Below are 57671 nucleotides of genomic sequence, written 5' to 3'. Positions count from 1 at the left end.
AGGGAGAGGCTGCGCAGCAGCTGCAGCGTACCCTGTGCACAGTCTTCGCTTCCGGCATATTGCGGGACTGAAGCCCATAGTGCGGAAGTCTCAAAGCCTTGTTCGCTTGCGAGAATGTCGAGTACCGTCGTGATGCCTGCCGGCCCGTCGTAGGCGCTTTCTGCATCTGCCGTACCTGTTGATGGCGTAGTGCTTCCGGGCATGCGTCCGTTGAGATCAATGTGAATCTCTTCAATGGGCAGGGGACGGGTGTGCGGGCATTCCGCATACATGGATCCCAACACTACAATGCGAGTTACGCCTAGCTCTTCGGCTATGCTCAGGCTCTCCTGACAGTATTCCATCCAGCGGTAGTTGGGTTCGGGGGCAATCTGTGTATAGATGCGGCGCCCGGAGGGAACCGGTATGTCGTAGAAGGTGGTTTGGGGCCATACAATGCGCGGTTTGCGCGATATATGACAAACCATGGGGCGGGATACCTGATAGTCGTAATAGTCATCATTACGAATGTGGCGCACTTCATGCGCGTCATAAGTGGATACCAGATGACGAACCACGTTGGTCGCCGTCTGGCAGGCATCGTTCCATCCTTCGAACGCGCAAATAAGCGTGGCTCCGCTGGAATCCGCTGTAGAACTCATAACGCACCATCATAGTCTTGTGCAATGAGGTGCGGTGAATGCTTATGCCATTGGTGAAGGAATTGTGAAAACGGCAGAAATCCGCCAACGACACGCAGGATTTGGCACTTTCGAGGCAAGCGTATATAGTTATCTCTCGTGCTCCGGTGCAAGCCGGTCAACACATGCGGACATAGCTTAGTTGGTAAAGCGCGACCTTGCCAAGGTCGAGACCGCGGGTCCGAGTCCCGTTGTCCGCTCTAGGTCCGAGAAAGTTGCACGAACCTTACGGTGGGTTAGCCAAGCGGTTAGGCAGCGGCCTGCAAAGCCGTATAGACGAGTTCGACTCTCGTACCCACCTCGAAGAGCCTGAGAGATTGGGCTGTTCAAAGACCCGGGCGGTTGGCGCAGAGGTAGCGCACTTCCCTGACACGGAAGGGGTCACAAGTTCGAATCTTGTATCGCCCACTCAGCTGGTTACAGCTAATAACAGAATATGGGTGATTGGCGCAGCGGTTAGCGCACTTCCTTCACACGGAAGGGGTCACTGGTTCGATTCCAGTATCACCCACACATACTTTTTTCCTTCATCATCTCAAACCCCTGAAACGTCGCGATTTCGCCGATATTACCGCGTGTCGCGGCATTCCCGTTTTGTCTCCAAGGTTAGCACATTCGTGCAAAAAATGGGGGGTTAAGGTACCAACTAAGGTACCATCATTTTTCGCCCATTCTTCAAAAAGCTTCAAAACCAGCAAAATCCGGCTTTCAAATGTGAAGATTTTGTGGAGATTTGCCGATTTGACGGAATCCTCGTCCATCTCGTCCCAAAAACCCTTATTTTCGAGGAGTGTCGCAAACGGTGCTTTTCGCTCGTCCATGGAGACGGTCGCATGACTAAGGGTATGAGAACAAGAAACGAATTCGGCAGTGTCATCCGACGCGGAGCTGCATGGAGAGCAAAATATGCATCGTCCAGGAGTGACGGCAAGGTCGTGACCCGTGATTTCCGGCCGCGGATGGAGTATTGACCTCCATACGGTGAGACTATATATGTTCCAAGTACCGCGAACCTCATTCTCGACATTCAGCGATAGCCACAACAAGCCTCCGTGCTCAGCTCGAACACATGGAGTATGGCGTTCGACAGGACAGAGGAAAACAACAACATCGCAAACTTACCGATGATGTGAATGACAAACTCATGCCCGTCAACTTCAAATGCGTCTGGGGAAGGCACATCGTCGCTGAACAGGAAGGACTCAGAGTGATGTTGAAAGACAGGAGATTTTATTAATCAGCATCCTTACGAAAGAGAAGCTTGCAATCGCTATCAGTGTATCCTGGACAATTTGCACACTACCTGATGTGTTGGCTGCAACATAGTTCAGTCTTTCGTGACAGTGAGTCATACCTGGGCTTACACATGACTGGCACGTTGTCGAACGCCTTGGAAGTATCGAAAAGACTTTGATGCTCTAGGGATTGGTATCTGTTTGCGCTGTAGGCGTGCCGCACAATACTGGTGAGTGCCTTAGAATAGGTATACGAAGAAAAGAGGTGGGACATGGATTTACTGGTCAAGGACAAAGCACGTGAGGATGCTGAGCGCATACTTGCTCAACATTGGAATGAGAAATACCCTGTCAATGTGTATCGCATTGCTGAGAGTATGGGTATCAACGTGTATACTGCTCGGTTCACCGATCCCAGGCAGTCCGGTGCCATCATTCATAAGGATGCCGGTACGTCTGCGTATTTGTCGACGGAAGATGGGGTGAAACGTCGATTGTTTACCCTGGCTCATGAGATAGGACATTACTGTGAAAGGATGCAGGCTAACCCTGTAGATAGGGAATACACGTTTACCGAAGGTCAAGGTTCTTGGTCGGATGGGAGGAGCGGCAGTCAAGGGTATGATCTTCATGAGTTCTATGCCGACGAGTTCGCAGGTAATCTTCTCATGCCGCAGGATAAGTTCGTCAACCTTTTCAAACAAGGATGGGATATTGATCAGCTTGCTGATTACTTTTATGTGAGTGTTAGCGCGGTGAAGCAGCGTATCCGCAGATTGAAGAAGGATGGCATCATTGTCTGACTTCGATAAGTATGAAGATAAAAAGTTTCGCGAGCTGCAGGCAATTGACCAGCCTACGATGAATCTTGGCTTAGATCCGAATGCTAAACGGTCTAGTGAAGACGCCGCGGAGGATGCTCAAGTTGTAGACGATGCCGCACAACGTGACACTTTTGGGCCAGAGAATCCTCCCGCCGGTACTGCTCCTGAGTCAAAGATGTTGATGATGGCTGCGGGCTGGCATCCATTCCTGCACTTGTTTGTGCGAATTGCGAATGTTCTGTATGGTGATGTCGATGAAGGGTATCGTGTCCGTCTAGCTAGGACCCGGCTGCCTAGGGTGTGGAAGTGCTTGTTGGCCTCTGATTTGCTTCTGCAAGGTATCACAGTGGTATTGGTGCTTGTGTTTATTGTTATTGCGGCGAGTAAGACTATGGGGATTGACCTGTTCGGGATTTTGCGTAGCAAAAACTGCTGATAAAGAGAATCGGTGAGAAAACGGGTATGTGGCAGTGCAATCCTTAAACGTCAAGACAATGGTAAATACGTTACATCTGTTATGCAACACAATATGGATTGTTGTTTTTGCGGTGCTGGCTATTAATTATTAATTGTGGTCAGAGTGTAATCATGTCTCTCAATGCCGTCTAGATTCGACAATTCTTCTCATCAGCCAAAGCAAAACTTCCGTCGTCCATATGTCATAGGTAAAGTATGTGCGTACCGCAATTCGCAAGGGAATGAGCGGTACAGACGAAGATGCCAACCATCAATCGTACAACGGCAACGGATAGCCGAAACCATGCCCGGCGCACTTGAGAATGGGAGAGATTCTCGCATGTATGTTGACCCGACACGAAACCAGAATGCAGGCAACCTGAAATGGGTATGGGCTTACTGCCGTGACGATTTGCCGCGTATTCTCGGCTCCATAGTGCTATTCGTCATCAACGATGTGATGGCGATGATCATGCCGTTGCTCTCCGGAATGCTGGTGGATCAGGTCATCACACAGCATCACGTGGATAGGCTCACCAGGCTGTGCGTGATGATGATTGTGGTCACTGTAGTGCGCGTTGCCACGCGGTATGGCTACCAGATGTGGATGGAACGGTTCGGGCAGAACACTGTTTTCCGTCTTGCCAGCGACGAATATGAAAAACTCCACGAACTTGACTTTACCTATTTCAACCACACGCGCAACGGCGACATTATGAGTCGCATGACCTCAGATACCGATGCAGTCCGCCATTTTGTCAGCTGGGTTACCTACCAGATGCTCGACGCTATCGTCATGTTCCTGGCATCGCTTTCCATCATGTTCTCGATTGAGTGGCGGCTTGCGCTAGTTCTGGCTTGTACGACGCCCTTCCTGTTTATTCTGGTACGGCAACTCGCCAAGCACGCCAACCCCATTTTCTATTCCATCCGGAACTCTCTGGCCGATCTCAACTCCATGGTCGAGGAGAATATCGAAGGTAACCGAGTGGTCAAGGCGTTTGTGCGCGAGGATTACGAAACGCACAAGTTCGACGAGCGCAACGACGATTACATGTCCAAGAACATGGACTCGGCACGCAATTCTCGCCGGTACATGCCGTGGCTTGATGGTCTCGGATTCTCGCTGCAACTCATTACTTTGGCAGTGGGCGGTTTGCTGGTTATCAAAGGCCACATGACGCTTGGCAATCTGGTCAGTTTCAACAGTTATCTATGGATGATTGACGGACCGGTGCGGCAGGCAGGATGGCTGATTAACGACTGGGAGCATTTCAACGCCAGCTGTGTCAAAATCCGCAGACTGCTCACGGCGACTTCAAAAATATCCGAAAAACCAGATGCACGTACAGCGGTCAAACAGGCAGCCTCAATTCGCTCTCAAGTAGGAGGGCAAGAAACCAGTGCGGACCGCATTAGCGGAGAAATCAGATTCGACCACGTCAGTTTCGCCTTCCCGGACGACCCCGACACGCCAATTCTCAAGGATTTGGATTTCTTTGTGCCGGCAGGTACCAAACTCGGCATTCTCGGTGAAACCGGTTCAGGCAAGTCCACACTTGTTAATCTCATAGCGCGTTTCTATGATCCCACAGTCGGACATGTGTCAATCGACGGCATCGATGCCAAAGATTGGCCACTTGCCACGCTCCGCAGCCAAGTCAACATTGTGGCGCAAGATACTTTCCTGTTCTCCGATACCATAGGTGACAATATTGGTTTCGGCGTCAATGCAGGCGTTCCGACCTCTTCCGAAGAACGCAGTATGGAAACCGGAAGCCGGACCGACGATTACATCCGCCAGATGGCAGGCATCGCCGGAGCCGACGATTTCATACGTTCCATGCCGGAAGGATATGACACGGTTGTGGGCGAACGGGGTGTCGGACTGTCCGGAGGGCAGAAGCAGCGCTTGAGCTTGGCTCGCGCTCTGGCTGACGATCCTGCGATCCTCATCATGGACGACACCACATCCGCGGTCGATATGGAAACGGAAGCGGAAATCCAGGATCATCTCAAGAACCTGGATGGAGGCAAAACCATCGTCACCATTGCCCATCGCATCTCTTCGATCAAAGATGCAGACCTTATTCTCGTACTTGAGCAGGGGAGAATCGTCGAGCGAGGCGACCATGAGAGCCTCGTGGCGGCACACGGGAGATACTGGGAAATCTATCGCAAACAACTCGGCTTGCAATCAGGCCAGTCACAGGGCTTTGAAAACTGAGGGGAGCGGAAAGAGATGGCTCAGCGCAACACGTACCGAGAAGACGAAGAACTCGACGAAAAAATCAACTTCCATGACATCATCCGAGTGGCGGCTTACCTGAAGCCGTACGCTGGACGTGTGGCTCGAATCCTGGCTGTAGTGATAGCCATGAGTTGTGTCAACGTGACGGTTCCTTATCTCACCAAGATCATGATTGACAGTTCAATTCCAGACAAGGATCTCGGCCAACTGGGGATGCTGTCCCTGACATTGGCAGTGCTTATCGTGCTTTTCGAATGTGGCCTGAGATACCGCACCATGGAGATTACTCGCGTCGGCCAACTCATGCTCAAAGACATGAGGCGTGACATTTTCACTCATATCCAGTCACTGCCGTTCAGCTATTTCGATTCCAGGCCACACGGCAAGATACTGACACGAGTGGTCAACTATGTGAACACTCTTTCGGACACCCTGTCCTCGGGGCTTATCAGTGTGATTGCCGACGTGTTCACGTTCATCATCACCCTGTTTGTCATGTTCTTCATCGACTGGAGGCTCACGTTATGGAGCCTGGTGCTCTTCCCGCTGCTCATCATCTGGGTGCGTGTGCTTCAGGTGTTGCAGCGGCGCGCCTACCAGAAGCTGTCCAACAAGCAGAGCAACCTCAACGCGTACATCCACGAGTCGATCGCCGGTGTAAAGACCACACAGACTTTTGCCCAGGAGAACAAGCAGTATGACACGTTCCAAGAGCAGCAGGATGCGGTGCGTTCCTCGTGGATGAGTGCTGTGCACGTGCAAAGCCTCATGTGGCCTGGTGTGCAGACCATATCCGCCACCACCATCGCCTTCATCTATTACGTGGGTGTGATGAGCTTTGGTGGCGTGAACGTGACCACAGGCGTGCTCATTGCTTTTGTGGGATACGCCAACAACTTCTGGAACCCGGTCATCAACATCGGCAATTTCTACAACCAGCTCATCACCTGCTCGGCCTATCTTGAGCGCATCTTCGAAACGCTCGACATCAAGCCGGAAATCACTGATAAGGATGGCGCCATCGATCTGCCTCAAATTCGTGGCGCGGTCGATTTCAACGATGTGGTGTTCCGATATGAGCAAGGCGGCCGCAACATTCTGAACCTCGTCGATTTCCATATCGAACCAGGCAAGACGATTGCGTTGGTAGGGCCTACCGGTGCCGGCAAAACAACCATCATCAATCTGTTGTCTCGTTTCTATGATGTCTCCGAAGGTTCGGTGACCATAGACGGGTACGATGTGCGTGATGTCACGCTGAACTCGCTGCGCCGCCAGATGGGCGTCATGTTGCAGGACACGTTCATTTTCTCGGGCGATGTCAAGGAGAACATACGCTACGGCCGTTTGAATGCCACAGATGATGAAATCCGTGATGCGGCCAAGGCAGTGCATGCCGACGAGTTCATCATGGAGATGCCCGAAGGGTACGACACGAAGGTGGAGGAGCGCGGTTCCACGCTTTCTGCCGGACAGCGTCAACTGATCTCGTTTGCCCGTGTGCTGCTTGCCGACCCGCGCATTCTGATTCTCGACGAGGCCACCAGCAGCATCGACACCAGAACAGAAGAAGCGCTACAGGCCGGGTTGAACCGCCTGCTTGAAGGCCGGACCAGCTTCATCATCGCGCATCGACTGTCGACCATTGAAAACTCTGATGAGATTTTCTACATAGATCACGGTCAGATCGTCGAGCATGGTTCGCACGAGGAGCTTCTGGCGCTCAAAGGAGCATACTACCGGCTCTACGAATCGCAATACGCCATGGTGCGCGTGCACGACAGCGAAACGAATCCGTCCCAGAGCACTGCCGAGTAGATGTGCTACCGCGATAGCACAGCCTCTCCTGAGAGCAGAGGCGCTCCCGTGCCTTTATGGCGCAATGGTTGACTTGAGTTGTAGACTGGAATCTCTGGTTTTCCGTGCAATAAGGAGCGTATGAGTAAATATGGCAAGTCAATCGGTTAAGGCTGCCTTGTTGGCAAATGTTGGTGTGGCGGTAGCCAAAGGTGCTGCAGCGGTATTTACCGGCTCGTCTGCCATGATTTCGGAATTTGTGCACTCGGTGGCGGACTGCGCCAACGAACTGGTGCTCATGGTGGGGGATAGGGCGGCGGCAAAGTCCGACAAACAACGTCCCTTCGGTCTGTATCGAGCCAAATATCTTGCGTCGTTCCTTGTGGCCACACTCCTGTTCTTCGTCGGAGGCCTCTTCTCTCTTGAACAAAGTTTCAGCAAATTGGTCGGGCTGCTTGGCGGCAATCTCCCTCACAATGTGGAACCTTTGGAATTGATGGCGTCTCTGGCAGTGGTGTTGGTTTCGGCGTGTCTCGAAGGCTATGGGCTACACACCTCGATTCATGAGGCACGAGAACGCATCGAGCGCATCGGCGCAGAGCAGCATGGTCTGTTCCATTTCTGGCGCCATACCAAAAGCGCAGAACTTGCGGCGGTCATGATGGAAGACACACTGGCGTTGATAGGCTTGGTGTTTGCCGGTTTAGGCATTGGCATGGCTCTGGTCACTCGTGATGAAACATGGGATGCCTTGGGTGGTTTCATGGTTGGCTTGGTGCTTATCGTGGGAGCGGTGGCTTTGGCGCTTAAATCCGGATCACTGCTGATCGGTGAGGGAGTGGACGCCTCGACGACGCTTCGTATCAAACGTGCCGTTGAGCACACTGAAGGTGTGGAACGCCTTATCAACATGCAAGCCATGCATATGGCCGAAGACGATATCCTGTTGTGCCTGAAAGTGCAGACCTCAAAGCTCGACCGTGATTACGATGTGGAAACGGTGAACAAAATTGAGGCCTCGGTGCGCGCGGAATTGCCGTTCTATCGCTTTGAAATCTACGTTGAACCGGATATCTACCGCAAGAAGGCAAACGCGGAAACTCTGCCGGAAGAAGCGTTGGGATGAGAGCAAGTCGCATTGCTTTGCAAACGGCACAGCGGGGTATGCACGCGGTGTGACCGCTAGTGTGTTGGTACACGCGCCACGCTGTAGGTTGCGTATGTACCAACACTGCAATATACTGGCCTCTGTTGCTTTTGCGGACATAGCTTAGTTGGTAAAGCGCGACCTTGCCAAGGTCGAGAGCGCGGGTTCGAGTCCCGTTGTCCGCTCCATCTTTTTGAATCTTGCTTCTCTCATTTTCTCAAGCTCATGACACGCTGTTGTCGTTGTAACCCCATATCGTGGAAAGCTGTATTACCGTCCAGGCCTGCCCCAGTAACGTGGGCCCTGAAAGCAAAGGACAACTATGGCTGAACAGACCATCTCCATCACAGTGAACGGCGAGAGCAGGGAGGTGCCAGCCACGCAGACCGGCACCGAATTGTTCGCAGAGAACAAGGACATCATCGCCGTACGTATCAACGGCAAGAACCGTGACCTGTACACACCGTTGAGCAGCGGTGACAGCGTGGAGTCGATCGCACTCGACAGCGATGATGGTCTGGCCATCATGCGTCACTCAGCCACACATGTCATGGCGCAGGCTGTGCAGGAGATTCGTCCGGACGCCAAGCTCGGCATCGGCCCGGTCATCAACAACGGGTTCTACTATGACTTCGACGTTGAGCAGCCCTTCACCCCGGACGATCTCAAAGAGATCGAAAAGCATATGAAGAGGATTATCAAGTCCTCCCAGTCCTTCCGTCGTCGCGCCATCAGCAAGGAAGAAGCGCAACAAGAGGAAGCCCAGCAGCCGTACAAGCTTGAGCTCATCGATAAGAAAGAATCTGAGATTGACGAGACGGTAGGCACCGAGGTTCCGAACTTCGGTGAACTGACGATGTACGACAACGTGGATCGCGACGGCAAGACCGTGTGGACCGATTTGTGCCAAGGCCCGCACCTGCCCAACACTCGCTTCATCAAAGCGTTCAAGCTTGAGCGCGCAGCGGCGGCATACTGGCTCGGGGACGAACACAATCCGTCCATGCAGCGCATCTACGGCACAGCGTGGGCCAGCAAGGATGACCTGAAGGCCTACCAGACCCGCATGGAGGAGGCCGCCAAGCGCGACCACCGTAAGCTCGGCCAGGAGATGGATCTCTTCTCCTTCCCTGAGGACATCGGCCCCGGCCTGGCGGTCTTCCACCCCAAGGGCGCGGCGATCATCAACGCGATGGAGGACTACTCTCGCGAGCAGCACCGCAAGCATCACTATAGTTTCGTACAGACTCCGCATATCACCAAAGGCGGCCTGTACGAGACCAGCGGCCATCTGCAGTGGTACAAGGACGGCATGTACCCGCCCATGCACTTGGATGAGGAGAAAGACGAGGCCGGCAACGTCACCAAGCAAGGTTCGGACTACTACCTGAAGCCCATGAACTGCCCGATGCACAACCTCATCTTCCGTTCGCGTCAGCGCTCCTACAAGGAGTTGCCGCTGCGACTCTTTGAGTTCGGTACCGTATACCGTTACGAGAAAAGCGGTGAGGTCCACGGCCTGACCCGTGTGCGTGGTCTTACTCAAGACGATTCGCACATCTATTGCACACGCGAGCAGATGAAGGACGAGCTTAAGTCCATCCTCAACTTCGTGCTGGGGCTCTTGAAGGACTTCGGCCTCAACGACTTCTACCTGGAGCTCTCCACCAAGGATGAGAAGAAGTTCGTTGGTTCTGATGAAATCTGGGAGGAAGCGACTTCCACGCTGGCTGAAGTGGCCAAGGACTCCGGTCTGGAACTCGTGGACGATCCCGCAGGAGCGGCATTCTATGGGCCGAAAATCTCCGTGCAGGCACGAGATGCCATTGGCCGTACATGGCAGGTGTCCACGATTCAGCTCGACTTCAATCTGCCGGAGCGTTTCGATTTGGAGTACGTGGCAAGCGATGGCACTCACCAGCGCCCTGTCATGATTCACCGTGCGCTCTTCGGCTCCATCGAACGCTTCTTCGCGATTCTTCTTGAGCACTATGCAGGCGCGTTCCCGGCATGGCTGGCACCTGTGCAGGTCATGGGCATCCCGGTGACCGATGATTCGGTTGACTATCTCAAGGGCTTCATCGAGTCCCTGGAGGAAGAGACCGTTCGCTGTGAGATGGACTTGTCTGATGACCGGTTTGGCAAGAAGATTCGCAACGCTTCCAAATCGAAGACACCATTCACACTGATTGTCGGCGATGAGGACCGCGGCCAGAATACGGTGAGCTTCCGCTTCCGCGATGGCAGCCAACTCAATGGTGTGCCGCTTGACGAGGCCAAGGCTCGCATCCTGCAAGTCATCAAGGATCGTATCCAGGTCAATTCTGCGGACGATTTCGCACAGGCTCAGACCGCGCCGATCGCGCAATAGACGAAAGCGTACGGACTGCTTCATGCTCGAACAACTCCGCCCATGGTTTAAACGCTGCATAGCGCCCGTCGCCAAAGGACTCGTGTCCATCGGTGTCACCGCCGACATGGTCACGATCTTTGGCGCGCTCGGCACCATCGTGGTCTCATTGGCCACTGGTATCACCGGATGGCTGGTTCCCGGATCCATCCTGCTGGCTGTGTTCGTCGTACTCGATTCGCTCGATGGCTCAGTGGCCGCGTTGACTACCGGTGGAACGAAATTCGGTGCGTTTCTGGACTCGACACTCGACCGCATCGCCGACTGGGCGGTGCTTATCGCTGTGGTGCTGTACTTCCTTCTGCACGGCGGCATGTCGCTGGAATCAAGTCAGCTCACAAATGCCGACATCATCGGATGGATCGGTATCGGCGCCACGCTGTATGCCATCATGACATCGTTCGTGACCTCCTACGCTCGCGCCCGCGCCGAATCGGTAGGATACGAGGCAAAAAATGGTGTTGCAACCCGCAGCGACCGCTTGGTCATCATCCTTGTCGGCATGCTGCTGTCTGGTGTGTTCTCCAGCCCGGTGTGGCTTATGGCTTTCCAAGTTGTTTTGGCCTTGTTGGGAACGGTAACGGTCTTCCAACGTATTTTTGAGGTACGTCGGCAGATGAACGCCGACAGCGCAGCCGCCGTGGGGCCAGATCAACCGAGCGACCGGCACTGAGACGCTGTGCCATTGAGGCGACTGTATGTTTAATCGTATCCTCGTTTATCTTGCGAACCATCCTCGGTTCATTCCCGAACCGTTGCTGCGTGCACTGTTTGGACTAGCTGCAGATGTGGTCTGGTTGTTGAGTGCCGGTGGCGTTGCTCAGCTGGAGCGCAATCTGCACCGCATCATGACGTTCAGTGAAGGTTCTGAGCCATCCCGGAAGCGTCTTCGTACGGCGTCACGCCAAGGCATGCGTTCTTATTTTGCGTATTTCGCTGAGGCGATGACGGTCGGAGGTCACAGTCTTGAACGGCTGCTGGCCCGAACTAGGCCGACTGGACCGGGGTATGAAACAGCGCGTAAGCTCGTATATGATCAAGGGATGTCTATTCCCATCGCCATCGGGCATCAGGGAAATTGGGACTACGAAGGCCTGCTTGCAGGCGATCGACTTGCTCCGGTCACTACGGTGGCGGAACGACTGGGGGATGATGAGCTGCTCAACGCATTCATCGCCATCCGTAAACGACTCGGCATCACAGTGTTGCTTACCGGGCAGCATGGCCTTACCGAACAGCTTGAGGATATTCTGACTACCTCGCATGTCACTGTGCCGCTGCTGGCCGACCGCGACCTTGGCCCCAACGGTGAATTCGTACAGGCCTTTGGATCCACCATTCGTGTGGCGCGAGGACCTGCCGCATTGGCGCTTGATACCGGGCTACCGCTGTTCGTCGTCACCATGTATCGGGAAAAACTTACCGGTGAGGCGCGCCGTCGTGCAGGAACCAGCCACGGCTATGCCGTCTACATTGATGAGCCGTTGGACATCGATCGTTTTCGCGCACTGCCACGCGAGGATGCCATCACCGCCATTACTCAAGCCTGGGTCGATGTCTGGTCACAACGCATAGCTCAGCATCCGCAGGACTGGCACATGCTTCAGCCGATTTTCTTGGCTGATCTGGATTTCAGCAGACTGAAAAACGTGCCGCAGCACATCGTCGATCAGTTGGACGAACGGCAACTGCAGGAACTGCATAGCGGACAGCAACGCAGCAAAGGCGCGCCTACCGTGCAGCCCGATTCCGGTGTCGCGTCATCGGCTACATCATCTCGAATAAAGGAATAATCATGCCTACATCACAGCAGCACCGCAACGACCCATTGGGCGGCAGAAAGCTCAACGTCGGCATTATTTCGCCTTACTCGTTCGAGACTCCGGGCGGCGTGCAATTTCACATTCGTGATTTCGCCGAAGAACTTATGCGCCAAGGCCACCATGTCACGGTGCTGGCTCCAGGCCGACGCACTGCCGACATGCCACTGTGGGTCAACACCACCGGTTCGTCGTTCGGTATTCCCTACAACGGATCGGTTGCGCGTCTGAGCTATTTCGGCACGGTAGGGCAACAGGTGCGCAGGTGGGTGCGTCAAGGTCATTTTGACATCGTTCACCTGCACGAGCCGGAAACCCCATCCTTGAGCCATAAACCACTCACCATGGGGCAGCACCCGCCTTTTGTCGGCACTTTCCATTCCGCGTTCAACACGTATCCATTGGCGCTGAAACTGTTTGGCGGATACCTTTCTCACTATCTCTCACCACTGGCGGCAGCCATCTGCGTGAGTCCTGCCGCCGCACAGACCATGCGCAATTATGCTCCGCACGGGCTTGGGTACAGCACCATACCCAACGGCATTGCCTATGATCAGTTTGCTTCTGCCCAACCGATGAAGCAATGGCAGGGAACAGAAGAGAGACCGACTATCGGATTCCTGGGTCGCATGGGAGAGTCACGTAAAGGCTTTACCGTGTTCGCCCAAGCCGCGCTGGATGTCGTCAAACGGTATCCCCGAGCACGATTCTTGTGCGTTGGCGATGGCAAACAGGACGCGTTGAAGATACTTTCAGATTTGGACGGCAGCGGCAGGCTTGCATCGCACTTCGAGTTCTTAGGCCGCATCAGTGACGCTGACAAAGCTCGGTTCTACCGGTCGGTAAGCGTGTATGTGGCGCCGCAGACCGGTGGCGAAAGCTTCGGCATTGTGCTGGCTGAAGCCATGGCGGCCTCATGCGCCGTGGTGGCCTCGGATCTGCCGGCGTTCAAGGATGTCAGCGATGGTGGTCAGTCGGCCGCGTTGTTCGCCAATGGTAAAGCCCACGATTGTGCTCGGGCCATTTGCACGGTCATTGAAGACGACACGAAGCGCTGTGCGTTGCAGCAAGCGGGCGCGGACCGTGCCAGGGCATATGACTGGCCGAATGTTGCCGAACAGGTACTCAACGTTTATGCTCACGTCTTGTCGTGAAACCGCCCTAGAATTGAAAACCGGATTTACTGTAACCACAACCTGCGAGGAGCAATATGTCAGGGCATTCCAAGTGGGCGACCACCAAGAACAAGAAGGCCGCCATCGATGCTAAGCGTGGCAAGCTGTTTGCCAAGCTCATCAAGAACATCGAGATCGCCGCACGCATGGGCGGGGGAGATCCTGACGGCAACCCCACGCTGTACGACGCAATCGTGAAGGCCAAGAAGTCTTCGATGCCCGCCGACAACATCAAGCGCGCTGTCAAGCGTGGTTCGGGTGAAGAGGCTGGTGCGGCCAATTACGAGTCCATCGTCTACGAAGGCTACGCACCTGCCGGCGTCGGCTTGATTATCGAATGCTTGACCGATAACCGCAACCGCGCCGCTGCAGACGTACGCTCCACATTGACCAAGGGCAATGGCTCGTTGGCTACCAATGGTGCTGTGAGCTTCAACTTTGAGCGTAAAGGCCAGATCGTAGTACCTTCCGAGGGGGTGGACTACGACAATCTGTTCGAGGTTGCCGCTGAGGCCGGTGCCGAAGATGTGAGCGACGAAGGCGAAGCATATGTCATCAGCACGGGCACCTCTGAGATGGTACCGGTGCGTGAGGCGCTGCAAAAGGCAGGAATCGATTACGATTCCGTCGATCTGGTCATGGTGCCGAGCAACGAGGTCGAGCTGACCTTCGAAGACGCGCAGAAGGTGACCAAGCTCATCGACAACCTTGACGACCTGGACGATGTGCAGAACGTGTACAGCAACTGGACGGCGTCGGACGAGGTGATGGCCAAGCTCGACGAAGAGTAGTAGTGATTATCCTAGGCGTTGACCCAGGCCTGACCAGGTGCGGTGTCGGCGTGATCGAAGCCGGTGCCTCGCGCCGGCTTTCGTTCGTTCATGTGGATGTGATTCGTTCTGATCCGCACACCTCCCAGGATTTACGTTTGCTGAAGATATACAACGGTTTGTCTGAGAAGCTTGACCGGTTTGCTCCAGATACGGTTTCCATCGAACGTGTATTTGCTCAAGAGAATCGCAATACGGTGCTTGGTACTGCGCAGGCCGCGGGTATGGCAATGCTTGCTGCGGCTCAGCGCGGCATTCCTGTGGCGCTGCACACGCCGACCGAAGCGAAAATGGCGATTACCGGCAACGGGCGTGCGGAAAAAATTCAGGTGGAACGGATGGTGGCTCAGGTGCTTAATCTGAGCCAGATTCCACAGCCTGCTGATGCTGCTGATGCCTTGGCACAGGCCATTTGCCATGCGCTGCGCCCCTCAGGAGCGCTGCAAGGCGGTGAGCGCGAGCAGCATCTGACGTTGGCTCAGCGCCAGTGGGCTGAGGCGGCGCAGCGTTCCAAGCGAAGGCGTGGAGTCGACCGAGGCATGTAGAATCGAACGTATGTTCGAATGAGTGCTGTGGTACACGCTTTACCGCATCACGACCAGTGCATTCATAAACACAAGTAAGGGGAGTGTCATGATCGGGATGTTGTCAGGCAGCATTGAGTCCGTATCTGCGGATATTGCGCTCATCGATGTACACGGTGTCGGCTTTGAGGTCCGCATGCCTTCTGCGGAGTTGATGACGCTGCATACCGGAGCCGCTGTGAAGTTGTTCACGTCGCTCAACGTCTCTCAAGATGCTGTGACCTTGTACGGGTTCACTAGCATGGCGTCAAAGCGCATGTTCCTGCAATTGCAGAAGGTCAGCGGGATTGGTCCGAGAGTGGCTCTTTCCCTCATCTCTACACTGCCGGCCGACAAGCTCATTGCGGCCGTGACGCAAGGTGATGCGGCAGCATTGGCCAAAGCTCCGGGCCTGGGCAAAAAGGGCGCGCAGAAGATTATTCTCGAGCTCAGCGGCTCACTGAAGATGGACGATGTGCAAGCCACTGGTTTGAAAGCCTCTGCTCATCGTGACGAAGGAACGCAGCAGGTTATTGATGGCCTGCAGTCTTTGGGATGGAAAGAACCTGATGCGGTCAAGGCTGTGGAGCAGGTTTGCAAGGAACACAGTGTGTCCGTGCCATTGGTCGGTGCGGATATTCCGGCAGTGCTCAAGCTGGCGCTGTCATCGTTGGATCGGGGGCTGTAAATGGCAGGAAACCGTAACTTCGACGGCAGCGAGGCACACATGTACCAGCCTGATGTGCAGGAATCATTGAACGAAAGCGGACAATCTGACTCGACATTCAATAGTGGCGCAAACGAAGCTTCGTTACAGGCGATATCCGCCAATCCCATAGGCAACGAACCCGTGAGCGAGGAGGAACTTCGTCCTCACGCACTCGATGGATTCATCGGGCAGCCCACGCTCAAAGCCCAGTTGCAATTGTTCCTTGATGCAGCACGCAAACGTGACACCGCTCCGGATCATATTCTGCTGGCAGGCCCTCCCGGTCTCGGCAAGACCACGCTCGCCATGATTGTGGCCAATGAGCTTGAGGTCCCTATCCGCATCACCAGTGGTCCCGCAGTGCAGCATGCCGGCGATCTGGCATCTATTTTGAGTTCCCTGGATGCTGGAGAAGTGCTGTTCATTGACGAGATTCACAGATTGCCTCGAGCAGCAGAAGAATTGCTGTATATCGCTATGGAAGATTTCCGTGTCGATGTCATGGTGGGCAAGGGGCCTGGGGCATCATCGATTCCACTCACGTTGCCCCGATTCACCGTTGTCGGAGCCACTACGCGAGAGGGCATGCTGCCGTCCCCCCTGCGTGCACGTTTTGGTTTCACCGCGCATCTGGACTTTTACCCGCACGAGGAGTTAGAAAAGCTCATCGAGCGTTCGGCACAAGTGCTGGGAATCACATTGGCAGAAGGCGCTGCGCACCAAATGGCTCTTCGTTCGCGTGGCACCCCGCGTATCGCCAACCGTCTGTTGCGGCGTGTGCGCGACTGGGCCATCGTTCATGATTTGAACGAAATCGGACCGAACGACGTATGCGAGGCACTGGAGTTGTACCAGATTGACTCAGAGGGTTTGGACCGTCTCGACTTAGCTGTGCTGAACGCCATGGTCAAGCATTTCAACGGCGGTCCCGTGGGATTGAGCAACCTTGCCGCCATGGTGGGAGAGGAATCGGAAACCGTAGAAACCGTGTGTGAGCCTTACTTGGTTCGCGAAGGGTTCCTCATGCGCACTCCCAGGGGGCGTGTAGCTACCGGTAAGGCTTGGCGTCATCTGGGGCTGGTTCCTCCCGATGATGTCAGTAAGCTATCTTAGAATTTCGTTGTTAGGCATGCCTTCGGCACGCCGGTAAGTCTTGTGCAAGGAGTCTCTCGTGGACGCAAATATGTTGTTCCTTATCATCTTTATCATTCTCATGGCCGTTATGATGTGGTGGTCAAGCCGCAAGAGCAAGCAGCAACAGGCCCAAGTCAAGGATTTCCGCGCATCTCTCGCCCCAGGGACTCTAGTCAGCACCATCGGCGGTGTCATCGGCACTGTTGTATCGGTTGATACCAAATATGAGGAGATCGTTATCGACTCAGAAGGTTCGCAGCTGCGTTTCAAGTTCTCTGCGGTCAATCGTGAATACGTGCGTCCCGCATATGTCGATGATGACGATGTAGACGAGCAGGGCAATCCGATCGTCCCTGCCGTGGAAAGCGGTGAGACCGATCAGAAGCTTGCCGACTCATCGGCCGATGCACAGGACAACGAAAACAAGGAATCAGCCGAGACACCGTCCACGTTGAGTGCTGACGAGCTGCGGCAGGATGATTCTGTGCCATCTCAGTCCTCTTCTGAGGAGGATGAGGCGGCAGACACCGACGAGTCGAAGTCCGACCACGAGTAGTCGTAATTTTGGTATGTCCGCAATACCGAAGCCGGGCATATACCATGCAATTCCGCAGACAGACACACAGTAAAGGTAGACATGTCAGCATTGGACATCACCAGTAAAGCCCTTGACCGCATCGCTCCCAGCGACGCGGAGTATCTTGTATCCAAGATTCGTACTATTCCAGGATTCCCCAAAGAAGATATTCTGTTTCGCGATTTCATGCCGGTCATGGCCGACCCCAAAGCCTTTGGCATCATGATCGAGGCGCTGGAACAAGCTCTTCCCGTCTCAGTAGATTCCTTCGACTACATCGCAGGTTTGGAAGCTCGAGGATTCCTAGCTGGCCCTCCGCTCGCATTGAAACTCGGCAAAGGCTTTATCGCAGTGCGTAAGGCAGGTAAGCTGCCTCCTCCAACGTTGAGCGAGCACTATTCACTGGAATATGGTCAAGCCTGCGTCGAGATTGAAGAGGGCGTGATTCCCCAAGGGGCACAAGTACTCATTGTCGACGATCTCATCGCTACCGGCGGCACTGCAAAAGCTGCAGCGAACCTGATTGAGCAGGCTGGCGGAACTGTAGCAGGCTTTAGCTTCGTTATGGAACTTGAAGGCCTCAATGGCGTCAAAGACTTGGGGGATTACCCGTCCAGCTGCCTGGTCTCCATGCCTGCGTAGTTGTGCTCTGCCGTAATATCATTTCATCGAACAGGAGAGGTCATGGATCTTTACGAATATCAGGCTCGTGAATTGCTCGAACAGCAGGGCATCAACACCCCACAGGCCATCTATGCTTCCGACGTGCCCTCAGCGCTTAGCGCCGCAGAGCAAATCGGCTACCCCTGCGTGGTGAAGGCCCAGGTCAAGATAGGCCACCGTGGTCAGGCCGGCGGTGTAGCTGTTGTGGCAGACAGCGTCGAGGCTGCGCGTGAGGCAGAGCGTATCCTGAGTATGACCATTGGCGGACATCAGGTGAACGGGGTGTTGGTGGCTCAGGCCAAGAACATCCTTCACGAGTATTATGTATCCATCTCTCTGGATCGCAGCTCCAGAGATTTCGACGTGCTTGCCACTGCCAACGGCGGCACAGAGGTTGAAGAGATCGCCAAGGCTCATCCTGAGTCGGTTAAACGCCTGCACATCAGTGCCCTCGAAGACTTTGACGAACATGCTGCGCGCAGCATGGCAGAGTCCATCGGGTTTTATCATGCGGACACTGATCAGGCTGCCCAAGTTCTGCTCAAGATGTGGCAGTGCTTCAAGGCGAACGATGCCACGCTGGTGGAAATCAATCCACTCGCAAAAGTCGGGGATCCTGATGATGAGAGTTCAAAGTCGCTGTGCGCGCTGGACGCGAAAATTTCCTTGGATGACAACGCTTCCTTCCGCCACGAGACTTGGGCGCAGTTCGCAGCTGCTGATCAGCTCGACTCCTACGAGGCGAAGGCCAAAGAGTATGGTCTGCACTACGTGCACCTCGACGGTGAAGTAGGGGTGATCGGCAATGGTGCAGGATTGGTGATGAGCTCACTCGACGCTGTCTCCGGAGCCGGTGCTGCACAAGGCAACGGCGCCAAGCCTGCCAACTTCCTGGATATCGGCGGTGGCGCGTCGGCTGAGGTCATGAGCGCAAGCTTGGGCATTGTACTGAGCGATCCGCAGGTCAACGCAGTGCTTATCAATGTGTACGGTGGTATCACCTCGTGCCAGCTCGTGGCGCAAGGCATACTCAAAGCTTTTGACGAATTGCACACGGATGTGCCGCTCGTGGTACGTTTTGACGGTAACGAAGCAAGTGAAGGACTCGAAACGCTGCGTCACGCCCAGGTGAGCAACGTTCATGTATGCCGCACCATGCAGGCAGCCGCGGATCTCTCCGCAAAGCTTGCCGCAGCCAGCCGGAAGGAACACTGATGAAACTGTTTGCAGACGGAAATACGCCAGTCATCGTACAAGGTATGACAGGCCGACAAGGCATGATGCACACTGGTCGCATGTTGCAGGCCGGCACCAACATCGTTGCCGGTGTCAATCCCCGAAAAGCCGGTACCAGCGTTGCCTTCAGCATCGACCGTGCCGAGGGAGACATCGACATTCCCGTGTACGCCACATGCGCAGAGGCCGTAGAACGTGCCGGCGCACAGGCAAGCGTGATTTTCGTTCCTCCCAAGTTTGCCAAGAGTGCGATGCTTGAAGCCATCGAAGCCGATATTCCTCTCATTGTGGTCATCACCGAGGGCATTCCTGTGGCCGACACAGCATACTGCGTGGAATTGGCTCTTTCCAAGGGCATTCGCATCATTGGGCCAAACTGCCCCGGACTGATGACACTGCCTCGACCCGACGGCACCGCCGGCGCAAATCTTGGTATCATCCCGGACGGTATCGTTTCGTCCGGCCCGCTTGGCTTGATTTCCAAGTCAGGTACGCTGACCTATCAGATGATGGGAGAGCTGTCCGATATCGGCTTTACGGCGTGTGTGGGCGTAGGCGGAGATCCAATCGTCGGCACTACGCTGGTGGAAGCGTTGGAAGCGTTCGAACATGATGATGCGACCAAAGCTGTGGTGATGATCGGTGAGATCGGTGGAACCGCTGAACAAGATGCCGCACGCTGGGCGGCGGAGCATATGAGCAAGCCTGTGGTGTCCTACATCGCCGGGTTCACCGCTCCTGAAGGCAAGCAGATGGGTCATGCCGGTGCCATTGTCTCTGGAGGCAAAGGCACTGCGCAGGATAAGAAGATCGCTCTTGAGGCCGTCGGCATCAAAGTCGGTGAGACTCCTGCGCAAGCGGCAGACTTTGCTCGTGAGGCCTTGAACGCATTGAACCATGAGCAGTGAGCGAGCAGCTGGTAAGCCGTGGCTGAAAGGGGTGCTAGGAGCGCTAGCCGCCCTCGGTATGGTCACGGTCGTACTGGCCATGTTGATAGCGATCGGGTTGCTCATCATCTCCATGGAAGAAGGTGCAGCCAGTCTTTCGGGCATGTCTGTACCGCTTACCTTGGCGGTACTGCTGCTCAGTCAAGGCATAGGGTTTACTACGGATTCCATGGCACTCACCATTATGCCACTGCTGCTCACCGCTGCTTTGGTGTGGACGGTGCGAACAGTGGTGAAACGCACCTCGACTGATGCGCGCTCGTACTTGTCCGGCGCACTGACGTGGATGGTGGTCAACTGGCTGTTCGCACAGAACGTGTCGGTTGTGCTTGACGACAGCACAACTTCAATACTGCTGAAAACCGCCGCGGTATATACGATTGGTTTTGCATTGGCTGTGCTTTCGGACAGTCGGCTGGTGGCTTGGATCAGCGAGCATGTCAGTGGCGAGAAGGCCAATAAGGCATGTGCCGCAGTCTCGACGGCCATCAAGCTCACTGCAGTGATTGTCGTGGTTTACCTTGTTTTGGGTTTGATCAGCGTAGCGGCATGGGTGGTGTTCAACTATACCGGGATGCAATATCTCTTCCGCGCTTCGGGCATGCAGATGGGGTCGCGCATCGTCACTACTGTGGCCACACTGGCTTGGCTGCCTAACCTTTGTATTTGGGCTGTTTCCTGGCTGTTCGGTGGTGGATTCGCCATAGGCGATCTGGCGAAGTTTACCTTGTGGACAGGTGAGTCCTCAGGCTTGCCCCCGGTTCCCATATTCGGTATATTTCCCGATGCCGTTTCCAATGGTACTTTGCGTATGGTTCTCGTATCGCTGCCTTTGGTATGTGGACTTGTTGTAGGTCTGATGCTGCTGTTTGCACCTTCACATTTTGCGGTAACGCGAAATCTTGTGCACAGCCCGATCAATCTGGTACAACGTCTGGTCTCGTTGCTGTATCCTTTAGGTTCTTTCCTGCTTGGCGGAGCACTGGTGTATGGAGTGTTCGCCGCGCTGTTTTCTCTCAGTGACGGAGCGCTCGGCAAGCAGCGTCTCAGCCATGTCGGAGTGAATGTGCGAGCATCGCTTGATGTCACGGCCAAACAGACTGCCATGGGGCTTGGTGCGGCGTGGTTGGCGGCTCTCACACTGGTTGCTCTGGTGTCGGCGGTGCGAGTGCTGGTACGTAGTTTGCGCCAGCGGGGGAGTCGTGACGAACAGCCTGAACAGTCGCGCGATGCCGCGCCTGATGATACAGTGACATCACATTGATGGTCGTACAAGACCAGCCTGCCTGAAGGGAGTGGATATGAACGTCCAGCATCCGCATGTTTCCGAAGAGAGCGAAGGCAGTCCTGTCGCCGAATGGGTGGTGTTCGCCGTCGTCTCAGTGGCGGCTGTGGTGGCTTGGTTGGGGCATACGATGGCTGCCACGATAATTTTGGCGTTGACAGCCTTGGTGACGGGTACATTGCGGTTGGTGCTCAAGGATCGCAGCCCGTGGAAGGTCCGTTCTATCGGCTTTGACGTTTTCATTTCCTATGCGCTGGGCTTTGGTTTACTGGTCACATATATCAGTATCGAAATGATGATGTAGCGTAAAGGCTCCGCAAAGCTTCCGTGCCGTGCGTTCCTGCTTTGGAACCTCCGTCACTGAGGTGCTGCTGGAAAAGCTGTTTGACGATACGTTTATGGAATCTCTTCACTGGGTCGCTTCAGCTGCGCAAGGCATTTGCATCCATACGACCGGCATGCCATCGTTGACTACGCAAAAGCGGGGGCTGCGAACTAACTAAGTTCGCAGCCCCCGCCGCATGCATGTGCCTGTTGAATAGGCCTAACCTACATCAGCGCTTTGTATCGTGGTCGTCTTGATTTGCAGAGAGATCATCGACCGACTCGAACGCGGTCTCTTCAGCAATCTCGACTGCGACTGGAATCTCGGTTTGCTCAGCTTGTGCTGCATTGTCCGCACCAGGAACCATGCTCGCGTTGTTTTCAACGTCACCGAAAGCACTATCGACGAGGTCAGCGTTCTGCATGCTGTTCTCGACCTTTTTGTCTGCGCTGTCGCTGCCGATCTGCGTGAAGATAATCACGATGGCAACCAATGCCGCGGCTAGGATGGGACCAACCCAGAAGGCCCAGAGCTGCTGCAGCGGATCTTGCGTCAGCTTGGCTCCCTTTGCAAAGATGGCGATACCGGTGGAACGAGCGGGATTGAGGGACGATCCGGTCACCGGGTAGGTGATGGCCACGCCGACTGCGTACGCTGCGGCCATCGCTGCTGCACGCATAGGGGAGGAGGTGTTGCCCGTGCTGGTGGTGCGCATGAAAGTGGCCACGATGATAATGCCTGCAACTACCTCAACCACCATGGCGAATGCCAGGCCGAAGGTGATATGCACCTGGGAGAGTTGCGCATTGGACATGGAGCCGGCTCCGAAACCGTTGACTGCCCCGGTGAACCAGATGGAGGCAGTGGCTTCCTTGGAGGTGGGGATGACGAAGCGGAGCACGGCAGCGCTGGCGATGGCGCCAATCACCTGAGCCACGATGGAGCACAGTCCTTGCAGGATACCCGTACGGCCGGTGAGCATGGCTGCAACGGTGATGGCAGGGTTGAACTGTGCATCGCTAACGCGGTCGAAGATGAGCGTGACTACACCGTAAGCAAACGCCGTGGTCAGCATGACGAGTATCAGGTTAGACCCATAGAGCGCTGCCCCCAGCGCGGAGACCAGGTAGATACCCAAGCAGATCAGGAACGTTCCTGCAAGCTCGGCACCCGAAGACAGCAGCAGACGCCGCACATTGACTTTCTTGGTCACAGGTTGTGTCATTTGTTCAGTCATCACTCATCCTTGTGTATCGGTTATTTGTTGCATATGTCACAAATGTGGTGTTGCGCACATACGCCGCCATGGTAGCAGAAGCACAGTAATTAAGGTATACTTGGTGACTTGCACGCCTCATTCAAGCGGAAGCCGCACCGCACAGCGTTATCGCTGTACGAAAATCTTCCACTGGTATGCGGCGCAGTGCATGTATATACAGGAAATACCGGCGGCCATCGTGCCGCATGGCCACGTTGGGAGAACGATGCCAAACGCATATTCCCGCGCCCAGAAGGCGCACACCACAGACAATGACGGCATTCGCTTGCAGAAGGTGCTGGCTCAGGCCGGCTTCGGTTCCAGGCGCAAATGCGAGGAAATCATCACTTCAGGGCGCGTGGAGGTCGATGGCGAACTCGTCACCGAACTCGGCACCCGCGTCAACCCCGAAAGCCAGCAGATCCGCGTTGACGACACTCGCATTCGTGTCAACGACCGGCACGTCACGCTGGCGCTCAACAAGCCCAAGAAGGTCCTCTCCACGATGGACGACCCCAAAGGACGATACACGCTGAGTGACATCGTGGGGGACAAGTACGAGCGAATCTTCCATATGGGCCGTCTCGACTACGAGTCCGAAGGACTGATTCTCATGACGAACGACGGCGAACTGAGCCAACACGTCATGCACCCCAAGTACGAGGTGGAGAAGACCTATCTCGCTACACTGGACGGCCATATCGGCGGCAACGTGTGCCGCAGGCTCGTCACTCAGGGCGTCAACCTCGATGACGGTCTCATCAGGCTCGACCGCTGCGCCATCGTGGACTCCAAGCGCGATTCCACGATGGTCAAAGTAGTGCTGCACTCCGGCAAGAACCGCATCGTGCGCCGTATCTTCGGCGCCATCGGTTTCCCGGTGCGCCGGCTGGTGCGCACGCAGATAGGGCCCATTCATCTGGGCGACATCAAACCGGGCTCCTACCGTGTGCTCTCCGAGCCTGAAGTCCGCGCGCTTTCCAAGGAGGTGGGCCTGTGATCCGGGTTGCCATTGACGGGCCGGCGGGAGTCGGCAAATCCTCGACGTCCAAAGCGTTGGCGAAATATTTCGACTTCGCATACCTCGACACCGGCGCCATGTACCGTACGGCGGCATGGTGGTGCATGCGTCAAGGCATCGATCTGGACGCCGAGACCGTGGACGAACGGCTGGTCACCGAGGTGGTGGGAGAGCTGTTCACCGGTGACCATTTCGACGTGAGCCTCGACCCGGGCAAGCCCGGTGTCTACGTTGACGGCGTTGACGTCAGCGGCGACATCCGCGACTCGTCGGTCTCCTCTCACGTCTCGAAGGTCTCGAACGTACTGCCGGTGCGCCACCTGCTCATCGCAGCCCAGCGCGCCTACATCAACGGCGAGGCCGGTGAGGGGTCGTATTCCAAGGGTGCGGGCATCGTGGCCGAGGGGCGCGACATCACCACGGTTGTCTCACCGAACGCCGAGGTGCGTGTGCTGCTCACGGCCCGCCCAGAGGTGCGTCAGGCCAGGCGCACCGAGCAGAGCGGACAGACGGGCGCAGTGGGCGCCGAGAATGTAGCGGCGCGAGACAAGGCCGACTCCGGCACCACCAATTTCACCGAGGCGGCTCCCGGAGTCACCACGGTCGACAATTCCGACATGACGTTCGAGCAGACGCTCGACAGTCTCATCGCACTGGTGGAGGATGCGCAGGAGCAGCAGAACCTTGCGCGTTACGCCGCCAACCTTGACGGCTACGACCTTGACGATGCCGACCGCGCGCTGCTTCAGGGCGATGCCGATAGCGACGCTTATGGAGCCAAGTCCAAGGCGGTGGGTGTGCTGGCGGTGGTCGGCAGACCCAATGTGGGCAAGTCCACGCTGGTCAACCGTATCCTTGGCCGTCGCGCCGCCGTAGTGGAGGACACCCCCGGGGTGACCCGGGACCGCGTGAGCTATGACGCGGAATGGGCGGGCACCGATTTCAAACTCGTGGATACGGGCGGCTGGGAGGCTGACGTGGAAGGCATCGAGTCGGCCATCGCCTCTCAGGCGCAGATTGCCGTGAGGCTTGCCGACGCGGTCGTTCTGGTGGTTGACGGGCAGGTGGGCATCACCTCCACCGATCAGCGCATCGTCACTATGCTGCGCGAGGCCGGCAAACCGGTGCTGTTGGCGGTCAACAAGATCGACGACACCATGAGCGAATACCTGAGCGCCGAATTCTGGAAGCTCGGGCTGGGGGAGCCGTACCCGGTGTCCGCCATGCACGGGCGCGGCGTGGGAGATCTGCTCGACGTGGCCATGGATACGCTGTCCAAGGCCGAGCGCACCTCGGGGTTCCTCACGCCGTCCGGTTTGCGCCGCATCGCGCTTATCGGCAAACCGAACGTGGGCAAGTCCTCGCTGCTCAACCAGTTGGCGCACGAGACGCGTTCCGTGGTCAACGACCTTGCCGGCACCACGCGCGACCCGGTCGATGAGGTGATCGAGGTGGACGGCGAGGATTGGCTGTTCATCGACACGGCCGGCATCAAACGCCGCTTGCACAAGCTGTCTGGAGCCGAGTACTATTCGTCGCTGCGCACGCAGACCGCCATCGAGCGTTCCGAGCTTGCGCTGGTGCTCTTCGATGCCTCCCAGCCCATCTCTGACCAGGATTTGAAGGTGATGAGCCAGGCTGTGGATGCGGGGCGTGCCATCGTGCTCGTGTTCAACAAGTGGGATTTGATGGACGAGTTCGACCGTCAGCGCATGGAACGCTTGTGGAAGACCGAGTTCGAGCGGGTCACGTGGGCGCAGCGGGTGAATCTTTCCGCGCAGACCGGCTGGCATACCAACCGTCTGGCATCGGCGATGCGTCAAGCGTTGGAATCGTGGGACAAGCGCATCCCCACCGGCAAGCTCAACGCGTTCTTGGGCAAGATTCAGGCTTCGCATCCGCACCCGTTGCGCGGCGGCAAGCAGCCTCGTATCCTCTTTGCCACACAAGCGTCGAGCCGTCCGCCCCGGTTCGTGATTTTCGCCACCGGGTTCCTGGAGCACGGCTACCGGCGCTATATCGAGCGCCAGCTGCGTGAGGAGTTCGGGTTCGAGGGGTCGCCGATTCAGATTTCGGTCAATGTCCGTGAACGCAAAGCGCGCAAGTAATCCAGCGCGCCACGCCGAGACTATGATTTTGTGAGTGCTTGTGGTATCGTATCCTCTTGGTGCTTGTCACTAGTTCGGGCCGTAGCGCAGCTTGGTAGCGCACTTGACTGGGGGTCAAGGGGTCGCGGGTTCAAATCCCGCCGGCCCGACTGATAGCCGCCGGAATTTCAACGTTCTACAACGTAAGGGATTCCGGCGGTTTTAATATACGTGCGATTGGGCGCGATTGCAGCGGACCTCGCCGCATCTACAGCGTCTTCGACATCATCCAGACGATTCAGCCTCAGCCCAGCATATATGTCAAGCGTGATGGTGGTGCTTGCGAGAGTATCGCATATGAGGCATAGCAACAGTTAGTTATGTCACATAAGTAAGATACACTGATTATAACGTTTGTGTATATTTGTGGTATTGTCACATATATACATGTGCACACGTAGCAGAAGGCCATGCGGTGGAAGTCGTGCCGCTAAGACTGACGAACTGAAAGGGAGAACGGATGACGCTCTTCACCCAAGCTAAGCACAAGCAAGCCGCCCCGGCTTACCGCCGTATCTTCTTCGCCATGGCTGCAGTCGCGGTGGCGGCGACTTCTCTGTTCGGCGGCATGACGGCGTACGCCGAGTCCGGTACCGCCGCCTCCAGCAATGAAAATGCCGTGAATATTACCCCCCCCCCAGCAAGTCTGAATCTCTAGGTTCCAGCGCAGCAAAGCTCGATGCCAGCACCGCTCCGCTGGCAGATACAGGTGCAGTCAACGTAGACGCACAATCCGATGATGCAAACAATCCTCTGATGCGAGGAACTGGCGCTTGTGTTGATGACACTGGTGTCACTGCAACCTTTGGTGGTTGGACCACTGGCGGTGGCAATACAAATACACCTAGCAAACCGGTCATAGGTCTCAAGCCTAATCCCGGCAGTGGCGGCTCACTCGGAGGCTACGTCAACGGGAAAGTGGTCAATTGGGGTTCATACTGCACGTCCACCGCCACTAATACAATCCAGTTCCGTTACTCCACAGGCGGGGCAACGCAAGCCGATTCGTCACAAACCATCTCCTACGACGCGCACACCGCCAGCGCCAGTGTCTCGTTCGCCACCATCGACACTCAAGTCAACACCACCCAGACCTACACATGCTCCTACAACGGCAGCGTCTACTACACCGGAACCGTAAAAGTACCCGGTTGGGGTACTGCGCACTGCACCGGGTACGAAATCAACTGTCAAGGAGGCCAGCAATCACTTGACCCGGATGACTTCGCTCTTGCTGCAACACCCAGTGCTGACGACGAGTCTCCGTCAACTCGTGGTGCAGGCACAATTATTAATCCTGGGGGTACCAGCAGTCTTGTTACTCAGAACAGTTACTGTGCAGACCAATTCGCTAAAACGCCGCGCAAATGCCACGACGGTGAAGCAGGCTTTGGTATTGCACATTATGTGGTTGATGCTCCGATTGTCAGTTTCCAGTGTCCTGCTGCCACATCCTTGAACCAGTATCGGCTCAACAACGGCGGCGGTACGGCAGGCATGCCAGCATACAACCGCGTCTACGTGCCAAACATTGCAGGCTACGACGTATCCGTATCCAACGGCAGCTGGGACCCGGCCAGCCGCACCGTCGCCATGCCCCAACCCGTCAACAGCGCCGGCACCCCCGTCTACGGCACCGACCTACAATTGGCCACCAACGGCGTTACTACTGTCATCTACACCAAACCAGCAGCATCACTCACCGTCCACTACACCAAAAACGGAATCGAAGACACCAGCCTGCAGCAAGTGTTCAACGGATACCGAGGAGATGCCATCACCACCGCAAACAAAGCGTTGAACGTGCCCAACGGTTATTACATTGACTCGGGCACACCACCCCTGACCTGTAACGACACATCGTGCACCCTACCTGCCAACACCACCTACCCGGCAGGCCACACCGACTACTGGATCACCTGCAAATCCACCACACCCAAACACGAATCCTGGAACGCGAACCTCATCGTCCACTACAAGGACGACCAAGGCAACACCCTGCACCCAGACCAAACCAAAACCGTCACTATCACCCACGACTACACAGTACGGCCAGACACCGGAGCTATCGTCACCAACACCGACTGGGCCTACCCAGGCAACGACCCGAAAGTCGACTACGGCATCCTCACCAGCAGTAGACGATACCTCAACTTCACCATCGACAACCCCACCATTCCCGGCTACCACACCAACCAGCCAACTGCCACCTACACCAACACCGACCTCCGCATAGGCATCGTGCTCGTGGACGGCGGCAACGACACCAAAGAGATCACCATCACCTACCACCGCATGATCACCTCGCTGCCATTCACCGGTGGAGCCACCACAGCAGCCACACTAGCGTTCATCGGTGTCATCATCGCCGCGGTGCTCATCACCATCACCTTGGTGTTGAAGAGGAGGCAGAATCACATCACCACCAACTAACCCAACCCTATAACTCCGCAAATCGGTACGTTTCGATCACCATACCGCAACAAAATGATCGAAACGTACCCACACTCCCACACAACCCAAGCAAACGCGTACAAAACAATCACCAAACCACGAATAAACGAACGAAACGTACCCGCAACATCCACAACCCGAACATATGGGTACGTTTCGGTCAAACACTCGTGACAGATCGGCCGAAACGTAGCCACACCAGCCCATGCGCTCACGATAACCTATCCATACTTCCGTCACCAGCCACAACCTCTCTCAACCCAAGGCGATGACGGAATCATAAAGGGTGGTTGGGTGCAGCAACACCGCCGCACCCAACCACCCACACCCGCAGCTGTACGTCTCACACAATCAAAACCCACAGTTCGCCGACCGAACTGTACCCATATCCTCACGCTGCTCAAGCAATGCGTACACTACGGTCAAAACCGACGGATTGCCGAGCGAACTGTACCCACAACAAGCAGCCACACAAATAACGCGTACCATCCGAACACCGCTCGCCGCACCACACTGATAGTGGCTCATAACATTAGGCGATACCCAATATGCCCAAAACTCTATATTCCACCCTTCCGGTGCATTACAGTGTGATGAAACGCCAGCGCGACAATCAGCACGATGTCGCACCACGCAGACGTTCATCACAGAAGAGTATAGAGAAGGGGAGTGGGATGTCAGATACCGTTTTGGAATGGGCCGCACTCGCGGTCGTCGTACTGTTGTTCGCCGCTCTGGCGTGGCTGAACCGCAGCCGCCACGTCAATTTCAGCATCCGCATCATGGTGGCCACCGTGCTCGGCGTCGCGGTCGGCATCGCATTCAAAGGTCATGTGACGTTTGTCGCGGCATTCGGCGCGGTCTGGTCGAACGCCATCAAGGCCATCGTCGTGCCGTTGCTGCTGTTCAGCGTCATCTCTAGCATCACCAAACTAGGGGAGTCTGTACGTTTGCGCAACATCGGCGCCAAAACGGTGTTCTTCCTCCTGCTCAACACGTTGCTCGCGTCGCTGACTGCGCTGCTGTTTTCTCTCGCATTTCACGTGGGCAAAGGGTTTACCGGGGGAGCGCCCAAGCATGCAAAGCAACATGAGGTACCCGGCATCGTAGATACCATCGTCGCCTTGTTCCCCTCGAATCTGGTCGGCAACTGGACTCAGAACCAAGTGGTGCCTGTCGTCCTGTTCGCACTGCTTCTCGCCATTGCGTTCAATGAGATTTCACGCACCGATCAGGGTGCCCGTGCCGTCGCTCCGTTCAAGGCGTTCGTGAGCGCCGGTGACGCGGTGCTATCCAAGGCCACGCAGATAGTCATGGGGTTCACGCCCTATGCCACGCTGGCACTCATCGCCAAAGCGGTAAGCAACAGCGTGGTGGATGCTTTGCTGCCTTTGGTGGGTGTGCTGGTGGTGGCCTACCTCGCGATTGTCGTACAACTGTTCGTCTGGCAGCCGTTGGTGTTGGCGGCGACCACCCGTCTCAACCCGATTCATTTCTTCAAGGCGTTTGCCCCGGCCGGTGTGGTGGCGTTCACGTCCGAATCGTCCATCGGCACCATTCCAGTCACGGTGCGCCAACTGCGCAAAAGCGGCGTTCCCGAAGACATTGCCTCGTTCGTTGCCAGCCTTGGCGCCAATCTCGGCATGCCCGGGTGCGCTGGTGTGTGGCCGATGGTGCTTGCAGTGTTCGCCATCAACGCGCAGGGACTTGACTATTCGGTAGGTAGCTATGCTGTACTTGTAGGGCTGACGTTGCTGGTTTCCATAGGCACGGTAGGTGTTCCCGGCACTGCCACCGTCACTGCAACGGCGCTGTTTGCCTCAGCAGGACTGCCTGTCTCGTTCATCGCCGTCGCTCAACCCATCTCTCAGATAGTGGATATGGGACGCACGGCCGTCAATGTGGCGGGCGCGGCGAACACGGCCACCATCGTGGCCGCCAGTGAACATGAGCTTGACAAGGATCTGTATTACGGCCGTAAGCAGTTCAATGAAGATTCGGTTGATGAGACTGACACAACTGACGAATCCGATACGACCGATGCTGGCTCACAGTAGGGGAGAGAACGGTTTGGCCCTATACTGGCATGGTGGTGACTCCGGTGCCTACGACGTTCAGCCACGGACGATTTCCGCGGAAGGTTCAGTATGTAAGTCTCGACTTCACGTATGAGAGCATATATATGGCCGGCCGAGGTTGTTAATTATGTCACCACCGTGTATATTATGCAAGAATAAAGCCGTGCACCTGCATCACGTTCACAATGGAGGGCGCTCTGCGGCCGAACGTATCCCAACCCCACACAACCAACGCAAACGAGTACAAAACGGTCACCAAACCCACAATAAACGGCCGAAACGTACCCTCAAACAAGCTTCAACGCTACAAACCGGTGCCATCAAGCACATGCCTTAGCAGAACACCATCACACCAGACTGATATCGACATGCATCACCGTTGCAGTCTCTCTCACTGCAGGTAGATGACCGAACTCAGGTACCGCCCAGACGACACGCCACAACTGCCCTTGTTTCGCACATTTTCCCTGTGAGGTTCGGGGATATGATTGTTTATTGCAACACCACACAGCAATTTCGGTTACACTAGAACACTATCGTAATCGGCAAGGAAAAGGAGTTTGGCGTGGAAGACGCTTCCGATATCTGCGCGCAGACGATGCGAGAGCAGGATATGAGCGACATCGCGGTCGCCCAGTTCAACAGCATGTACGGTGACTGGTTGGAAGAGACCAACCGTACTGGCGTCACCGAAAACACGAGTCTCAGCGCTACCGGTAATGACGCTGGCAGCGAAACCCGCACACAAGATGGCGAAGGAACACAAAACGCAGCCACCGACATCTCGGGTGGTGCTGCGAGCAGTACCACAGACGGTACCACGGACGATGCAGCGACTGAACCGGCCGCATGCATGGCTTCTTCGACAGAGAACCAACCCAAAAGCCCCAGCGAGGATGCTGCGAGCTGGATTCTCGAAAGCGACATCGAACCGCTCACCGACGTGCCAAGTTTCCACGACATCTACGACACCATCGACCACGACCAAGCGGTGCATGCCTTCGCCAAGACTGCTTTTCTCAAGCTCAACGGCGGCTTAGGCACCTCCATGGGCCTGGACTCCGCCAAGTCACTGCTGCCGGTGCGCCGGCACAAGGCTCGCCGTATGCGTTTCATTGACATCATCCTCGGACAGATCACCACAGCTCGGGATCGACTCGATGTGCCGCTGCCTCTCACGTTTATGAACTCGTTCCGCACTTCAGGGGACACCAAGCAGGTTTTGGCGCGCAATCACAATTTCCATCAGGATGACATTCCTGTGGAAATCATGCAGCATCAGGAGCCGAAAATCGATTTGGCTACAGGTAAGCCAGTACGGTTCCCCGCCAACCCGGCTCTCGAGTGGTGCCCACCGGGACATGGTGACCTGTTCTCCACGATTTGGGAGTCAGGGCTGCTCGACAAGCTTCAGGAGCAAGGGTTCAGCTATCTGTTCATTTCCAACTCGGACAATCTCGGCGCCCGCCCTTCACGCACTTTGGCGCAGTACTTCGAGAATACGGGCACGCCGTTCATGGTGGAAGTGGCGAACCGTACCGAAGCTGACCGCAAGGGCGGACACTTTGTGAGAAACAAGCGTACGGGCCGTTTGATGCTGCGAGAAATGACACAGGTTGCAGACGGCGATAAGGATGCAGCGCAAGACATCATGCGACATCCGTATTTCAACACCAACAGCATCTGGGTGCGTATTGATGCGCTCAAGGCCAAACTCGAGGAGCATGGCGGCATTTTGCCGTTGCCGGTGATTCGCAATTACAAGACCGTTGACCCTACCGACCCTTCCACCACGCCGGTGGTGCAGTTGGAAACGGCTATGGGTGCGGCCGTGGGTCTGTTCGACGGCGCCATCTGCGTGCAGGTGGACCGTATGCGCTTCCTGCCGGTAAAAACCACGAATGACTTGTTCATCATGCGCTCTGATCGGTTCCATCTCACGGACTCATATGAGATGGAGGACGGCGACTACAGGTTCCCGGCTGTCAGTTTGGATGCGCGTTTCTACAAGAACATCGACGACTTCAACGAACGCTTCCCGTATTCCGTGCCCTCGCTGGCTGCTGCGAACTCCGTCACAGTTCGTGGCGATTGGACCTTTGGCCAGAATGTCTCGTTCTACGGGGATGCAGTACTGGACGATCAAGGCAAGCCAAGCTATGTGCCGAACGGTGCGTTCGTTGGCCCGCAGGGCATTGAGCCCGACATGTGGAAGTGATGAGCAATGGTTTGAAGCTGGTTATGCATGCGTAAAATGTGTTAAGAAACGCCGAACATGCGAAATAATACAGCTTCGAGCAAAATTCATCTAGTATAGAATAGGTAAGTGTGTGCAACCGCGCATACTGATTGAGACATTAACGATACGTGAGGACTAATGGCAGAAGGAAGCAACGGGAGGCGGCGGTTTTCCGACAAATGGGGTAAGCATGAGCTAGACGTACTGGCAGTGCTCTCCTCCGCATTTCCCCAATGGTTGACTTCTCGGCAGATTGCCCAGCGAGTAAAGGCCTATGCCGACTCGTATGGCGAATTGGTCGATCAAGCCGCAAAGGCAGCATTCGCGAAACAATTCCAACGCGACCGGGCTAAGCTGGCCGCGATGGGTATCGCCATCGAGTCACGCCAGCCAGAGTATTCGTCGAAGTCCGAAGGACAGGATTTCGCATCCTACCGTTTGCAGCTCGGCGATGAGCCACGCGTGAGGATCAGGTTCAAGCAAGAAGATTTCCCTGTGCTCGCTGCCGCCAACTATCTGGCGCGATCCATGGCGATTTCCTATTCATCCACCAAGCAGGAGGATGAGCATGCTTCGCGCACAGCACCGCGCGTGCCACAGCCGCCGACTCCTGGGCTGGGACTGGACTCAATTGCGCCTGGTTTGGGCACACAGCCGATTCCTGACACTTTGGTGAAGGTCGTGGATTCTCGCCGCTTTGCAGCCACGGTTGACGTCTCCGGCGAGCATTTGAACGTGGCGTACACCGACTCCGACGATTTGGCCATGTATGTGTTGGAGCACCCCGGCGCAACAGTGGTTGCCCCGCAGGAAGCCGCCGATGCCGTGGATCGTCGGTTCAAGGCCGCATCCGAGCTTAAGCTTGCCGACGGTCTGGACGACGACAAGCTTAAGCCTAGTATCAGTGAGACTGTTGCGGATGCCAAAGAGGCTGAAGACAGCGAGCAGGAGGAGACTCCTGCCAAGCACAGCTCCACGTTCCAAACCGGCAGTGAGGTGGATCGACGCTTGCGTCTCATGCTCTTCCTCTCTGCACATTTGGGCGAGGAATTCCCGCTCGACGGTCTCGCCGCAAGGTTCATCGGCGTGCCCAAGACCGATGACGAGCGAAAAAAGTCGATGGCCACGATTCGTAAAGACATCAACACCCTCACCACCGTTTCGGACGATGGGGAAATGGCAGGCAGTCAGTTCTTCGACATCGACTGGTCTTTGTTGGATGAGGACGGCATCGTTTCAGCCACCAATTCTTTGGGTCTTGAGCGCTTAGCCGGTATTTCGCAGCAGTATCTCAGTATGTTGACCGCTTCGGTGAGCTATCTGGCGCATTCCTCGCTGCTGCCGTACGAGCAGCGCGTACAAGCGGAATCGCTGTATCACGATTTGCAGCAGCACGTCAAGCCGGGGGAGACCCCGTGGCTGAGTTTGACCGGTTACGAGGTGGAACCCCGCAGCTTCAGCATCGTCAAGCGTGCCATCGACATGAACAGCCTGCTGGACATGGAATACACGGATGGTGCAGGGCGCACCCGCCGCAAGCTGGTGGCTCCTACCAAGATTTTCGTTGACGAAGGTGTGTACTACGCAGCCGTGTGGACGGACGTCGAGGCGGTGGCGCCAGACGATGTCAAGGAGTTTGCGGTCAAGGACACCACCATCAACAAAGCCACCGGTGAGCCGCGCATCTGGCAGGTGCTGCGCTTGTCTCGTATCAGCGATGCTTCTCTGGTACCCCCAGTTGCTGCGTTGAACATTCCCGATGTGCCGCTTGCTGAGTTGCGCCGTTGGAGCGTGGATAACGGTACCGACGTGATGTTTATCACCGATGAGCCGGGGCTGGCATTCGTGCAGGCATTGCCCGAAGCGCGTGTCGAGCCGTGTGGCAACGGCGAGAAGGTATATCTGCGTGTCTCTTCAGACTCGTGGTTCGTGGCCTTCTGCATCTCTCATGCACGCCACCTCACTGCAGTGGCCCCGCAAACGTTGCGTACCATGATTGTGGCACGAGCCAAACGTGAGCTGAGCGTGGAGCAAAGCGAGCAAGTGGAGGGTGTGCGGTCCGGTCAGGACGACTGAACCAGACTTCATCCGAGACAACGAACCGGCTGAGTGAACGGTATTCCATATCTCACTCGGCCGGCATAGAAAGCAGGTACTCATGAAGTGGTGGATTTGGCTGATACTCGTGGTACTCGCTGTGGTGGTGTTCGGATTCGCTGTGGCCTACGCCGTGTCTCATGCTATGCGCGCCGCTAAAAGCGCTGCTGCTGTGGGCGGCGATGTGATGGAGATTCTTGGCGCGTACTCAGACGTTCCCCAAGTGGAATCGTCACGTACACAGCCAGCCTTCACCGAACCCATTGGTGTCACTGCGCAACGATACAGTGCCAAGCACACAGCGGTGGTGGAGCGCAAACTCGGTCAGCGCGATAAGCATGCTCGGTTATGGGGCAAGTGGAATCGCGAACAGAACCTGCACGAACGCCCCGTGCCAGGCAGTGAGTCAGGTACCGCCAATCAGTCTGAGGCCTGATAATCCATTTATGATGAAACACTAGCGAACAGGTTTTCATGTCATCGACACACGGAGACGAGTTACTTTCTCCTGCCAAACGGTATGCCGCATTCCGCAAGCGGCGCGCGCGTCAAGCCTCCCTGGCCTCAGCGTTCGCCGACACATTGTCGTTCGAACTCGACGACTTTCAGAGTGAAGCCAATGAGGCTTTGGAAGCCGGACAGAATGTGCTGGTGGCGGCTCCCACCGGTGCCGGCAAAACCGTAGTGGCGGACTTTGCCATGTTCCTGGCTCAGCGAAATCACGCCAAGGCGTTCTATACCACGCCCATCAAGGCGCTGAGCAACCAGAAGTACCATGATTTGGTCGACTTGTACGGTGCCGATCAGGTGGGGCTGCTCACCGGGGACAACTCCATCAACTCCGAGGCAAGCATTGTGGTGATGACCACGGAAGTGCTGCGCAATATGCTGTACGAGCACTCTTCCACGTTGGAGGGGCTGCGTTACGTCATCTTGGATGAGGTCCACTACTTGGCTGACCGGTTCCGCGGGCCGGTATGGGAAGAGGTCATCATCCATTTGCCTGTCACGGCACGAATTGTGGCCTTGTCTGCCACGGTTTCCAATGTCGAGGACTTTTCGAGTTGGATTGCTTCGGTGCATGGCGATACCAAACTGGTGGTTTCCGAGCATCGCCCGGTGCCGTTGGAACAGCATGTGCTGCTGCAACAGGACAGCGACCATGAGCCTGAACTCATCGACCTGTATCGCCATGATTCCAATGGTGTGGCAGGCTCGGCGATCAATACCCGTTTGGTGGAGCGCATCGATCAGCTTGATAGGCGAGCCGAACGTCACACATCGGTACGACCACTGCCAGGCAAACGCCGGCATGGCGGCCATCGACCCACCCCTCGACGTCACACGCCGCGCCGTTGGGCTGTGGTGGATGAACTCAACTATCTGGGATTGCTGCCTGGCATCTATTTTATTTTTTCCCGCAACGGCTGCGACCAAGCGGTCCAGCAATGCCTTGATGCCGGGTTGGAGCTGACCAGTGAGGATGAGGCACGCCGTATTCGCAGCATCGTCGACGAGATGGTCGACGGCCAGCTGAGTCACGACGACTTGAAAGCGCTGCATTTTTCGAATTTCCGATTTGCCTTGGAGGAAGGATTCGCGCCCCATCATGCGGGTATGGTATCCCTGTTCAGAGAGATTGTAGAACGATTGTTCGAAGCCGGACTGGTAAAGATGGTCTTTGCCACCGAGACGCTGGCCTTGGGCCTGAATATGCCGGCTCGCAGCGTGGTGGTGGAGAAGCTCGAGAAGTTCAACGGTGTCGATCATGTCACACTCACAGCAGGGGAGTATACCCAGTTGACCGGCAGGGCAGGGCGCCGGGGCATCGACAACATCGGCCATGCCATAGTCGCCGACCATCAGGGATTCACTCCCTCCACGTTGGCATCCCTGTCAAGCAAGCGCGTGTATCCGCTTCATTCAAGCTTCAAACCTACGTTCAATATGGCAGTTAATTTGCTGCATTCGAGCGATTATGCAACCGCACGCACCACCCTGTCGCATTCGTTCGCACAGTTTGAAGCCAATAATTCCGCGGAGACCTTGGAATCACGTATGGTCACGCTGGAGGATGCGCTGCGCGGCTATGAGCGTGCGTTCGCCTGTTCGCACGGAGATTTTGCACAGTTCATGACCATTCGCCGCCACCTGAGTGACCTACAGAAGGATGCACGCCGTCAGCTCAAGCACCGTGTTTTCCGTTCTGAGGCCGAACGTGCCCGGGCATTCGCCGATCTCGACCGGCAGATTGATGAACTGACTCGTCTCGAACAGCAGCATCCTTGCCGTTCGTGCCCGGATATGAACAAGCACGTGAAGTGGGGCAACCGATGGCTGCGAGAGTCGCAGGAGCTGGACAAGGTTCGCCGCCGCTACGAGTCTCGAACTGGCTCTGTAGCAAGGCAGTTCGACCGGATCTGTGAGATTCTTGAGGCGCTCGGCTATGTGGATAGTGAGCAGCACACAACCGGAACGTATACCGCCGAACTTGAATTGACTGAACGCGGCCAGCTTCTGCGTCATCTGTACAGCGAATATGACTTGGTGCTGGCACAAGGCATCAGTGACGGCGCACTTGACAGACTCGAACCGGACGCTTTGGCAGCAGTGCTCTCAGCCTTGGTATATCAAGCCAGGAGAGGTGACGGGGGAGAGCCCCGCCGCTATCCGGGAGGAGAGAACGGAGCTGTGCGCCGGGCGTGCAGGCGCATGCGTGACATTTTCCTTGACGTGGAGGAGTTGCGAGAAGACGCAGATTTGGACGAGATGGAATCGTTGGATTTCTCAATAGTGGATGTGATGTATGACTGGGCGAACGGTGACAATCTCGCCCATATATTGCATGCTACAGATTTGACTGGGGGAGACTTTGTCCGCAATGCCAAACGTCTGTCCGATCTCTTGCAGCAGATTGCCGCAGCCAAGCCTTATTATGAACGCTCAAGCCCCCACTTGGCATCTACCGCACACCAGGCCAGCCTGCTCGTGAACCGCGGTATCGTGGCATATTCAGGAGTAGATTAATGCATCGTAATATGTAGAGGAATATACATATATGCACTCCAAGATGGTATTAATCGAAACAGTGCAATTATCCGGGCATGAGAACATACACGATTTAGACAACACACACGGGAATATATCGCTCGTCCGAACGGTTCTGTAGCTTAGAAATAGGAAACATAGAGGAGGAAACATGGCAGAACGCAGTCTGCGTGGCATGAGTATTGGCGCGAAATCTTTGGAGTCCGACAATAATGTCGATTTTGCAGAACGCAACGACGTTGTGTATGTCTGCCCAAAGGGTCACCGTACCATTCTGCCGTTTGCCGAAGGTGCCGAAGCGCCCAATGAGTGGGAATGCCGCTGTGGCGAGACCGCCAAGCTTGAGAATCGTGACGAGTCGCAGGAAGACGAGATTCATAAGCCCACACGCACGCACTGGGACATGCTCACCGAGCGGCGCAGCGAGGAAGAGCTCAAGGAACTGCTTGACAAGCGTTTGGAGATGCACCGCGACGGCTGGTTCCCAGACTACGAGTAATGCACAGTATAAGATGGCGGCCTGTCGATATCTTCGGTAGGCCGCCGTTTGGTATCTGATGCGCAATGAACTCGTTTCGGACCGAATAACTGACATAAGGAGTCAACAGTGGATTCAAAGCATCGTCAGGTGGTTTTGCTGGACCTCGATGGCACACTGACACGTTCACATCCCGGAATTATCGGTAGCATCGTCCATGCTTATCATGATTTGGAACTTGAGGTGCCCAGTGACGCAGAACTGTTGAGATTTATCGGCCCTCCGATTCCGGTTTCATTGCGCCGCAACCATGTACCCGAACGGTTTATCGACCAGTTCGTCACAACATACCGCAGCTATTACACCAGCAAGGCCGTGTTTGACGACCCGTTGCACCCGGGCAGTAAGGTGCCAGGACGGTTCTATAACAGTGTCTATGACGGTATTGAAACACAGCTCGACCGTCTCAAAAACGATGGTTTTGTGCTGGCTTTGGCCAGCTGCAAGCCAGAAGTTCAGGCAACAAGCATTTGCGAGCATTTCGGTCTCTCTGCGTACCTGGATGGCGTATTTGGCGCCAGCACAGATGCATCACGCACCACGAAGGCTCAGGTTGTCCGTTATGCCTGTGAATCCATCGGATTTGATAAGAACAAAGATGCCGCATTGATGGTCGGAGATCGTTCTGACGACGTGGATGGGTCCAAGGAATCTAGCATTGACTGCATTGGGTGCCGCTGGGGCTATGCGGAGCCCGGTGAGCTCGAAGAGCATGGCGCCATTGATGTTGTAGACAATGTTGACGAACTGGCCGGTCGAGTCGAAACGTATTTTGCTCGGTAACAAAGTGTGCTGCAATGCAAGTCTATTATTACCGATAATGTACGTTATGTCAGATTGGATATAGAATCAACCTTCCCCAGATACGTACACTTACGTATCTGCTCCTATTCTTGATGATGCACTGCTCCAAGACGCGCATCCATGGTGTCTCGATACGCACGGCTCGCTTGCAGGTACATCAATACGAACTGCGCCGCGACCATCAGCGCAAGCACGAGTGCAGATGGCAGCCAGACGGTGCCATATATCGCTCTGCCGCGTTCAGAACAAGCATCTTTGACAAACACATACACGAAGTATGGCATTACGCACATAACCGCAGAAACGACCTGCATGGCAATGACCGACCAGGCCACCGGCTGCACACAGTGCGCTCTCTTTCGCTTCGAAACAGTGAATTCGCCATTAACAGCACATATGGCACACACTCCGAGTCCCCAGAGCAGAGCAACAGCCCACAGCGCACCAGGCAGAACGTCCATCATTGAAGCCACTTCCCTACTGTAATATATTTATACCACATATGACATAATATATGTAATATATACAATCTTCGTACTGCGACAAACCAGCCGTCACTTAGGCTTGCATCTGCCGTTGTTCATGCTGGAGCGCGAGTTTGCGCCGCATGCGTTCCGCCGCCAAATCATCGATCGGACGCCCGGCGCTCTTCGTAGAGGCCACTTGGGTCAGATCGACGAACGGCTCCTGCTCAAGCGCCTCATCAACTTGTCGCCACAGCGCCTCAACCGAGACGGCGAACACAGCGGTTCCTTGTTGCACAATGTCCAACAGTTCACTGCTGCTCTTGCATTCCTTGACACTTGCACCGTCGCAGATGACAGTGAGATGAGAGAGCTCCGCCGTGGTTTTCGAGCGCATGAAACCGATAGCCGCGGTCACGTTCTGCAAGTTGACACCAGTGTCCAGCAGCCGCTTGGCAACCGCCAGAATCAGTACATCCCGGAATGAGTACAGTCTACGAGACCCCGAACCATGAGACGGTGTGATAGAAGGCTCCAATATCTGCTTGCTTGCCCAGTAGTCAAGCTGGCGGTAGGTGATGCCTGCCACCTTCGATGCCACCGGGCCACGGTACCCCCTGGTTACCGGTTCGTCGTCAAGCGCGGCGAACAACTCCCCCTGCACCGCCTGCATGTGATGCTGTGTATGGCCTGTCGTCATGGTCTGCCCTGGTTGAGGTACAAGCTATGCCACGCTCGTGGGCCTGGTGAAGAACACCAAACGGAACTTGCCAATCATCAGCTCGTCTCCGTTGTTCAGCACCGCTCTGTCCACACGCTGACGGTTCACGTAGGTACCGTTAAGGCTGCCGGCATCCACGATTTCGAAATGACCGTTGACCCTCTCAAATGTAGCATGCGCTCGAGAGACGGTGGAATCGTCGAGCAAGATGTCAGCATGCGGATCACGCCCCACACTTACCTTGTCCTCATCGAGAAGGTAGCGTGAGCCGGATACCGCGCCACGTGTGGAAATCAAGAGGGCGGAACCTGGACTCAGCTGGGCCATGGTATCCAGATCGTCTTGGGTCAGAGGCCGGTCCGCCGTGCCGGTAACGGGAATATTGAGAGCGGGCATGCCAATGATGGTTGTCTCGCCTGCGCTTGGAATCGATTGTGCCATGACTCTATTCTACCCGGACTGCATACCTAATCAGCAAGTGCCACGCCAATGCATGTGTATTTTCTTCCCTTACGCCAGCAACACGCCCTCATGATTCGCTGTGCCAGCCGTTCTTCCGGTCTGTTCTAATCAGCGAAACACCTTGGCGGATGTAGATATACCCGGCGATCCAGTAAAGCACCACGCCCCAGATGCCACACGCTATCCCGATGAAGTGAATGATGCTGGTGAACGTGGAAAACCACAGGTCCGCAAAGATAAGCAGAGCGATGGAAATCATCAACAGAGCCGTGCCCGCTTTGCCGACGAAGTTTACCGGCAGCGGACCGTACTCGTGCTGTGCAAGCACTACGATGAGCACCAGCAGCGTCACATCGCGCAGCCCGACCACAATGAGCATCCACCATGGGATGATGTGCGCCACGCCCAAGGCCAGAATGCTGCATAGAATGAGCAGACGGTCAGCGATGGGGTCGAGAATCTGTCCAATCTTGCTCACTTGATTGAACGAACGGGCGATGATGCCGTCAAGACCGTCAGAAGCTGCGGAAATGGCCAGCACGATGAGTGCCTCGACCATCTTGTGCTGGGATGTCAGATAGGCAATGAACGGAATCGAGACGATACGCAACACGCTGATGAGATTGGGAATGGTGAACCAGATATCACGCGCATCAGGGCTGTACTTGCTCAATTTGTCAGGGAGTTTCATACGTGCCTGCTATATCCTCGAAGCCTGAAGTGCCGTAACGATGATACCGCGGGCACCAATATCGTACAGCTGGTCCATCAGCAGATTCACTTGTGCCTTGGGCACCATCACACGCATGGCCACCCACTGCTTGTCATGCAATGGGGAGATGGTGGGACTCTCCAAGCCAGGAGTGATGTGCACGGCGGCGCTCACCTTGTCTGCAGGAATGTCGAAATCCATCAGCACGTAGTGGCGCGCGGTGAGGACTCCTTGCAGACGCCGCTGCAACGTCACCAGACCCGGGTTGTCCTGCGCGTGAGGAGAGCGAATGAGCACGGCTTGCGATTCCAGGATGGGATCGGCGAAGATGCGCAGGCCGGCATTGTGCAGAGTGGTACCAGTGGAGACCACATCCGCGATGAGATCGGCCACGCCAAGCTCCACAGACGATTCCACTGCACCATCCAAGTGAATGATTTCGGCATGCAGACCGTGCTGATGCAGGTAGTCTCTCACTAATTTGTCGAACGAGCTAGCCACACGCTTGCCGTCGATGTCCTTGAGATCACGGATATCCGAATCTTCCGGAGCGGCAAAGCGGAATGTGGAGTTACCGAAGCCCAATTCCATGAATTCCTGCGCCCGCGTTTCCGAGTTGAGGAGCATGTCTCTGCCGGTGATACCGACATCGACCGCGCCACGGCCCACATATACGGCGATGTCAAGCGGACGCAAGTAGAACAGTTCTACGTCGTTCTCTCGGTCCGTCACCACCAGCTGGCGGGTGTTGCTGCGCAGCGCATACCCGGACTCTTTGAGCAAATCCCATGCGGGTTCGGACAGCATTCCCTTGTTGGGCACCGCGATTCTCAGCATCGTATCTTCTCTCCCCTTTTATGCACGCTGTACGGCTGCTGCCGGCAGCAACCTACGGCATGTTCTACAAGTTTCGGTAGATGTCCTCGAGCGTGATGCCTCGATCAATCATCATGACCTGCAGATGGTAGATAAGCTGACTCATCTCCTCTGCGGTGCGGTCTGCACCTTCGTATTCGGCTGCAATCCAGGTCTCCCCTGCCTCTTCGACGATTTTCTTGCCGATGAAGTGCGTGCCCGACTCCAATTCGGCCACCGTTTTGGACGATGCGTCCTTGGTACGCGCCTTGTCGCTGAGTTCGGCGAATAACGATTCAAACGTCTTCATGAAAGTCTCTCCCGCTTGTAATTGCAGTACGCTTAGGCCTGATACGCTTGCTCTGCAAGATCTCGAATGCTGTCAATTGCCTGAGCGCGGTCCTCGGCGCCGTACACGGCCGAGCCGGCCACCAGCACATCCGCACCTGCTTGGGCGACCGTTTGTGCAGTGGCTGGGCTTACGCCACCGTCCACCTGAATGCGGGTGCTAAGGCCACGCCTGGTAATCTCATCGCGCAGACGGCGAACCTTGCCCATCTGGTTCGCCAAGAACTTCTGGCCTCCGAATCCTGGTTCAACGGTCATGATCAGAATCATGTCGAACTCGTCGAGGATGTCGAAAATCGGCTCCACAGGCTCGGCAGGACGCACTGCGAAGCAAGCTTTGCATCCCATGTCGTGCAGCTGGCGGGCCAGACGCACCGGCGCATGCACCGCGCCCATGTGGAAGCTGACAGAGCTGGCACCCAGCTTGGCGTATTCCGGTGCCCAGCGGTCGGGATCCTCGATCATGAGATGCACGTCCACCGGCAGGTCGGTCACCTGGCAGATGCGTTCCACGATAGGCTCACCGAGGGTGAGGTTAGGCACGAAATGATGGTCCATCACGTCAACATGGACCATGTCGGCATGGTCGATGGCCTTGAGGTCTCTCTCAAGATTACAGAAATCGGCAGATAGGATACTCGGTGCAATTGCAATGGTCATAAGCAATCATTCTATGCAAGGTGAACGACGAGTGCGGGCATGTGTCCAGCTTGCGGCCAGTCGGCTTGAAAACCCTTATTGCCCGGTGCTCCGAGATGCTGCATACGCGACAAGTGGAACAACTTCAGCAACACACATTCTCAAGCACTCCTCATTCTCAGACGGCTTGACCAGATCGCTCCTGTGCAGCGGCCTGAGATTCTGCCTCGGTTATGGTGCGCAGCCGCTCGGCAAGCTCATAGGTAGGCTTTCCCAAGCGCTGCACAGCTGCAAAAGCGGCGACACCGAGGATGAATACGCATATGGAAACCCACACATTGACACGTACTCCCAGAATCTCGTGGGCAAAGTCGATACGCAGCGCTTCGATCCATGTACGTCCGGCGGTGTACCACATGATGTACAACGTGAACAGGGAACCGGCCTTGAGTTTGGCGACGAGTTTGCGCCCCACCCACACCAGTATGAGTGCGCCGATGAGATTCCAAATCATTTCGTACAGGAACGTGGGATGGAACAAGGTTCCTTGCGGGCAGGTCTGTCCGTCATAGCATTGCTCGGTACTGCCGATGGCCGTTCCGACATTGTTCAGTTTCAGACCCCACGGCAGTTTGGTAGGCGCGCCATACAGTTCTTGGTTAAACCAGTTACCCAGTCGCCCTATGGCCTGAGCCACAAGCAGGCCGGGGGCAAGAGCGTCGGCGAGCAGTGCCGTGGGATAGCGCTTGTGCCGGCACCAAGCCCACGCGGCTAGGCCTCCGAACAGCACACCTCCCCAAATGCCCAGTCCACCGTTCCATATCTTGAAAATCTCAACGAAACTGCCACTGGGCCCGAAGAAGCGCTCCGGTGTGGTAACGACGTGGTAGAGCCGCGCACCTACGATGCCGGTCGGTACCACAACCAACGTGGTGTCAAGAATCTGGTCGAAGCTGCCTCCCAGTCGCTTCCAGCGCACTGTGGTAGTCCAAACGGCAAGTACGATGCCAAGCAGGATGCACAATGCGTAGAAGCGAACGGTGAACGGCCCTATATTGAATTGGGAAATCGACGGTGAAGGTATGTAAGCCTGTGTCATGGAAGACATACTACACTCCCCTCAACGAACGCCGTTTGCTCCAAAAGCGTCTGCAAGGAAGACGTTACCGTCGTGCCCGCGCCACGCCTTGCGCCAATTCCTCGGTCTTTGCCGCCAACGCGCGCAAACCTGTGGCTGAATCAAGGGGCTTGGTGGCAGACTCGTCTAGCAAGGTATGCACGAGAGCGGAACCCACGATTACACCATCAGCATAAGCTCCAACAGTGGATGCCTGCTCGGCATTGGAAACTCCGATACCAACACACACGTGCTGCGCCCCGGCCTGACGCACACGAGCCACAAGTTGCTCTGGAGTTGACGACAACGAGGCACGCTCGCCGGTCACGCCCATACGAGATGCGGCATAGACGAAGCCACGATGGTTACGTGCCACCGTGCGCAGCCTCTCATCGCTGGAGTCCGGAGAAACAAGGAAAATGCGATCCAGACCATGGCGCTCCGAAGACTCGAACCAGTCACCGGCTTCGTCAGGGATCAGATCAGGGGTGACCAGCCCAGCTCCCCCGGCATTCTCGAAGTCCGCGGCGAAACGTTCGACGCCATAATGGAAGATGAGATTCCAATAGCCCATAATTACCGGTATCTTGCCGGTGTTCGCCACCGCTTCCACAGCTCTGAACACATCGGCTATGCGCTCGCCGGCCTCGAGTGCCACCCTGGACGCGGTTTGAATGACAGGACCATCCATCACCGGGTCAGTGTACGGCAGACCGATTTCCACGATGTCGGCACCATGGCGAGCCAGAGTCTCGCACGCGGTCACCGAGACCTGCGGATCCGGGAATCCATAGGGCAGATAGCCGATGAACGCTGGGCGGCCGTCGTTGAGGCACTGGTCGATGCATGCAGCGGTTGCGCTCGTACGCTTGGAAAAGCCGAGTGGCTGAGGTGCCTGCGAACAAGCGTCACCGGAGCCTTGCGTTGAGACACCTGTGGATTGCTCACCAGAGGGTGCGGTATTGCGTGTTGAAGTTGCATTGATCATCGCGATCATCGGCTCCCTTCAGTGTGGGTGTCTGGCTGCTCATGAACGCTTTCCTGCGACACGGAGGTTCCCTCGGCCGCATTGGCGTCCAACGCACGGCTTTGTTCATCGGTAAGGAAACCGAACCACTTGCCGGCCGTGGCCACGTCCTTGTCTCCTCGCCCTGAGATGTTGATGATGATGTTGGGGTCCTGCTGCCCCCTGGCCTTCAGGTCTGCCGCGGCTTTATACGCACCGGCTACGGCGTGAGAGGACTCGATGGCCGGAATGATGCCTTCGGTCTCGCACAGGTCTTTGAACGCGCTCATGGCTTCATCGTCGGTGGCCCACATATAGTTGACGCGACCGATTTCCTTGAGCCATGCGTGTTCCGGTCCGACCGATGCGTAGTCAAGCCCTGCGGAGATGGAGTAGGTGTCGAGGGTCTGCCCTTCGCTGTTTTCCAGCAGATAGGATTTCGTCCCCTGGAAGAGACCGAGCTGACCGGTGCCTGGAGTCAGTCGAATGGCATGTTCACCGGATTGAGGTCCATGCCCACCGGCCTCGAAACCGTACAAGCGTACTCGCTCGTCATCGAGGAAAGCGTTCATCACACCGATGGCGTTCGACCCTCCTCCCACACAGGCGCAGATGGCGTCTGGGTGGTCAATGCCGAAGTCGTCGTTCAACTGGCGTTGCGCTTCTTCTCCGATGATTTTCTGGAAATCTCGCACCATCGACGGGAAGGGATGCGGCCCTGCCACAGTGCCGAGCAGGTAGTGAGTATCCTCCACGTTGGTCACCCAGTCGCGCAGCGCTTCATTGATGGCATCCTTCAAAATCTTGGTGCCTTGTGTCACCTCGACCACTTCGGCGCCCAGCATGCGCATACGGGCCACGTTGAGAGCCTGGCGTCTTGCATCGATCTGCCCCATGTAGATGCGGCATTTCAGACCGAACATGGCGCACACCGTCGCGGTGGCCACGCCATGCTGTCCGGCTCCGGTCTCGGCAATAACACGAGTTTTGCCCATACGCTTGACGAGCAGCGCCTGACCCAGCGCATTGTTGATCTTGTGAGCACCGGTGTGATTCAAGTCTTCACGTTTGAGGAACACACGCGCGTTGATTCCGGTACGCTCGTTCAGACGTGCAGCGAATCTTGGCGCTTCGGTAAGCGGCGAGGGCCGGCCTACATACTGTCGGCTCAGGCGTGCAAACTCATTTTGGAATGCCGGGTCGTGCCGAGCCTGCTCATAGGTTTCGCTCAGCTCGTCGAGTGCTCCGATAAGTGCCTCAGGCACGTAACGGCCACCAAACCGACCGAAGTAGGGTCCCTCGTGCTTGCTCAATGGCATGGATTGCGATGCTTTGACCTTGGCTCCGGCAGCGACCAGATGTTCCACTGCAAGCGTGTGGTCTTGGGCGGTGGCAACTCCCTCTCCAACCAGTACGGCATCGGCCCCGGCACGCGCATAATCCTCGAGCTCCACACTTCCGAATACGCCAGACTCCGCTACTTTAATAACATTATCGGGGAGATTTTCGGCCAGTTCGGTGTACTTGCCAACGTCAACGCTCAAATCCTTGAGATTGCGCGCATTGATGCCTATGACATCCGCACCGGCAGCCACCGCTCGCTCGATCTCTTCCCGAGTGTGGGCTTCTACCAGTACGGTCATACCCAAATGTTGTGCCAATTGCAGCAGTTCACGCAGTGTCTCATCGTCCAGTGCGGCAACGATGAGCAGAATCATGTCGGCGCCGTGGGCGCGAGATTCCCATACTTGATATTCGGTGGTAATGAAGTCTTTGCGCAACACGGGAATATGCACGGCGGCACGCACCTGATCAAAGTCTTCAAGCGATCCGAGGAATTTGCGACCTTCGGTGAGCACTGAAATAGCCGAGGCTCCACCACGCTCATACTCTTTTGCCAGTGCGGCCGGATCGGGAATGTCTCCCAAATGGCCTTTGGAAGGCGAGGCACGCTTGATCTCGGCGATGACGGGGATACCGTCGTTGCGGCGGAGCCATCGCGCGGCATCGATAGGTGTCGGCGCCTGATGCGCCAGCTGTTGTAACGTTTCCAGCGGAGTGTGCTGTTCACGTTCGTGCATGTCTTCAACGGCTCCTGCCGTCAATTCGTCGAGTACTGACATAGCTGCCTCCTTCTTGGCTCTCAGCATAGCCTCAACCGCCGCCCGAAGTAGGGCAATGACCACAATGCGGCATTATGCGTGCGGTGTCGATTCCACAGTGCGCAACTGTGCCGCGACTTGTATCGCTTTGACACTCGCCGCTGCTTTGTTTCGGCTTTCCTGCCATTCCGACGCCGGTACCGAATCCAGCACGATACCGGCTCCGGACTGTACGTATGCCCGATGGTTACGCAGGAACGCCGTACGAATGGCGATGGCCATATCCATATTCCCGGCAAAATCGAAGTATCCTATGGTGCCGCCATAAATACCCCGGTCGGCAGGTTCCAACTCGTCAATGATCTGCACGGCACGAGTCTTCGGCGCTCCGGAAAGAGTGCCTGCAGGGAACGCCGACATGAATGCGGAGAATGCATTCACCTCATCGCGCAGCGTACCGGTAACAGTGGAGCATAGATGGGTAATGTTGCTGAACCGCTCAACGTCCATCAGAGACACCACAGCCACACTACTTGGTTCGCACACACGGCTCAGATCGTTGCGGGACAAGTCCACGAGCATAATATGCTCGCTGCGTTCCTTGTCATCGGCAAGCAGTTCTTCGACAAGCCGCTCGTCCTCTTCCACCGTAGCGCCACGAGGGCGAGATCCGGCAATGGGGAATGTCATCACCTCACGGTCCTCTACTTTGATGAGCGTCTCGGGGCTGGATCCGACAATGTTGAACACACTGCCGTCCACTGCGGTAAGGGCAAAGAAATACATGTAAGGGCTGGGGTTGATGGTGCGCAACACCCGGTATACGTCGAACGGATCGGCCGGAGAATCCACTTCCAATCGTTGCGAAATCACCACTTGGAACACATCGCCATCTACCACATGGCGTTTGGCCTCTTCCACCTGACGCTCGAATTCGTCCCGCTCGGTGCGGAACTCCAGTTGTGGCTGTGGCACGGAAGAATCAAGTACATTGACCTGCGCCTCACCGCATGCAGGCGTGGCAGCTAAACGCTGCATGTCGTCCAGACGGTGCAACGCATCCTGATATGCCTCACTCTCTCGCGTAGACTGATTGTCAAAATTGACCGCGTTGGCAATGAGCCACAATGTGCCTGTGGCGTGATCGACCACCGCCATATCGGTAGCCAACGCCAGTGCAAGCTCCGGCTGACCTGTCTCATCTGGTGCATCACCGGCAGTAGCCGGCTCCCAGTGGCGCATGGCATCCCATCCCACCGAACCGACCAGTCCTCCAGTCAAATTCGGCAATCCCTCTATCTTGGGTGAGGTCAGTATATCTAATGTCCGCTTGGCCACGTCCACAGCGTCGCCATGCTGCGGCACCCCTAGTGGCACCTCGCCTAGCCAGTGCGCTTGACCGCTGTTCGAGCGTAATTGCGCGATGGAACGCACACCGATAAAACTGTACCGGTTCCACGTTCCCGCTACATCTGCAGATTCGAGGATGAACGAACCGCTGCGCCCTTGACCAAGCCTCTCATACAGACCCACCGGTGTGAGCGAATCTGCAAGTAATTTACGTACCACAGGTACGATGCGATACTGCTGTTCGGCCAGATCATGAAACCCGTCCCGTGAAGGCCATGTATCGCCCCATTCAAGGTGTGCAACGCTGCAATCGTTCATATTCCCCTCCTCATAAATTTCTCTTGTTCATACATGGTACCTTATTACATCCATAAAATGAAACTGATTTAAGAAATTTCATAGATTTTGATGCATATATAGTGTTTTAATCCGGTCTCTCTCCAACCATAGCAGGAAGTTCTCCCCCGGCCACAAAACACGATCGCGCACCGGTGTGGCACGCTGCACCGACCTGATCGACCTCAATCAACAGCGCGTCACCGTCACAGTCCAAAGAGACACGTTTAACGTACTGCGCATGCCCGGACGTATCTCCCTTGCGCCAATACTCCTGACGAGAACGGGACCAGAACGTGACACGACCACTGGATAACGTACGGCGCAACGCCTCATCGTTCATGTATCCCACCATCAGCACCTCTCGCGAGTCATACTGCTGAACAACGGCAGCGACCAAGCCCGCACTGTCACGCTTGAGTCGCGAAGCGATTGACTCATCGAGTCGATTGCCACCGCCGACAAGCACCTGCCCAGTCTGCTCTTCACCCACTATTGCTCCTTCGCTCCCTGTAGTTCATATGCCTTCGATCCACCGCGCGGCGATATTGCCGGTCAGCGAACCGTATGCCCATGCGCACGCAACGTTTGTTTGACCTGCCCAATAGTCAACTTGCCATAGTGAAACACCGAGGCCGCTAACACCGCATCGGCACCAGCCTCAATGGCAGGCGGAAAATCCTCCAGCTTGCCGGCTCCACCGCTGGCAATGAGCGGCACCGTCACAGCGCGGCGAACAGCCGAAATCATCGGGATATCAAAACCATCCTGCGTGCCGTCGGCGTCCATGGAATTCAGCAGAATCTCGCCCACACCAAGCTCCTGTGCTTTACGAGCCCATTGCACTGCATCAATGCCTGTGGACTGGCGACCGCCCATAGTGGTCACCTCGAACCCCGACTCGGTACGTTGCTCCCCACGCTCACGACGGGCATCCACAGACAGTACCAGCACTTGGTTGCCAAACCGACGAGCCACATCGCTGATAAGCTCGGGATGATTGATGGCAGCGGTGTTCACACTCACCTTGTCGGCTCCGCAGCGCAATAATGCATCCACATCTTCGCTACTGCGCACGCCGCCACCAACAGTGAGCGGGATGAAAAGCTGACCAGCGGTGCGCTCCACTACGTCGAACATCGTTCTTCGCTTGCTGCTGGAGGCGGTCACATCGAGGAACGTAAGTTCGTCGGCGCCCTCCTCGTAATAGCGCGAGGCAAGCTCCACCGGATCTCCGGCATCGCGTAGATGCTCAAAGTGAACGCCTTTGACCACGCGGCCGTCGTCGACGTCCAGGCAAGGAATGACACGCACTGCTACTGTCATGATGTTCTCCGGTTTGCGCTCGCTCGAAAATACGCTATCCAGTATATGCCATCGAGGTTGCATTCATGCCATGCGTTTCACATGCCAGACGCATGGCTTACACAACACCGGAAGATTGGTCTTTGGGAGAATATTCCAACATCCATCGCACGGCATGACGAACTATGCAGTTTCCCACACACAGGCCAACGGAGCTGCGTCAAGCATTACTACTGTTTATGCTACGTGAATGGTTTTGGCGGCGAGCTGACCACATGCACCGTCTATGTCGGAACCGCGCGTATCTCTCAAGGTAGCGGTAATGCCCCGTTGATGCAGAATATCGAGGAACCGCTGCTCATCCTCAGGCTTGGACGCTGTCCATTTGGAACCTTCGATCGGGTTGAGCGGAATAGGGTTGACATGCGCCCAATTGTCGCCGTAGTGGTTCAAACGCTTGGCCAGCAGTTCCGCATGCTCGGCCTGGTCGTTGATACCGCGCATGAGCGCATATTCGATGCTTACACGCCTCTTTGACGCCAAATAGTAATCATGGGCGGCGTCAAGCACTTTTGTGGTGTCAAACCGTTGGTTCATCGGTACCAGCTCGTCGCGCAGCTTGTCACTTGGAGCGTGCAGCGACACTGCCAAGCGCAACGGAATGCCCTCCTGTGTCAGTTTCTTGATGCCGGGCACCACTCCCACAGTGGAAACCGTGATGTTGCGTGCCGAAATACCAAAGCCCTCTGGGGCGGCGGCGCTGATCTGCCGCACAGCCTTCATGACCGCCTTATAGTTGCCCATCGGCTCGCCCATGCCCATGAACACCACGTTGCTCAAACGCCCAGGTCCGCCGGCAATGTCTCCCTCGGCCATGGCTTTGGCCGCCACGCGCACCTGTTCAAGAATCTCGCCGGCCGACATATTGCGTGTCAGTCCCAGACGCCCGGTAGCGCAGAATGGGCAATCCATGCCACAGCCCACCTGGCTGGAGATGCACAGCGTGGCGCGGTTCGGATAGCGCATGAGCACTGATTCGATACGTGAGCCGTCGAACAGTTCCCACAGCGTTTTCACCGTCATGCCCTCATCGGCAACTTGACGGGTCACCTCGGTGATGAGCGTCGGGAAGAAGGCCTGTTTGGCTTCCTCTCGCTTCGAGGCGGGAAAGTCAGTGAAGCTTTCCGCCTCGGTATCGAAGTGGCTGAAATAATGGTTGGCAAGCTGCTTGACACGGAACTTCGGCAGGCCGAGACGCTGTGCGGTCTCTACACGTTCTTCCTCGGTCATGTCTACGAAATGCACGGGAGGTTTGCCGCGCCGAGCATGGTTCTTGGCCAGCACGTCGCGGAACGCGCCTTTGGTACCCCCTTGGGTGATACCGGTTTCCGGCTCATCCGAATGACCGGTGATATGCTCGCCCGCCTTGGTTCTTTGCTTGCATGAAGCGTTATGCGCCAGTGAATCAGTCACAGTAATCCCATCACAGAAATAAACGAATGTTATCGTACGATGTATTGAGTTCGGCAACGGTCGTCGACAAGCGATTGCTCATTGAACAACAAGACGGCCAAGCCGTAGCATGAATAACTACATGCCAACGCACCACAGCAGCAGTGCAAGGAACGGAGCGCACAGCAGAATCGAGTCGACGCGGTCAATGACCCCGCCGTGCCCCTTGAGCAGATGGCCCATGTCTTTGATACCCATATCACGCTTGAGCATGGAAGCACACAGGTCTCCGAACGTGCCTACCACGCCGACCATCACCCCGATCAGCACCGGCACCCACCAGCGCTGCGCCCACTGCGCCGGGTATGTAAAAGCAAACACGGCAAAAGCACCCACCATGGCGAACACAATGGAGCCGATCAACCCTTCGACGGACTTATGCGGGGAGATTCGCGGGGACAGTTTATGCTTGCCAAGCCAAGCGCCGGCGAACAGACCGCCGGTGTCGCTCAGAGCCGGTAGGAAAATCAGCATAATCGCATGCGCCACCGGGTGACCGTTATATGTCAGCGGGAGGATAATGCAGGAGGCCAGCGCGGTGATATACAGCACAATGAAAGCGGAAACCGACACATTACTCAGCACTCCAGCCGAGGCCTGTGTGTGAGTTGTGTACGAATCAGTCGCGGCAGTATTCGTAGCATCTCCGGAACGTGACTTGCCGGCAACTGCTTTAGCCAGACGTTGCCCCACACGACGTGGTCGCGAAGCTGCGATTACGGTGGCCAACAGCGTAACCATCACACCTGAGACCGCACCCAGCACATGATCGGGCACGTAGTAGGTGGCAAGCAACGTACCCGCCGAGCACACCCACAGCACTACTACCGGAATGTGAAGCCCCAGCACTGCCAAATCAACACGCAATTCCCACAGACCGAGCGTCATGAATACGATGATGAGCAGCACGAAAAGGTCAATGCGCACCAGCAAACAAGCGACGATGATGGCGATAAGCACCACAGCGGTGAGCACCGCCTGAGGCATATTCCGCCCAGCCTTCTCGTTGATTCCCTCAACCGCGGTTTCAACACTACCGCCAGTACGATCCCTGGCAGCCGAACTGTTCTGTCCTGACTCGTTCACTTGGGACATTTCCTTATAGCTTCCACTCCACCCAGCGAATCAGACTTCCATAATCTCCTGCTGCTTCGAATCGAGCAGCTGGTCGATGGAATCGCTGATCTGCTTGGTAACCTTGTCCAGATCCTTAAGCAAGCGATCGCCCTCGTCCTCGCCCATGTCGCCGTCTTTGACAGACTTGTCGATGGTTTCCTTGGTCTTACGGCGGATATTGCGCACCGCTACCTTGCCATCCTCAGCCTTGGTCTTGGCGAGCTTGACATATTCCTTGCGTCGGTCTTCAGTCGGCTCCGGCATGGTGACGTGAATGACGTTGCCGTCACGACGAGGGCTGACACCCAAATCAGAATCACGAATGGCCTTCTCTACCGCACCTGCCTGCGAGCCATCAAACGGCGTGACGGAAAGCGTGCGAGGCTCGGGCACACCGATGGATGCCACAGCCTTAATCGGTGTGGGGGCGCCATAATAGTCCACCATCAATCCGTTCAGCAATGCCGGGTTGGCTCGCCCGGTGCGGATGCCTGCGAAGTTCTCCTTGGTGGCCTCCACCGACTTCTCCATCTGTGCCTTGGCCTGATCTACCATGCTTGCCATGGGTTCTCCTTAATATCTATGTCTGCGAACGCCGTGCGCCCGGAACGTCTTTGATGGCGCTGCAAGATGCAACACCACGATTACTTACTATTTATGCATATATTTATTATATCTATAAATCTAGTTTATTCCGCAAGTTCCGACTCTTCGTTGGACACCAGCGTGCCGATCGGCTCTCCCACCAGCGCTCGTGTGACATTGCCGCTCTCTTCGAGCCCGAACACTCGAATACGCTGATCATTGTCTCGCGCCATGGAAAGCGCCGCAGCGTCCATAACTGCCAAATTGTCAACGATGGCACGCTTATAGCTCAGTTTGGTGAAACGCTTGGCGTTGCTGTCTTTGCGAGGGTCTGCGGTATACACGCCATCCACACCGTTCTTGCCCATCAGCACCGCGTTGCAGTGAATCTCAAGGGAACGCTGGATGGAGACTGTGTCGGTGGAGAAGTATGGCATACCTGCACCTGCTCCGAAGATGACGACGCGACCTTTTTCCAAGTGGCGGATGGCTTTCAGCGGAATGTACGGTTCTGCGACCTGCCCCATGGTGATGGCGGTCTGTACGCGAGTGGCCTGCCCTTCCTGCTCGAGGAAGTCCTGCAACGCCAAGCAGTTCATCACTGTGCCCAGCATGCCCATGTAATCGCCGCGTGTACGCTCAATACCGGCTTGCTGCAGTTCGGCTCCTCTGAAGAAGTTACCGCCGCCGACCACAATGGCCACCTGCACGCCCTGCTCCACCGCTTGATGAATCTCTTGGGCGACTCTACGAACCACTTGGGTGTCAACGCCGACTTTTCCGGCGCCGAACGCCTCACCTGAAAGCTTAAGTAATACCCGTCTCGGTTCGTTCTCGCGCCCGTTGCCCATCTCGCGACCTTCCTGTCGATGTGCGCCTATAATGCTCCGATAAGAATACCGGTTCGTTCCGACAGAGAACACCGATACACGGCATGAGTGCGGGCGCGGCAAATCGTTCCAACTATGCGAAAAGCGGCACTCCGAAGAGTACCGCTTCCCGTACATATCGCGCTGCGCACTATCAAGCTTTCACTCACATTATGCAGCGCACCACACAACAGAGCTTACTCAGCTTCTGCCTCGCCCTTGCCGACCTCGATGCGAGCGAAGGATGTCAGCTTGCCGCCGACTTCCTTGAACAGATCGCCGACGGACTTGGATCCATCCTTGACATACGCCTGCTCAAGCAGCACGTTGTCCTTGTAGAAGGCGTTCATACGGCCTTCCACGATCTTGGGGATGATCTGCTCGGGCTTGCCCTCAGCCTGTGACTTTTCAGTGGCCACGCGACGTTCGGACTCGACCACATCGGCCGGTACGTCCTCGCGAGAAAGCCACTTGGCACCCATGGCGGAGATCTGCAGCGCAGCCTCGTGAGCCACGGCAGCACCAGCCTCATCGGTGGCCACGATGGCCACGATGCTCGGCGGCATCTCGGCGGACTTCTTGTGCGCGTAGATTTCGACCTTGTCGCCCTCAATCTTGGCGACCTGACCGACCTTGACATGCTCGCCGAAGAGCGCTGCCGCTTCTTCGACGCTTGCCTTCACCGTGCCGTCGTCAGACTTTGCGGCGAGTACCTCGTCAACGTTGGATGCATCCGCCGCAATGGCGTTGGTAAGCACACTGTCGGCGAAGTCAACGAACTTCGGGGTCTTGGCCACAAAGTCGGTCTCCGAGTTCAGCTCAACGGCGTAACCGATCTGGCCGTTGCCGTTGTCGACCACGCGGGAGGCAATGGTGCCTTCCTGAGCACTGCGGCCTTCGCGCTTGCCTGCGGCCTGAATGCCGGTGGCACGAATGATTTCCTTGGCACGAGCCACGTCACCCTCGGCTTCGGTGAGCGCCTTCTTGACGTCCATCATGCCGGCGCCGGTCTCGTCACGTACTTGCTTGATCAAAGCTGCTGTGATTGCTGCCATCATGTCTCCTTATCAGAATCAGTATTGTTTGCCGGCGGGCACCCGAAGGCACCATGTGCCGGCAAACGCTGGTGTATGGGACTCGCCCATACGCTGGTTACTTGGCCTCAGACTCTTCCACCTTGGCGTCACCCTCTGCGGCCGGGGCGGCTTCACCCTCAGCCTTGTCGGCGAGGAGATCCTTTTCCCAAGCGGCCATCGGCTGTTCGGCCTTGTCGTCGGTCTTCGCAGCCTTGCCCGAACGCTCGAGCAGACCTTCAGCCACGGCGTCTGCCATGAGGCTGGTCAGCAGCTCGATGCCACGGATGGCGTCGTCATTGGCCGGAATCGGGTAGTCAACGGTGTCGGGATCAGTGTTCGTGTCGACCACGGCCACGACCGGGATGCCCAGCTTGTGAGCTTCCTCGACAGCCAGCGACTCCTTGCTGATGTCCACCACGAACATTGCCGAAGGCGTGCGGTTCATGTTGCGAATACCGCCCAGCTGCTTCTCCAGCTTGTTCTTCTCACGCTCGAGGAGCAGCAGCTCCTTCTTGGTGAGACCAGATCCACGCACATCGGAGAAGTCCATCTCCTCGAGCTCCTTCAGGCGCGCAACGCGCTTGGAGACGGTCTGGAAGTTGGTGAGCATGCCACCGAGCCAACGCTCGGACACATACGGCATGTTGACGCGAGTGGCCTGAGCCGCTACTGCTTCCTGAGCCTGCTTCTTGGTACCCACGAAAAGCACCGAGCCGTTGTGCGCCACAGTGGTCTTGATGAAATCGTAGGCAGTGTCGATCATGTCGAGCGACTTGAACAGGTTGATGATGTGGATGCCGTTGCGGGAAGTCAGGATGTACTGCTTCATCTTGGGGTTCCAGCGACGGGTCTGGTGACCAAAGTGAAGGCCAGCCTTCAGCATTTCGCTCATAGTGATTTGAGCCATGATAATACCTTTCTGTCGGTTCTTGCCTGGCCATGCAACACTGCGTGCAGCACTCCGAAGAGAACCGACCGACACAGGTCATCACGAGCATGACGCGTTGTTATGCGCCGGGTAGGTTACATATGGGTGGTTTCTCTGACTCGTGACAGTCGTTGAAACCGTTGACGCATACGGGTGCAAGAATACCACAGACGGCATATATGGTTGTGCGTCGAGTGTACATCCGAGCACATCGAACATGCGCCACGCACGTTGCCTGTCGAACCTCCTCAGGATTCATCAGTACGCGTCATAATCTCCATAAGTTCCGAGAAGACGGTCATGGGCATGACACCGAGTGAACCATCGGCGCCCTTGCCCACATGCGTTGCGGTCTTGGGCGTCCCACTTGGTTCGGTCAACGCCTGCAACGTGGACAGGGCACCGACCCCAAGCCTCTTG

General features: G+C 56.1%; 52 protein-coding genes, 6 tRNA genes and 2 pseudogenes (2 of these 60 cut by a window edge). 37 read left to right on the top strand and 23 right to left on the bottom strand.

Going from position 1 to position 57671, the window contains the following annotated elements:
• Positions 1-641 carry the 5' portion of a PAC2 family protein gene (locus tag AC3B5A_RS01655; protein ID WP_489798299.1) on the bottom strand. Its footprint begins 241 nt before the window's first position, so the window shows 641 of its 882 coding nt (coding positions 1-641); the start codon lies at positions 639-641; the stop codon falls past the left edge of the window.
• A 166-nt stretch (positions 642-807) separates the two neighbouring features.
• Between AC3B5A_RS01655 and AC3B5A_RS01650 the strand changes: the two genes are divergently transcribed.
• The 4 genes from AC3B5A_RS01650 (at position 808) to AC3B5A_RS01635 (ending at position 1191) form a co-directional block, all read left to right on the top strand.
• Positions 808-880: transfer RNA gene (locus tag AC3B5A_RS01650), tRNA-Gly, on the top strand.
• Between the two features lie 30 nt (positions 881-910).
• A tRNA-Cys gene (locus tag AC3B5A_RS01645) sits at positions 911-981 on the top strand.
• 35 nt (positions 982-1016) lie between these two features.
• Positions 1017-1088, top strand: a tRNA-Val gene (locus tag AC3B5A_RS01640).
• Between the two features lie 30 nt (positions 1089-1118).
• Positions 1119-1191: transfer RNA gene (locus tag AC3B5A_RS01635), tRNA-Val, on the top strand.
• Between the two features lie 19 nt (positions 1192-1210).
• Here the strand turns inward: AC3B5A_RS01635 and AC3B5A_RS01630 are convergent.
• Entirely contained in the window at positions 1211-1501 is a 291-nt protein-coding gene (locus AC3B5A_RS01630) for a hypothetical protein (protein ID WP_489798297.1), read from the bottom strand.
• 686 nt (positions 1502-2187) lie between these two features.
• On the opposite strand from AC3B5A_RS01630, the gene AC3B5A_RS01625 reads away from it, so the two are divergent.
• From AC3B5A_RS01625 to AC3B5A_RS01530, 20 genes are all read left to right on the top strand, one after another.
• Positions 2188-2718 (top strand): ImmA/IrrE family metallo-endopeptidase, encoded by a 531-nt coding sequence (locus AC3B5A_RS01625; RefSeq protein ID WP_489798295.1) that lies wholly within the window; start codon positions 2188-2190, stop codon positions 2716-2718.
• Positions 2711-3175: a hypothetical protein gene (locus AC3B5A_RS01620; RefSeq protein WP_489798293.1), complete on the top strand. Its 465-nt coding sequence runs from the start codon at positions 2711-2713 to the stop codon at positions 3173-3175. The genes AC3B5A_RS01625 and AC3B5A_RS01620 overlap by 8 nt, the downstream gene beginning before the upstream one ends.
• Before the next feature lie 360 nt (positions 3176-3535).
• A complete protein-coding gene (locus tag AC3B5A_RS01615; RefSeq protein WP_489798510.1) occupies positions 3536-5422 on the top strand; it encodes an ABC transporter ATP-binding protein in 1887 nt (628 codons plus the stop codon).
• Positions 5423-5437: 15 nt separating this feature from the next.
• Positions 5438-7264, top strand: a complete 1827-nt coding sequence (locus AC3B5A_RS01610; RefSeq protein ID WP_489798291.1) for an ABC transporter ATP-binding protein — start codon at positions 5438-5440, stop codon at positions 7262-7264.
• A gap of 130 nt (positions 7265-7394) precedes the next feature.
• Positions 7395-8369, top strand: a complete 975-nt coding sequence (locus tag AC3B5A_RS01605; protein WP_489798289.1) for a cation diffusion facilitator family transporter — start codon at positions 7395-7397, stop codon at positions 8367-8369.
• A gap of 133 nt (positions 8370-8502) precedes the next feature.
• Positions 8503-8578, top strand: a tRNA-Gly gene (locus AC3B5A_RS01600).
• A 134-nt stretch (positions 8579-8712) separates the two neighbouring features.
• Positions 8713-10761: a threonine--tRNA ligase gene (gene thrS / locus AC3B5A_RS01595; RefSeq protein ID WP_489798287.1), complete on the top strand. Its 2049-nt coding sequence runs from the start codon at positions 8713-8715 to the stop codon at positions 10759-10761.
• A 22-nt stretch (positions 10762-10783) separates the two neighbouring features.
• The gene (locus AC3B5A_RS01590; protein WP_489798285.1) at positions 10784-11473 is read left to right on the top strand and encodes a CDP-alcohol phosphatidyltransferase family protein; all 690 of its coding nucleotides are present in this window, start codon (positions 10784-10786) and stop codon (positions 11471-11473) included.
• Between the two features lie 25 nt (positions 11474-11498).
• Positions 11499-12593 carry a phosphatidylinositol mannoside acyltransferase gene (locus AC3B5A_RS01585; protein WP_489798283.1) on the top strand — a complete coding sequence of 365 codons (1095 nt, stop codon included), beginning with the start codon at positions 11499-11501 and terminating at the stop codon, positions 12591-12593.
• 2 nt (positions 12594-12595) lie between these two features.
• Positions 12596-13774 carry a glycosyltransferase family 4 protein gene (locus tag AC3B5A_RS01580; protein WP_489798281.1) on the top strand — a complete coding sequence of 393 codons (1179 nt, stop codon included), beginning with the start codon at positions 12596-12598 and terminating at the stop codon, positions 13772-13774.
• Positions 13775-13830: 56 nt separating this feature from the next.
• Complete coding sequence (locus tag AC3B5A_RS01575; protein WP_489798279.1) at positions 13831-14586, top strand: YebC/PmpR family DNA-binding transcriptional regulator; 756 nt, start codon at positions 13831-13833, stop codon at positions 14584-14586.
• A 2-nt stretch (positions 14587-14588) separates the two neighbouring features.
• Positions 14589-15170, top strand: coding sequence for a crossover junction endodeoxyribonuclease RuvC (gene ruvC / locus AC3B5A_RS01570; RefSeq protein WP_489798277.1), 582 nt, complete (start codon positions 14589-14591; stop codon positions 15168-15170).
• Between the two features lie 88 nt (positions 15171-15258).
• Positions 15259-15876, top strand: coding sequence for a Holliday junction branch migration protein RuvA (ruvA, locus tag AC3B5A_RS01565; protein WP_489798275.1), 618 nt, complete (start codon positions 15259-15261; stop codon positions 15874-15876).
• A 39-nt stretch (positions 15877-15915) separates the two neighbouring features.
• Positions 15916-17010 carry a Holliday junction branch migration DNA helicase RuvB gene (gene ruvB / locus AC3B5A_RS01560; protein ID WP_489798509.1) on the top strand — a complete coding sequence of 365 codons (1095 nt, stop codon included), beginning with the start codon at positions 15916-15918 and terminating at the stop codon, positions 17008-17010.
• A 70-nt stretch (positions 17011-17080) separates the two neighbouring features.
• Positions 17081-17587, top strand: a complete 507-nt coding sequence (locus tag AC3B5A_RS01555; RefSeq protein ID WP_489798507.1) for a preprotein translocase subunit YajC — start codon at positions 17081-17083, stop codon at positions 17585-17587.
• A gap of 81 nt (positions 17588-17668) precedes the next feature.
• Positions 17669-18250 (top strand): adenine phosphoribosyltransferase, encoded by a 582-nt coding sequence (locus tag AC3B5A_RS01550; RefSeq protein ID WP_489798273.1) that lies wholly within the window; start codon positions 17669-17671, stop codon positions 18248-18250.
• A gap of 42 nt (positions 18251-18292) precedes the next feature.
• Positions 18293-19486 carry an ADP-forming succinate--CoA ligase subunit beta gene (gene sucC / locus AC3B5A_RS01545; protein ID WP_489798271.1) on the top strand — a complete coding sequence of 398 codons (1194 nt, stop codon included), beginning with the start codon at positions 18293-18295 and terminating at the stop codon, positions 19484-19486.
• A complete protein-coding gene (gene sucD, locus AC3B5A_RS01540; RefSeq protein ID WP_489798269.1) occupies positions 19486-20415 on the top strand; it encodes a succinate--CoA ligase subunit alpha in 930 nt (309 codons plus the stop codon). The genes sucC and sucD overlap by 1 nt, the downstream gene beginning before the upstream one ends.
• The gene (locus tag AC3B5A_RS01535) at positions 20405-21718 is read left to right on the top strand and encodes a cell division protein PerM (protein WP_489798267.1); all 1314 of its coding nucleotides are present in this window, start codon (positions 20405-20407) and stop codon (positions 21716-21718) included. The genes sucD and AC3B5A_RS01535 overlap by 11 nt, the downstream gene beginning before the upstream one ends.
• A gap of 37 nt (positions 21719-21755) precedes the next feature.
• Positions 21756-22043 carry a DUF3017 domain-containing protein gene (locus AC3B5A_RS01530; protein WP_489798265.1) on the top strand — a complete coding sequence of 96 codons (288 nt, stop codon included), beginning with the start codon at positions 21756-21758 and terminating at the stop codon, positions 22041-22043.
• 250 nt (positions 22044-22293) lie between these two features.
• Here the strand turns inward: AC3B5A_RS01530 and AC3B5A_RS01525 are convergent, their stop codons facing one another.
• On the bottom strand, positions 22294-23301 hold the full coding sequence (locus AC3B5A_RS01525) for an MIP/aquaporin family protein (protein ID WP_489798264.1): 1008 nt from the start codon (positions 23299-23301) through the stop codon (positions 22294-22296).
• A 247-nt stretch (positions 23302-23548) separates the two neighbouring features.
• On the opposite strand from AC3B5A_RS01525, the gene AC3B5A_RS01520 reads away from it, so the two are divergent.
• The 13 genes and pseudogenes from AC3B5A_RS01520 (at position 23549) to AC3B5A_RS01460 (ending at position 39727) form a co-directional block, all read left to right on the top strand.
• A complete protein-coding gene (locus AC3B5A_RS01520) occupies positions 23549-24322 on the top strand; it encodes a pseudouridine synthase (protein ID WP_489798262.1) in 774 nt (257 codons plus the stop codon).
• On the top strand, positions 24319-26451 hold the full coding sequence (der, locus tag AC3B5A_RS01515; RefSeq protein WP_489798261.1) for a bifunctional cytidylate kinase/GTPase Der: 2133 nt from the start codon (positions 24319-24321) through the stop codon (positions 26449-26451). Before AC3B5A_RS01520 ends, der begins: the two co-directional genes overlap by 4 nt.
• A gap of 75 nt (positions 26452-26526) precedes the next feature.
• Positions 26527-26600: transfer RNA gene (locus AC3B5A_RS01510), tRNA-Pro, on the top strand.
• Positions 26601-26950: 350 nt separating this feature from the next.
• On the top strand, positions 26951-27148 hold the full coding sequence (locus AC3B5A_RS01505) for a hypothetical protein (protein ID WP_489798259.1): 198 nt from the start codon (positions 26951-26953) through the stop codon (positions 27146-27148).
• 98 nt (positions 27149-27246) lie between these two features.
• A complete protein-coding gene (locus AC3B5A_RS01500) occupies positions 27247-28923 on the top strand; it encodes a mucin-binding protein (protein ID WP_489798258.1) in 1677 nt (558 codons plus the stop codon).
• Positions 28924-29618: 695 nt separating this feature from the next.
• Positions 29619-31001 carry a dicarboxylate/amino acid:cation symporter gene (locus AC3B5A_RS01495; protein ID WP_489798256.1) on the top strand — a complete coding sequence of 461 codons (1383 nt, stop codon included), beginning with the start codon at positions 29619-29621 and terminating at the stop codon, positions 30999-31001.
• A gap of 874 nt (positions 31002-31875) precedes the next feature.
• Positions 31876-33240 (top strand): UTP--glucose-1-phosphate uridylyltransferase, encoded by a 1365-nt coding sequence (locus AC3B5A_RS01490; RefSeq protein ID WP_489798505.1) that lies wholly within the window; start codon positions 31876-31878, stop codon positions 33238-33240.
• A gap of 159 nt (positions 33241-33399) precedes the next feature.
• Positions 33400-34117 (top strand): annotated as a pseudogene (locus AC3B5A_RS01485) (helix-turn-helix transcriptional regulator); the annotation flags it as partial.
• A gap of 116 nt (positions 34118-34233) precedes the next feature.
• A pseudogene (locus AC3B5A_RS01480) lies at positions 34234-35337 on the top strand (helix-turn-helix transcriptional regulator); the annotation flags it as partial.
• A gap of 82 nt (positions 35338-35419) precedes the next feature.
• On the top strand, positions 35420-35794 hold the full coding sequence (locus AC3B5A_RS01475; protein WP_489798254.1) for a hypothetical protein: 375 nt from the start codon (positions 35420-35422) through the stop codon (positions 35792-35794).
• Between the two features lie 38 nt (positions 35795-35832).
• Positions 35833-38385 (top strand): DEAD/DEAH box helicase, encoded by a 2553-nt coding sequence (locus AC3B5A_RS01470; protein ID WP_489798252.1) that lies wholly within the window; start codon positions 35833-35835, stop codon positions 38383-38385.
• Between the two features lie 172 nt (positions 38386-38557).
• Positions 38558-38905, top strand: a complete 348-nt coding sequence (locus AC3B5A_RS01465; RefSeq protein WP_489798250.1) for an RNA polymerase-binding protein RbpA — start codon at positions 38558-38560, stop codon at positions 38903-38905.
• Between the two features lie 108 nt (positions 38906-39013).
• Positions 39014-39727: an HAD hydrolase-like protein gene (locus tag AC3B5A_RS01460; protein WP_489798248.1), complete on the top strand. Its 714-nt coding sequence runs from the start codon at positions 39014-39016 to the stop codon at positions 39725-39727.
• Between the two features lie 104 nt (positions 39728-39831).
• Here AC3B5A_RS01460 and AC3B5A_RS01455 read toward each other — a convergent pair whose 3' ends face one another.
• The 20 genes from AC3B5A_RS01455 to AC3B5A_RS01360 form a co-directional block, all read right to left on the bottom strand.
• A complete protein-coding gene (locus AC3B5A_RS01455; RefSeq protein ID WP_489798247.1) occupies positions 39832-40221 on the bottom strand; it encodes a hypothetical protein in 390 nt (129 codons plus the stop codon).
• Positions 40222-40306: 85 nt separating this feature from the next.
• Complete coding sequence (locus AC3B5A_RS01450; RefSeq protein WP_489798245.1) at positions 40307-40912, bottom strand: MerR family transcriptional regulator; 606 nt, start codon at positions 40910-40912, stop codon at positions 40307-40309.
• Positions 40913-40936: 24 nt separating this feature from the next.
• The gene (locus AC3B5A_RS01445) at positions 40937-41374 is read right to left on the bottom strand and encodes an FHA domain-containing protein (protein ID WP_489798243.1); all 438 of its coding nucleotides are present in this window, start codon (positions 41372-41374) and stop codon (positions 40937-40939) included.
• Positions 41375-41462: 88 nt separating this feature from the next.
• Positions 41463-42086 (bottom strand): CDP-alcohol phosphatidyltransferase family protein, encoded by a 624-nt coding sequence (locus AC3B5A_RS01440; protein WP_489798242.1) that lies wholly within the window; start codon positions 42084-42086, stop codon positions 41463-41465.
• A gap of 9 nt (positions 42087-42095) precedes the next feature.
• The gene (gene hisG, locus AC3B5A_RS01435) at positions 42096-42944 is read right to left on the bottom strand and encodes an ATP phosphoribosyltransferase (protein WP_489798240.1); all 849 of its coding nucleotides are present in this window, start codon (positions 42942-42944) and stop codon (positions 42096-42098) included.
• A gap of 64 nt (positions 42945-43008) precedes the next feature.
• Entirely contained in the window at positions 43009-43272 is a 264-nt protein-coding gene (locus tag AC3B5A_RS01430; RefSeq protein WP_489798239.1) for a phosphoribosyl-ATP diphosphatase, read from the bottom strand.
• A 32-nt stretch (positions 43273-43304) separates the two neighbouring features.
• On the bottom strand, positions 43305-43970 hold the full coding sequence (rpe, locus tag AC3B5A_RS01425) for a ribulose-phosphate 3-epimerase (RefSeq protein ID WP_489798237.1): 666 nt from the start codon (positions 43968-43970) through the stop codon (positions 43305-43307).
• Between the two features lie 157 nt (positions 43971-44127).
• Positions 44128-45048, bottom strand: coding sequence for a prolipoprotein diacylglyceryl transferase (gene lgt, locus AC3B5A_RS01420; RefSeq protein WP_489798235.1), 921 nt, complete (start codon positions 45046-45048; stop codon positions 44128-44130).
• Positions 45049-45112: 64 nt separating this feature from the next.
• Entirely contained in the window at positions 45113-46054 is a 942-nt protein-coding gene (trpA, locus tag AC3B5A_RS01415) for a tryptophan synthase subunit alpha (protein ID WP_489798234.1), read from the bottom strand.
• A gap of 5 nt (positions 46055-46059) precedes the next feature.
• Positions 46060-48195, bottom strand: a complete 2136-nt coding sequence (locus AC3B5A_RS01410) for a bifunctional indole-3-glycerol phosphate synthase/tryptophan synthase subunit beta (RefSeq protein ID WP_489798232.1) — start codon at positions 48193-48195, stop codon at positions 46060-46062.
• A gap of 72 nt (positions 48196-48267) precedes the next feature.
• Entirely contained in the window at positions 48268-49842 is a 1575-nt protein-coding gene (trpE, locus tag AC3B5A_RS01405) for an anthranilate synthase component I (protein ID WP_489798231.1), read from the bottom strand.
• Positions 49843-49948: 106 nt separating this feature from the next.
• Positions 49949-50329: a phosphoribosyl-AMP cyclohydrolase gene (gene hisI, locus AC3B5A_RS01400; protein ID WP_489798503.1), complete on the bottom strand. Its 381-nt coding sequence runs from the start codon at positions 50327-50329 to the stop codon at positions 49949-49951.
• A gap of 86 nt (positions 50330-50415) precedes the next feature.
• Entirely contained in the window at positions 50416-51186 is a 771-nt protein-coding gene (gene hisF, locus AC3B5A_RS01395) for an imidazole glycerol phosphate synthase subunit HisF (protein ID WP_489798230.1), read from the bottom strand.
• A 216-nt stretch (positions 51187-51402) separates the two neighbouring features.
• Complete coding sequence (gene rlmN / locus AC3B5A_RS01390; RefSeq protein ID WP_489798501.1) at positions 51403-52578, bottom strand: dual-specificity RNA methyltransferase RlmN; 1176 nt, start codon at positions 52576-52578, stop codon at positions 51403-51405.
• A gap of 177 nt (positions 52579-52755) precedes the next feature.
• A complete protein-coding gene (locus tag AC3B5A_RS01385) occupies positions 52756-53772 on the bottom strand; it encodes a phosphatidate cytidylyltransferase (protein ID WP_489798229.1) in 1017 nt (338 codons plus the stop codon).
• A 30-nt stretch (positions 53773-53802) separates the two neighbouring features.
• Positions 53803-54357 carry a ribosome recycling factor gene (gene frr / locus AC3B5A_RS01380; protein WP_489798227.1) on the bottom strand — a complete coding sequence of 185 codons (555 nt, stop codon included), beginning with the start codon at positions 54355-54357 and terminating at the stop codon, positions 53803-53805.
• 125 nt (positions 54358-54482) lie between these two features.
• Complete coding sequence (pyrH, locus tag AC3B5A_RS01375) at positions 54483-55229, bottom strand: UMP kinase (RefSeq protein WP_489798225.1); 747 nt, start codon at positions 55227-55229, stop codon at positions 54483-54485.
• A gap of 215 nt (positions 55230-55444) precedes the next feature.
• A complete protein-coding gene (gene tsf, locus AC3B5A_RS01370) occupies positions 55445-56302 on the bottom strand; it encodes a translation elongation factor Ts (protein WP_489798224.1) in 858 nt (285 codons plus the stop codon).
• 97 nt (positions 56303-56399) lie between these two features.
• Complete coding sequence (gene rpsB, locus AC3B5A_RS01365) at positions 56400-57230, bottom strand: 30S ribosomal protein S2 (RefSeq protein ID WP_489798222.1); 831 nt, start codon at positions 57228-57230, stop codon at positions 56400-56402.
• A 269-nt stretch (positions 57231-57499) separates the two neighbouring features.
• A protein-coding gene (locus AC3B5A_RS01360) for a glycoside hydrolase family 31 protein (protein WP_489798500.1) crosses the window boundary here: on the bottom strand, positions 57500-57671 show its 3' portion. The gene runs 2339 nt beyond the window's last position; only the last 172 of its 2511 coding nucleotides appear in the window; its start codon lies beyond the right edge, outside the window; it ends in the stop codon at positions 57500-57502.

The sequence above is a fragment of the Bifidobacterium sp. ESL1133 genome (assembly GCF_058107325.1).
Note: the sequence above shows the minus strand (reverse complement) of the source record. Positions and strands in the feature narration are given on the sequence as shown.

Excerpts from the sequence above, each read along its gene's own strand:
- frr (WP_489798227.1), bottom strand. The coding sequence starts at position 54,357 with ATGGCAAGCATGGTAGATCAGGCCAAGGCACAGATGGAGAAGTCGGTG.
- AC3B5A_RS01585 (WP_489798283.1), top strand. The coding sequence starts at position 11,499 with ATGTTTAATCGTATCCTCGTTTATCTTGCGAACCATCCTCGGTTCATT.
- sucD (WP_489798269.1), top strand. The coding sequence starts at position 19,486 with ATGAAACTGTTTGCAGACGGAAATACGCCAGTCATCGTACAAGGTATG.
- AC3B5A_RS01500 (WP_489798258.1), top strand. The coding sequence starts at position 27,247 with ATGCGAGGAACTGGCGCTTGTGTTGATGACACTGGTGTCACTGCAACC.
- AC3B5A_RS01465 (WP_489798250.1), top strand. The coding sequence starts at position 38,558 with ATGGCAGAACGCAGTCTGCGTGGCATGAGTATTGGCGCGAAATCTTTG.
- pyrH (WP_489798225.1), bottom strand. The coding sequence starts at position 55,229 with ATGGGCAACGGGCGCGAGAACGAACCGAGACGGGTATTACTTAAGCTT.
- lgt (WP_489798235.1), bottom strand. The coding sequence starts at position 45,048 with ATGACACAGGCTTACATACCTTCACCGTCGATTTCCCAATTCAATATA.
- AC3B5A_RS01625 (WP_489798295.1), top strand. The coding sequence starts at position 2,188 with ATGGATTTACTGGTCAAGGACAAAGCACGTGAGGATGCTGAGCGCATA.
- AC3B5A_RS01445 (WP_489798243.1), bottom strand. The coding sequence starts at position 41,374 with ATGGCACAATCGATTCCAAGCGCAGGCGAGACAACCATCATTGGCATG.
- AC3B5A_RS01470 (WP_489798252.1), top strand. The coding sequence starts at position 35,833 with ATGTCATCGACACACGGAGACGAGTTACTTTCTCCTGCCAAACGGTAT.
- AC3B5A_RS01530 (WP_489798265.1), top strand. The coding sequence starts at position 21,756 with ATGAACGTCCAGCATCCGCATGTTTCCGAAGAGAGCGAAGGCAGTCCT.
- AC3B5A_RS01605 (WP_489798289.1), top strand. The coding sequence starts at position 7,395 with ATGGCAAGTCAATCGGTTAAGGCTGCCTTGTTGGCAAATGTTGGTGTG.
- AC3B5A_RS01475 (WP_489798254.1), top strand. The coding sequence starts at position 35,420 with ATGAAGTGGTGGATTTGGCTGATACTCGTGGTACTCGCTGTGGTGGTG.
- hisF (WP_489798230.1), bottom strand. The coding sequence starts at position 51,186 with ATGACAGTAGCAGTGCGTGTCATTCCTTGCCTGGACGTCGACGACGGC.
- AC3B5A_RS01410 (WP_489798232.1), bottom strand. The coding sequence starts at position 48,195 with ATGTCAGTACTCGACGAATTGACGGCAGGAGCCGTTGAAGACATGCAC.
- AC3B5A_RS01590 (WP_489798285.1), top strand. The coding sequence starts at position 10,784 with ATGCTCGAACAACTCCGCCCATGGTTTAAACGCTGCATAGCGCCCGTC.
- AC3B5A_RS01430 (WP_489798239.1), bottom strand. The coding sequence starts at position 43,272 with ATGAAGACGTTTGAATCGTTATTCGCCGAACTCAGCGACAAGGCGCGT.
- AC3B5A_RS01575 (WP_489798279.1), top strand. The coding sequence starts at position 13,831 with ATGTCAGGGCATTCCAAGTGGGCGACCACCAAGAACAAGAAGGCCGCC.
- AC3B5A_RS01450 (WP_489798245.1), bottom strand. The coding sequence starts at position 40,912 with ATGACGACAGGCCATACACAGCATCACATGCAGGCGGTGCAGGGGGAG.
- AC3B5A_RS01520 (WP_489798262.1), top strand. The coding sequence starts at position 23,549 with ATGCCAAACGCATATTCCCGCGCCCAGAAGGCGCACACCACAGACAAT.
- AC3B5A_RS01580 (WP_489798281.1), top strand. The coding sequence starts at position 12,596 with ATGCCTACATCACAGCAGCACCGCAACGACCCATTGGGCGGCAGAAAG.
- sucC (WP_489798271.1), top strand. The coding sequence starts at position 18,293 with ATGGATCTTTACGAATATCAGGCTCGTGAATTGCTCGAACAGCAGGGC.
- trpE (WP_489798231.1), bottom strand. The coding sequence starts at position 49,842 with ATGAACGATTGCAGCGTTGCACACCTTGAATGGGGCGATACATGGCCT.
- ruvA (WP_489798275.1), top strand. The coding sequence starts at position 15,259 with ATGATCGGGATGTTGTCAGGCAGCATTGAGTCCGTATCTGCGGATATT.
- AC3B5A_RS01525 (WP_489798264.1), bottom strand. The coding sequence starts at position 23,301 with ATGACTGAACAAATGACACAACCTGTGACCAAGAAAGTCAATGTGCGG.
- AC3B5A_RS01615 (WP_489798510.1), top strand. The coding sequence starts at position 3,536 with ATGTATGTTGACCCGACACGAAACCAGAATGCAGGCAACCTGAAATGG.
- hisG (WP_489798240.1), bottom strand. The coding sequence starts at position 42,944 with ATGCTGAGAATCGCGGTGCCCAACAAGGGAATGCTGTCCGAACCCGCA.
- tsf (WP_489798224.1), bottom strand. The coding sequence starts at position 56,302 with ATGGCAGCAATCACAGCAGCTTTGATCAAGCAAGTACGTGACGAGACC.
- rpe (WP_489798237.1), bottom strand. The coding sequence starts at position 43,970 with ATGACCATTGCAATTGCACCGAGTATCCTATCTGCCGATTTCTGTAAT.
- ruvB (WP_489798509.1), top strand. The coding sequence starts at position 15,916 with ATGTACCAGCCTGATGTGCAGGAATCATTGAACGAAAGCGGACAATCT.
- AC3B5A_RS01505 (WP_489798259.1), top strand. The coding sequence starts at position 26,951 with ATGACGCTCTTCACCCAAGCTAAGCACAAGCAAGCCGCCCCGGCTTAC.
- AC3B5A_RS01535 (WP_489798267.1), top strand. The coding sequence starts at position 20,405 with ATGAGCAGTGAGCGAGCAGCTGGTAAGCCGTGGCTGAAAGGGGTGCTA.
- AC3B5A_RS01555 (WP_489798507.1), top strand. The coding sequence starts at position 17,081 with ATGTTGTTCCTTATCATCTTTATCATTCTCATGGCCGTTATGATGTGG.
- AC3B5A_RS01490 (WP_489798505.1), top strand. The coding sequence starts at position 31,876 with ATGGCTTCTTCGACAGAGAACCAACCCAAAAGCCCCAGCGAGGATGCT.
- AC3B5A_RS01610 (WP_489798291.1), top strand. The coding sequence starts at position 5,438 with ATGGCTCAGCGCAACACGTACCGAGAAGACGAAGAACTCGACGAAAAA.
- AC3B5A_RS01495 (WP_489798256.1), top strand. The coding sequence starts at position 29,619 with ATGTCAGATACCGTTTTGGAATGGGCCGCACTCGCGGTCGTCGTACTG.
- trpA (WP_489798234.1), bottom strand. The coding sequence starts at position 46,054 with ATGATCAATGCAACTTCAACACGCAATACCGCACCCTCTGGTGAGCAA.
- AC3B5A_RS01440 (WP_489798242.1), bottom strand. The coding sequence starts at position 42,086 with ATGAAACTCCCTGACAAATTGAGCAAGTACAGCCCTGATGCGCGTGAT.
- rpsB (WP_489798222.1), bottom strand. The coding sequence starts at position 57,230 with ATGGCTCAAATCACTATGAGCGAAATGCTGAAGGCTGGCCTTCACTTT.
- AC3B5A_RS01385 (WP_489798229.1), bottom strand. The coding sequence starts at position 53,772 with ATGTCCCAAGTGAACGAGTCAGGACAGAACAGTTCGGCTGCCAGGGAT.
- AC3B5A_RS01630 (WP_489798297.1), bottom strand. The coding sequence starts at position 1,501 with ATGGACGAGCGAAAAGCACCGTTTGCGACACTCCTCGAAAATAAGGGT.
- thrS (WP_489798287.1), top strand. The coding sequence starts at position 8,713 with ATGGCTGAACAGACCATCTCCATCACAGTGAACGGCGAGAGCAGGGAG.
- AC3B5A_RS01550 (WP_489798273.1), top strand. The coding sequence starts at position 17,669 with ATGTCAGCATTGGACATCACCAGTAAAGCCCTTGACCGCATCGCTCCC.